44 protein-coding genes are annotated in these 57,671 nt (G+C 39.9%); 21 read left to right on the top strand and 23 right to left on the bottom strand.

From position 1 onward, the window contains the following. The first annotated feature begins 109 nt into the window (after positions 1 to 109). Positions 110 to 937, top strand: a complete 828-nt coding sequence (map, locus tag RMY32_RS23090) for a type I methionyl aminopeptidase (RefSeq protein WP_322710643.1) — start codon at positions 110 to 112, stop codon at positions 935 to 937. Positions 938 to 1,076: 139 nt separating this feature from the next. Here map and RMY32_RS23085 read toward each other — a convergent pair whose 3' ends face one another. Further along, positions 1,077 to 2,528, bottom strand: coding sequence for a hypothetical protein (locus RMY32_RS23085; protein ID WP_322710642.1), 1,452 nt, complete (start codon positions 2,526 to 2,528; stop codon positions 1,077 to 1,079). A gap of 209 nt (positions 2,529 to 2,737) precedes the next feature. Between RMY32_RS23085 and RMY32_RS23080 the strand changes: the two genes are divergently transcribed. Next, the gene (locus tag RMY32_RS23080; protein ID WP_322710641.1) at positions 2,738 to 4,141 is read left to right on the top strand and encodes an amidase; all 1,404 of its coding nucleotides are present in this window, start codon (positions 2,738 to 2,740) and stop codon (positions 4,139 to 4,141) included. 2 nt (positions 4,142 to 4,143) lie between these two features. After that, a complete protein-coding gene (locus RMY32_RS23075) occupies positions 4,144 to 4,842 on the top strand; it encodes a Crp/Fnr family transcriptional regulator (RefSeq protein WP_322710640.1) in 699 nt (232 codons plus the stop codon). Positions 4,843 to 4,886: 44 nt separating this feature from the next. Here the strand turns inward: RMY32_RS23075 and RMY32_RS23070 are convergent, their stop codons facing one another. The 4 genes from RMY32_RS23070 to RMY32_RS23055 form a co-directional block, all read right to left on the bottom strand. Next, positions 4,887 to 5,390, bottom strand: coding sequence for a hypothetical protein (locus RMY32_RS23070; RefSeq protein ID WP_322710639.1), 504 nt, complete (start codon positions 5,388 to 5,390; stop codon positions 4,887 to 4,889). Between the two features lie 393 nt (positions 5,391 to 5,783). Next, positions 5,784 to 6,323, bottom strand: coding sequence for a GNAT family protein (locus tag RMY32_RS23065; protein ID WP_322710638.1), 540 nt, complete (start codon positions 6,321 to 6,323; stop codon positions 5,784 to 5,786). Positions 6,324 to 6,494: 171 nt separating this feature from the next. Next, positions 6,495 to 7,361, bottom strand: coding sequence for an aldo/keto reductase (locus tag RMY32_RS23060; RefSeq protein ID WP_322710637.1), 867 nt, complete (start codon positions 7,359 to 7,361; stop codon positions 6,495 to 6,497). 584 nt (positions 7,362 to 7,945) lie between these two features. Further along, positions 7,946 to 8,146, bottom strand: a complete 201-nt coding sequence (locus tag RMY32_RS23055; protein WP_322710636.1) for a heavy-metal-associated domain-containing protein — start codon at positions 8,144 to 8,146, stop codon at positions 7,946 to 7,948. Positions 8,147 to 9,047: 901 nt separating this feature from the next. Here RMY32_RS23055 and RMY32_RS23050 point away from each other — a divergent pair. Then, complete coding sequence (locus tag RMY32_RS23050) at positions 9,048 to 9,311, top strand: DUF3146 family protein (RefSeq protein ID WP_069070640.1); 264 nt, start codon at positions 9,048 to 9,050, stop codon at positions 9,309 to 9,311. Between the two features lie 59 nt (positions 9,312 to 9,370). Here RMY32_RS23050 and RMY32_RS23045 read toward each other — a convergent pair whose 3' ends face one another. The 3 genes from RMY32_RS23045 to ntcA form a co-directional block, all read right to left on the bottom strand. Further along, a complete protein-coding gene (locus RMY32_RS23045) occupies positions 9,371 to 9,823 on the bottom strand; it encodes a resolvase (protein WP_322671733.1) in 453 nt (150 codons plus the stop codon). A gap of 123 nt (positions 9,824 to 9,946) precedes the next feature. Further along, positions 9,947 to 11,437 carry a DUF3084 domain-containing protein gene (locus tag RMY32_RS23040; RefSeq protein WP_322710635.1) on the bottom strand — a complete coding sequence of 497 codons (1,491 nt, stop codon included), beginning with the start codon at positions 11,435 to 11,437 and terminating at the stop codon, positions 9,947 to 9,949. Positions 11,438 to 11,605: 168 nt separating this feature from the next. Next, complete coding sequence (gene ntcA, locus RMY32_RS23035) at positions 11,606 to 12,277, bottom strand: global nitrogen regulator NtcA (protein ID WP_292854711.1); 672 nt, start codon at positions 12,275 to 12,277, stop codon at positions 11,606 to 11,608. Between the two features lie 378 nt (positions 12,278 to 12,655). Here ntcA and fabI point away from each other — a divergent pair, with 378 nt between their 5' ends. The 5 genes from fabI to RMY32_RS23010 all read left to right on the top strand — a co-directional run bounded on the left by fabI (position 12,656) and on the right by RMY32_RS23010 (position 19,715). Continuing rightward, positions 12,656 to 13,432, top strand: a complete 777-nt coding sequence (gene fabI, locus RMY32_RS23030) for an enoyl-ACP reductase FabI (RefSeq protein ID WP_322710634.1) — start codon at positions 12,656 to 12,658, stop codon at positions 13,430 to 13,432. 95 nt (positions 13,433 to 13,527) lie between these two features. Then, complete coding sequence (gene hisB, locus RMY32_RS23025) at positions 13,528 to 14,169, top strand: imidazoleglycerol-phosphate dehydratase HisB (RefSeq protein WP_322710633.1); 642 nt, start codon at positions 13,528 to 13,530, stop codon at positions 14,167 to 14,169. 276 nt (positions 14,170 to 14,445) lie between these two features. After that, positions 14,446 to 15,429 carry an ABC transporter ATP-binding protein gene (locus tag RMY32_RS23020; RefSeq protein WP_322710632.1) on the top strand — a complete coding sequence of 328 codons (984 nt, stop codon included), beginning with the start codon at positions 14,446 to 14,448 and terminating at the stop codon, positions 15,427 to 15,429. A gap of 498 nt (positions 15,430 to 15,927) precedes the next feature. Then, positions 15,928 to 17,397, top strand: coding sequence for an SLBB domain-containing protein (locus RMY32_RS23015; RefSeq protein WP_322710631.1), 1,470 nt, complete (start codon positions 15,928 to 15,930; stop codon positions 17,395 to 17,397). Between the two features lie 932 nt (positions 17,398 to 18,329). Then, entirely contained in the window at positions 18,330 to 19,715 is a 1,386-nt protein-coding gene (locus tag RMY32_RS23010) for a right-handed parallel beta-helix repeat-containing protein (protein WP_322710630.1), read from the top strand. A gap of 269 nt (positions 19,716 to 19,984) precedes the next feature. Here RMY32_RS23010 and RMY32_RS23005 read toward each other — a convergent pair whose 3' ends face one another. The 6 genes from RMY32_RS23005 to RMY32_RS22980 all read right to left on the bottom strand — a co-directional run bounded on the left by RMY32_RS23005 (position 19,985) and on the right by RMY32_RS22980 (position 29,846). Then, positions 19,985 to 22,213, bottom strand: a complete 2,229-nt coding sequence (locus RMY32_RS23005; RefSeq protein WP_322710629.1) for a polysaccharide biosynthesis tyrosine autokinase — start codon at positions 22,211 to 22,213, stop codon at positions 19,985 to 19,987. A gap of 650 nt (positions 22,214 to 22,863) precedes the next feature. Further along, entirely contained in the window at positions 22,864 to 24,060 is a 1,197-nt protein-coding gene (locus RMY32_RS23000; RefSeq protein ID WP_322710628.1) for a glycosyltransferase family 4 protein, read from the bottom strand. 285 nt (positions 24,061 to 24,345) lie between these two features. Further along, positions 24,346 to 25,560: an O-antigen ligase family protein gene (locus tag RMY32_RS22995; RefSeq protein ID WP_322710627.1), complete on the bottom strand. Its 1,215-nt coding sequence runs from the start codon at positions 25,558 to 25,560 to the stop codon at positions 24,346 to 24,348. 10 nt (positions 25,561 to 25,570) lie between these two features. Further along, positions 25,571 to 26,674, bottom strand: a complete 1,104-nt coding sequence (locus RMY32_RS22990; protein ID WP_322710626.1) for a glycosyltransferase family 4 protein — start codon at positions 26,672 to 26,674, stop codon at positions 25,571 to 25,573. A 67-nt stretch (positions 26,675 to 26,741) separates the two neighbouring features. Continuing rightward, positions 26,742 to 28,169, bottom strand: a complete 1,428-nt coding sequence (locus RMY32_RS22985; protein WP_322710625.1) for an oligosaccharide flippase family protein — start codon at positions 28,167 to 28,169, stop codon at positions 26,742 to 26,744. Positions 28,170 to 28,403: 234 nt separating this feature from the next. After that, positions 28,404 to 29,846, bottom strand: coding sequence for a sugar transferase (locus RMY32_RS22980; RefSeq protein ID WP_322693561.1), 1,443 nt, complete (start codon positions 29,844 to 29,846; stop codon positions 28,404 to 28,406). A 2,375-nt stretch (positions 29,847 to 32,221) separates the two neighbouring features. On the opposite strand from RMY32_RS22980, the gene RMY32_RS22975 reads away from it, so the two are divergent. Next, on the top strand, positions 32,222 to 38,164 hold the full coding sequence (locus RMY32_RS22975) for a non-ribosomal peptide synthetase (RefSeq protein WP_322710624.1): 5,943 nt from the start codon (positions 32,222 to 32,224) through the stop codon (positions 38,162 to 38,164). Between the two features lie 281 nt (positions 38,165 to 38,445). Further along, a complete protein-coding gene (locus RMY32_RS22970) occupies positions 38,446 to 39,627 on the top strand; it encodes an aldo/keto reductase (RefSeq protein WP_322710623.1) in 1,182 nt (393 codons plus the stop codon). Between the two features lie 97 nt (positions 39,628 to 39,724). Here the strand turns inward: RMY32_RS22970 and RMY32_RS22965 are convergent, their stop codons facing one another. Beyond that, positions 39,725 to 41,053 (bottom strand): hemolysin family protein, encoded by a 1,329-nt coding sequence (locus tag RMY32_RS22965; protein WP_322710622.1) that lies wholly within the window; start codon positions 41,051 to 41,053, stop codon positions 39,725 to 39,727. Positions 41,054 to 41,293: 240 nt separating this feature from the next. On the opposite strand from RMY32_RS22965, the gene mfd reads away from it, so the two are divergent. The 6 genes from mfd to RMY32_RS22935 all read left to right on the top strand — a co-directional run bounded on the left by mfd (position 41,294) and on the right by RMY32_RS22935 (position 47,453). Beyond that, a complete protein-coding gene (gene mfd / locus RMY32_RS22960; protein ID WP_322710621.1) occupies positions 41,294 to 44,875 on the top strand; it encodes a transcription-repair coupling factor in 3,582 nt (1,193 codons plus the stop codon). Between the two features lie 123 nt (positions 44,876 to 44,998). Then, positions 44,999 to 45,262, top strand: coding sequence for a hypothetical protein (locus tag RMY32_RS22955; protein ID WP_322710620.1), 264 nt, complete (start codon positions 44,999 to 45,001; stop codon positions 45,260 to 45,262). After that, positions 45,246 to 45,584, top strand: coding sequence for a type II toxin-antitoxin system RelE/ParE family toxin (locus tag RMY32_RS22950; protein WP_322710619.1), 339 nt, complete (start codon positions 45,246 to 45,248; stop codon positions 45,582 to 45,584). The genes RMY32_RS22955 and RMY32_RS22950 overlap by 17 nt, the downstream gene beginning before the upstream one ends. A gap of 270 nt (positions 45,585 to 45,854) precedes the next feature. After that, positions 45,855 to 46,316, top strand: a complete 462-nt coding sequence (locus RMY32_RS22945) for a hypothetical protein (protein ID WP_322710618.1) — start codon at positions 45,855 to 45,857, stop codon at positions 46,314 to 46,316. Positions 46,317 to 46,524: 208 nt separating this feature from the next. After that, entirely contained in the window at positions 46,525 to 46,743 is a 219-nt protein-coding gene (locus RMY32_RS22940; RefSeq protein WP_322710617.1) for a hypothetical protein, read from the top strand. Between the two features lie 326 nt (positions 46,744 to 47,069). Continuing rightward, positions 47,070 to 47,453 carry a type II toxin-antitoxin system HicB family antitoxin gene (locus RMY32_RS22935; protein ID WP_322710616.1) on the top strand — a complete coding sequence of 128 codons (384 nt, stop codon included), beginning with the start codon at positions 47,070 to 47,072 and terminating at the stop codon, positions 47,451 to 47,453. A gap of 1 nt (position 47,454) precedes the next feature. On the opposite strand, the gene RMY32_RS22930 is transcribed toward RMY32_RS22935, so the two are convergent. From RMY32_RS22930 to RMY32_RS22920, 3 genes are all read right to left on the bottom strand, one after another. Beyond that, entirely contained in the window at positions 47,455 to 47,910 is a 456-nt protein-coding gene (locus RMY32_RS22930) for an NUDIX hydrolase (protein WP_322710615.1), read from the bottom strand. Between the two features lie 8 nt (positions 47,911 to 47,918). Then, positions 47,919 to 48,371: a DUF3531 family protein gene (locus tag RMY32_RS22925; RefSeq protein WP_322710614.1), complete on the bottom strand. Its 453-nt coding sequence runs from the start codon at positions 48,369 to 48,371 to the stop codon at positions 47,919 to 47,921. 133 nt (positions 48,372 to 48,504) lie between these two features. Continuing rightward, on the bottom strand, positions 48,505 to 49,437 hold the full coding sequence (locus RMY32_RS22920; protein ID WP_322710613.1) for a Sll0314/Alr1548 family TPR repeat-containing protein: 933 nt from the start codon (positions 49,435 to 49,437) through the stop codon (positions 48,505 to 48,507). 308 nt (positions 49,438 to 49,745) lie between these two features. Here RMY32_RS22920 and RMY32_RS22915 point away from each other — a divergent pair, with 308 nt between their 5' ends. Both RMY32_RS22915 and rsmG read left to right on the top strand, forming a co-directional pair. Beyond that, on the top strand, positions 49,746 to 50,420 hold the full coding sequence (locus RMY32_RS22915) for an energy-coupling factor ABC transporter ATP-binding protein (RefSeq protein WP_322710612.1): 675 nt from the start codon (positions 49,746 to 49,748) through the stop codon (positions 50,418 to 50,420). A 96-nt stretch (positions 50,421 to 50,516) separates the two neighbouring features. Continuing rightward, the gene (rsmG, locus tag RMY32_RS22910) at positions 50,517 to 51,251 is read left to right on the top strand and encodes a 16S rRNA (guanine(527)-N(7))-methyltransferase RsmG (RefSeq protein WP_322710611.1); all 735 of its coding nucleotides are present in this window, start codon (positions 50,517 to 50,519) and stop codon (positions 51,249 to 51,251) included. A 111-nt stretch (positions 51,252 to 51,362) separates the two neighbouring features. On the opposite strand, the gene RMY32_RS22905 is transcribed toward rsmG, so the two are convergent. The 5 genes from RMY32_RS22905 to RMY32_RS22885 form a co-directional block, all read right to left on the bottom strand. After that, entirely contained in the window at positions 51,363 to 52,142 is a 780-nt protein-coding gene (locus RMY32_RS22905) for a superoxide dismutase (RefSeq protein WP_322710610.1), read from the bottom strand. A gap of 111 nt (positions 52,143 to 52,253) precedes the next feature. Then, a complete protein-coding gene (locus RMY32_RS22900; RefSeq protein WP_322710609.1) occupies positions 52,254 to 53,375 on the bottom strand; it encodes an ABC transporter ATP-binding protein in 1,122 nt (373 codons plus the stop codon). Between the two features lie 52 nt (positions 53,376 to 53,427). Then, the gene (locus tag RMY32_RS22895) at positions 53,428 to 53,655 is read right to left on the bottom strand and encodes a type II toxin-antitoxin system HicA family toxin (RefSeq protein ID WP_322710608.1); all 228 of its coding nucleotides are present in this window, start codon (positions 53,653 to 53,655) and stop codon (positions 53,428 to 53,430) included. Then, a complete protein-coding gene (locus RMY32_RS22890) occupies positions 53,655 to 53,873 on the bottom strand; it encodes a type II toxin-antitoxin system HicB family antitoxin (RefSeq protein WP_322676664.1) in 219 nt (72 codons plus the stop codon). Before RMY32_RS22890 ends, RMY32_RS22895 begins: the two co-directional genes overlap by 1 nt. A 25-nt stretch (positions 53,874 to 53,898) precedes the next feature. Further along, entirely contained in the window at positions 53,899 to 54,627 is a 729-nt protein-coding gene (locus tag RMY32_RS22885) for a GUN4 domain-containing protein (protein WP_322710607.1), read from the bottom strand. Between the two features lie 389 nt (positions 54,628 to 55,016). On the opposite strand from RMY32_RS22885, the gene RMY32_RS22880 reads away from it, so the two are divergent. Further along, complete coding sequence (locus RMY32_RS22880; protein WP_322710606.1) at positions 55,017 to 56,438, top strand: NADP-dependent isocitrate dehydrogenase; 1,422 nt, start codon at positions 55,017 to 55,019, stop codon at positions 56,436 to 56,438. Between the two features lie 176 nt (positions 56,439 to 56,614). After that, positions 56,615 to 57,544: a leucine-rich repeat domain-containing protein gene (locus RMY32_RS22875; RefSeq protein WP_322710605.1), complete on the top strand. Its 930-nt coding sequence runs from the start codon at positions 56,615 to 56,617 to the stop codon at positions 57,542 to 57,544. Positions 57,545 to 57,671 lie beyond the last annotated feature (127 nt).

Here is a 57,671-nt window from a genome sequence, read left to right as displayed (position 1 = left end):
CAAACTGTACTAACTCCCATAGTGTTAAATTATAGATATTATTTCTCAATTAATCTAGAGAAAGCATTCATACTTCAGCGTCAAAACCACCAGTAATTATTAATTTCCCATGAACATTTTCAGTAACTTACTTTCTCAAGCGACTCAGCCTGCACCAGCGAAAAAACAGCGCCGAGGAATTGAAATTAAATCGCCGCGTGAAATTGAAATCATGCGGCAATCATCGACAATTGTCGCAACTGTCCTAAAAGAAATTTCCGAGCTAGTAAAGCCAGGAATGACAACAGCTGATTTGGATGCTTATGCAGAAAAACGCATCCGCGAAATGGGTGCAACACCGAGTTTTAAAGGATATCACGGTTTTCCAGGTTCTATCTGTTCCAGTATTAATAATGAAGCAGTACATGGCATTCCTAGCCCCAAAAAAGTGATTCGCGTCGGGGATGTATTAAAAGTAGATACGGGTGCTTATTTCCAAGGCTTTCATGGTGATTCTTGCATTTCAATTGCTGTGGGTGAAGTGACGCAAGAAGCTGCTAAATTAATTCGCGTAGCAGAAGAAGCTTTATATAAAGGCATTGAACAAGTAAAGGCTGGTGTATACCTACTTGACTTAGCTGGAGCAATTGAAGATCATGTGAAATCTAACGGCTTTAGTATAGTTGAAGAATTTACTGGACACGGTGTCGGTCGTAACCTGCATGAAGAACCTTCAGTATTCAACTACCGTACTCGTGAGATGCCAAATGTTAAACTCCGGGCGGGGATGACGCTGGCAATTGAGCCAATTTTAAACGCGGGTTCCAGACACACACGAACATTATCTGACCGTTGGACAGCAGTCACTATGGATAATTCTTTGTCGGCTCAATTTGAGCATACAGTTTTGGTAACGGAGACTGGTTACGAGATTTTGACTGACCGTTCTAAGCTGTAATTGTTAGTTGTAATTATCTGTTTTTAAAGAGGTGAAGCGTCGAAATAGGGCAATTTACCTCTTTACTTTTTTTTAACACAATTTATAAAATATTCAATAACTGCTATATAGCAATCCGATCTAATTTTTCACAAATGATTTAGGACTGTTGATTAGTCCCTGCATAATTAGTTTTGTAAATAGAAAGCATCTCTTTAGCTTGCACAAAGACAGACGTACTCTCTGGAATAGCTTCTAACAAATTAATTGCTTGCCGCCATTTATTTTGTGCTTGCTGCCGACTTAGTTGTGAATGGGGTGAATTTTTAACAAATAAATTAGCTTCTGTTGCTAGCTTGTGGGCTAATTCTAAGTTTCCTACAGCTTTCTTTTCAATTAGCACTCTTTTACTGATAGATTCATAGTTAATTTGATAGTAAGCTAATTTATTCTTTGCCCGATCATAAATTGATGTTTTAGCAGGAATTCTATCTAATAAAATTATTGCCTGATACCATTTGTTTTGTGCTTGTTGCCAGACTTTTAGAGGATGCGGTGGCTTTTGAACCAGAGAAGCGGCCTCCATACCAAGTTTTTGAGCAGATTTAAAGTTGGTATAAGCACTTGTTTCTTGAGTTAAAATGAGATTTTGTTCTCTAATTTTCCAACCAGCAAAAGTTAAGATTAATAAACTTGAAGCGATAATCAAAGCTGATACTATCTTTGGTATTGAAAACTTTGGTACTATTCCTAATTTCTGGCTACTGATTGCTTCTTTACTACTTTCCTCTTCAATCTTTTTCAATGCTTGTTCTGCGTGTAGACTTAAAGTATCACCCTGAAGAATTAAAGCAGCAATTTGCTCTTGGAAATAATCACAATCATTGAGAATATCTGTCAACTCTTGAAACTTTCCCTCACTTGATATGATTAATTCGTGGTCATCATCTAACCACTCTAGAGCAAAACCAGATTTACCATAAAAAGCTGATACGCCTAATAAAATATTTAATAAGTTGCGACTATTTTTAATAGTATCAAAAATATAATTGAGCTTTTGTTGTAACTGTAATAGTTGTTTTTGAGAATCGCTAATTTTTTCAATTTGATATTTTAAAATATTAGATTTAGTCAAGGTTAAGTCAATTTTTAAGCTGTCATTCAAGGTTTGAAATTGATTAGATATACTTAAATTAATAATATCAAAATTTAGTTGATTTACTAATTGAATATCACTAAGAATATCAGCGGCTATCGCTTGCAAAAAATAACCCCATTCAAGCCAATCATCAATTTTTGATTGTAAATCAGTCAATGAAATTTTAGTTTCTGAATTTCCAAATTTCTCTGCGATCGCTGGATCTACTAATCCTACAGTAGGTATAAATAAAACACCTACAGTACTTATTCGAGGAAGTGTAGCGATCGCAGAATTTTTGACGTTCTCAAGTTTCAATTCTTGAACGATTAATTTTTTAATATTTCGTAGTTTTTCCTGAGCATTATTAATCGGGATAATTTGTTCCATGATTTGATTAGAATCGCCAATAGTAAGTTTTAGACTCTGAATCAATGTTGGCAATTCACTAACAAGTATTTCTAGGTTAGCCATAAATACCCTTTAGGGATTTGTCGAAAGTTTATGCAGAACAATTAAAATGGCTTGAGTAAGAACGTAACCACGCCTATTGCATCTGAGTATCCTAAATGAGTGGCAAATCTCAGGAGCTATAAAATGTATAGTTCCCGGAAATCCTGCTAAAGTAACAATTTCAGTTTAAAAATCCCAGAGTAAAGACAAAATTACCCATTCACTAACCTATGAATGAAGTTGATTTAGCATTTACCCCAGCACTAGAGTTGGCGCAATTAATTCGTCGCCGGGAAATATCACCCCTAGAGTTGGTAGAAATATATTTAGAACGGATTGGGCAATTAAATCCCCAATTAGGAAGTTATTTTACGGTGACGGCAGAATTAGCGATCGCAGATGCCAAAGCCAAAACAGAATTATTAACAACTACTTCAGAACTACCGCCATTTTTTGGCGTGCCGATTTCTATTAAAGACCTCAATGCTGTAGCAGGTGTTACCTGTACTTATGGAAATCCGGCATTACTGAACAATATCCCTAATTATGATGATGGGGTTGTAATGCGGATTAAACAAGCTGGATTTACTCTTCTTGGTAAAACAGCTACTTCCGAATTAGGTTCTTTTCCCTACAGCGAACCTATGGGTTTTCCCCCAGCCAGGAATCCGTGGAATTTAGAATACACTCCTGGCGGTTCCAGTGGTGGTGCGGCGGCGGCGGTAGCAGCGGGACTGTGTGCGATCGCTCAAGGTTCTGATGGCGGTGGTTCGATTCGGGGGCCTGCGGCTTGTTGTGGTTTGGTGGGACTTAAACCATCTAGAGGCAGAGTAAGTAAAGCACCCGTAGGCGAACGCCTCGCTGGAATTGCCGTCAACGGGCCGATCGCTCGGACTGTCGCTGATGCTGCTGCCCTTTTGGATGCCATATCTGGCTACATGACAGGCGATCCTTACTGGTTGCCAGATCCCGAACCATCATTTCTCGCCGCAACTGAGACAAAACTCGGTGCTTTGCGAATTGCCTTTGACACTAGTATTTCTCCTTTGGGAGAAGCTGACGCCAACTGTCAGCAAGGTGTCCGCCAAACAGTCCAGTTATTAGAACAACTCGGCCACCACGTTGAACAAAAATCCCCAGATTTTAGTGGTTTAGTTGAACCATTTCAAATCGTTTGGCAAGCTGGAGTAGCTGCATCGGGACTTCCTGTTGAAGCTTTGCAGCCGTTGAATCGCTGGCTATTTGCACGCACAGGTTCCGTTGGAGAATACCTGCAAGCGGTTTCCCAAATGCAAGTAGTGGCACGTCAGATTGTGGCGTTTTTCGATACCGTGGACGTGCTGGTATTGCCAGTTTATCTACATTCACCTATTCGCGTTGGGGAATGGGCTTCGCTCAGTCCAGAAGAGACATTCCAAAATATTATTAAGTGGGTTGCTCCTTGTCCGCCTGCGAATGCAACTGGACAACCTGCGATCGCCATTCCTGTTGGCTTTGATAGTAAGGGTTTACCCATGACTGTGCAGCTAATTGGTAAACCTGCCGCTGAAGCCACAATCATCAGCCTAGCAGCACAATTAGAAGCGGCTAATCCTTGGATTCATCATCGTCCAGCCTGGGCAATATCAGGCTAATCATGCAGGCATCCCTGGAACAACTTTCGCAAATTATCGTGTTTGCGGGTTTAAAAACAGCAGATAAGATCGGTTTGCAACCTTACACTCAGGTACAAGGCTATCGCAAAGGAGAAATTATTCTCCATGAAGGCGATCGCTTACCAGCAAAACTCTACGCTGTTGTCAGTGGATCGATTCAAGTTACCAAAACAGCAACAACGGGGAAAGAAACAATTCTCCGTGCCTTAGCTGTTGGGGAAATTTTTGCGGCTCCTGCTTTGTTGGGAAATGGAATTTCTCCGGCAACTGTCACTGCTGAATCTGATTGTGAAATCCTCACTGTAGAACGAGATGCTTTATTAAAAGCTATTGGCGAAAATCCGGAAATCGCCTTACGAATGCTGATGGTTTTTAACAGTCGGATTCAGCAATTACATGAAACAGTCCACGGGTTAGTTTCTGAAAGAGCGATTGTTCGCCTTGCGAGATTAATTCAATATTTTGCTGCTGAATCGGGAACTGAATCTACTTCACAAGGCGAGTGTTTAAAAGTTAAATTATCTTATTATCGGATGGCTCGAAGTAGCGGCATTACTTACGAAGAATGCGTGCGATTAATTAAAAGTCTCAAGTCAGTAATTGCTTATCGTCGAGGTGGGACGATTACGATCCTTGATGTTAAGAAATTGGATGCGATCGCATCTGGAGATATAGATTAGTAGTGGCGTACAGATGTGCGCCACTACACGCGGGAGACAGCAATTCAGACTGCTATAGCTGCTCTATCTTGTTCGCGTGCAGCCACAACTAAAACTAGACATAAAGCTGCGATCGCTTTTTGCCATTCCTGCCGAACTTGCGCATCTTCGACACCTTCAAACAACCCTACCAAGCGGGGAATAGAAGCTTCTAAAGCCAGACGAGGTACTGGACGGTGCAACTCAACTAAATGAGTTAAACTTTCTTGATTATGGACAAAACCAATTACCCATCCTGTAGTGTGATCGGGACTATCAGGAACCCGTTTGACTCCCAACTCATTTTTTAACCAGTTATAAAAAGGTGGTAATTCCTTAGCTAAAACTCCTCCGGCGGTGGGTAAAGTTTCCTTAAGCAAATTGGTATTTAAGCTGTTTAATTCTTGTTGCGATTCAAGTGAATTGAGAACTTCAGTTAAAGGCTGTGAGAGTATTTCCTCCAACTGAGTTTCAGAAAAATTTAGATTTTCAGCAAAAGTTAAAAGTAGCGATAAAAGTAGCGATCGCATTTTTTTAAACTCCAAAATTAACTAATTTTTATCTGTGACTTTCTCTGAGAGAGAAACCAAAAATGCCAGTTTTTCTTCAATTTTTAAAGCGTCAGGTGCATTATTAGATATCTAGACAAAAACACCAATTCATAGTATTTTAGGATTATGAACTGTAAAGAAAAACTGATAATCCTCCAAGCTAAAAGTTTGCCCGCTGAGATAATTTATCTGTAGCTATTCGTCTACCAGAACGCAGATACTTTTTACCCGCTGCTGCTAAAAGTTCGTGTTACGTAGCTATTTGGAAATTGAGGATAGGGTTGGTCATCTGTACGTCCCTCTGAACTTGTCTTATCCTCAATTTCTCAGTAATTTATGATATTGTCTCTGAGGTAGCTCATAGAAGCGATATTAGTTCGCTTGCCACTCATGCTCAAGGATCGCGTAAAGAAAGTTGTCGTACCATCTGCCTTTGATAAACTCTTTTTCTCGCAGATGACCTTCACGACGCATACCAGTTTTTTCTAATACCTTTACAGAAGCAATGTTCTCTGAAACACACCAAGACCAGATACGATGCATTCTCAATTCTTCAAAGCCAAACTTTAAAATTGCCTCTGCTGCTTCTGTTGCATAACCTTGTCCCCAATATTGAGTATTTAGTTCATAGCCGATATTTGCTTCCCGCATTTCTGGATCGTTTACACGGATACCACAATTGCCAATCAGCCGATTTTCTTCTTTGAGGACAACAGCTAACTGAAACTTAGTTCGGGGTTGCTCTTTTTGCTGATCGAGAAACATCTGGATAAACTCGCAAACATCGTTCTGTGTGCGTTGTGTCCAGTAGTTATAACGCAAATACAAAGGATTGGATTGATAGGCAAAAACCGCCTGCAAATCTGTCTCTACAAAATCACGCATTAGCAAGCGGTGTGTTTCTAATATCATGTCTTTTTTTATAGGCAATTTCTACCATATTTATATTAGCCAGTGGAATGATTGGCGTTACTGAATTCAGGTAGAAAAATGCTTTTGCATGATTTCAAAATCTTTGTAAAAACGTTACATAGCAACGTCTTTACACCCAGGTTCATTGATTGAATTAGTAACGCCGAATAATTAAGTTGCCCGATCGATTTTTTGCACTTCTTCGTCAGATAATTTCACGTTGATAGCACGTGTTGAGTCTTCAATGCTGGAAACCTTACTAGCACCAGGAATAGGCAAAATAATAGGCGACTTGGAACGCAACCACGCCAAAACGATATTATACACCGACACGCCTTTTTCTTTAGCTAATTTAGCGATCGCAGAAATATCTTGCAAGTCCTGATGGCGACGCCTACCACCAAAGGGACTCCAAGGTAAAAAGGTCAATCCCTGCTGTTCGCAATATTCTAATACGCCGTCATTTTCTGGCTGTCGTTGCCAAGGGCTGTATTGATTCTGCACCGAAACAATATCGATGATATCCTGCGCTCGTTTAATTTGTTCAACAGAAAAGTTAGAAACTCCTACAAACCGAATTAAACCAGCCTCCACTGCTTCTTTAACTGGCGCAAGAGATTCTTCAATGGTGTAATTAGAATCGGGAGAATGATATTGCCAAACATCGATGGGTTTAGCACCGCCCAAAGCCTCAAAACTGGCTCGAATTGTTTGGCGCAAATGTTCTGGGTTGCCGTTGCTTGTCCAGTTACCATTGGGACGCATCAACCCGCCCTTAGTTGCTACAATTACTTGGCTAACATCGCCTTTGTAACTACTAAGTGCCTTGTGAATTAACTGTTCATTGTGGTGCTTATCTGACTCATCTTTGCAGTAAGAATCGGCTGTGTCAATAAATGTAATACCCAAATCCAAAGCCCGATGAATAACTTGGATTGATTCCGATTCAGAAGGACGATTAGCAATTGACATGGGCATACCACCTAAACCAATCGCACTTACCAAGATACCAGTTTTTCCTAGCTGTTTAGTTTCCATGATTCTAGCTATAGCTTTCTCCCCCAATTATTTATCAGTTAGTTATTCATCATAAATCCTCCCTAGTACTTAGACTTGAGGGCGATAAATGAATATAATTCTTCTTTATATTAGGCGTGAAAATATCAGATTATTTGATGACAATCGTCGATTGCCTTAACTTCTACATAAGAATATACCTTCAAATTCAAAATTCACCCACCCTACGCAATCTTGCTATATCCCTCAATCCTTTTTCCCAAAATTAGGAAAAAGTGAGCCAATTTCAAAGTCTTTTTCCCAAGCATGGGAGAAGGATTTAGGGTGAAAAATTTTGACTACTACAAGAATTTTAATAGTTATTAAAATAAAGTTAAAAGTTAATTTTTTTAAAGTCGTCTTTGATTGCAGTCTGATTGAATTTCACTTTTATTCAAGCTTGTTAATATTTAACTCAGTTTGCCCTGCTATTAAAGAAACAATATCTGCGTTCGATTAGAGTAATTTGGTAATATTTACGCCCGTTTACACGGACGTAAATATCATTACACTATTGTGCTGGCTAATTACTTCATCTAAATTTATTAAGAAATTTAGAAATTTAATTAATAGCCTTCTATAGTAAAACCAGCAGCTTGAACCATCTGTTTAATTGACTCTTCAGAAGCCTCAGTATCTACAGTTACAGTTTTAGTGTCTACGTTCACGTCTACTTTGGCATCAGATTCCATAGTCAGAATAGATTTAGTTATTTTCTTGGCGCATTCTTCACCTTTAATATCCGGAACTTTCAATTGAATTGCCATTATGTACCTCATTACGCCAACTGAAATTTACATTTAATCAATATAATATCAATTTTAAGACTGAGCGGACATCTTACTAGAGTTAGGGAATTGGGCATGACAGAAATAGTAATAAATAATAGTTATACCTAAATCATTATTGACAAATTGCTTAAGCAGTAAAACAAAATAAAATGCCAAAGTCGATAAAGTAATTTATGAAAATACACTTAGTACTGCTAACTTATAAAAAGCCGCTTTTTTTATTTATTCTGAAGACTCCATAAGAAGTTCCTCCTGGTTTTCTAAAAGTTGGTGTTCGACATAGTTGCTTTTGCAGCGCTGCCCAATTGTACAAGTGTCTATGCGTAAATCACGAAAATTTTTTATCTGTAGTTTTTAATTGATTGTATACTTAAGATACTTTTGCCTCATTTTTAACGTACATATAAACCCAAAAAACAGCTATCTTGCGGCATAGATATACTGTGGATTTTGCAACAAAGACCTTCAGTAACGCAATTATGGTATGAGTATTGGACGCTGCTAATTTAGGTATTGACAGTAGAAACTGCTTCACATTGCAAATGGAAACGATTACTCAAATGTGCCAGTAGTTGAAATGCGATCGCTAGAAGCAACGAAAAAATTAGCATTTCTCGTTTGATTTATTTTCCAATATCTATGACGAACTATGACCCTCGAAGTAAAACTCGCTAACGCTTCTCTAGGAGAGGCTACGCCTAGTTTGCTTACGCTATCGGTAGCGCAACTCCAGGATGCTGAAGTCATCTTACTCATAAACACAACCTAGTTAACTACAAATACCCACTTTGTCAGTTTGTCTAATTGAGATATGTTTGGTAAATAAAATAAGTAGCCTACATCATCGGCTGCTATTCCACACTTGACATAAAGCATTGTGAGTGCAAAACGTCTGCCAGAAACCATTGCCCATGTCAGAATTACCCGCCAATCCTGGCAACACGGCTTCCTTGAGGGTGAAGTGAGTGCGGGTGAGTTTGAGTGGCATTTCCAGTGGCATTTTCGTCGGGGAGAACTTGCCGTCAAGCCTTCCCAAGGTCGCGCCTTAATCAAAGAACCTCTAGGTCGATTCTTAGAGCAACAAGATTACCAGCTAGAGCCTGGAGGAGACTATGCTTTTACGATTCGGGCGGAACTTTAAAACTTAGGAGTTATTCAATTTTGGATTTTGGATTTTAGATTTTGGATTGAAGAAAAAATCTAAAATTGGCTGGTTGCTGATTCAGTGAGGCGATTTAAGTATCTTTCGATTAAGAGGATGGCAACAATGTCATCTATGGGTCTTGGAGGCTGTCGTAGACCCTGTGGCAATAGCTTGATTAGCCCTTTGGGCGGGAACATTTGCCAATAGCGATCGCGTGCTTCTAAGGTTGTGTAGCGCTCATCCACTAAAATAATACTCAACGGTTCTGTCAATTCTTGATATAATCTCTGTCTCCACTGTTTGGCTGTAGTTTGGTCGCCCATGACCATCAAAGAGATCGGAAACCTTTGGCGCAGTGTCTCAATGCTAGCGATCGCCTCTTTTGCTAACACAACTTGATGATAATACAGTTGCCGATCCAGTCCCATCACCCCTAAACCACACTTATCTCGACCTGGATCGAACCCCAAGATGACTGGTTGCGTTGGTGAAAATTCACGGAAATTCATAATTAATTAAAAATTAAAAATGTTCGCATAGTATCTGCTAAATAAAAAATGCAGCTATAGCAATTATTTTGACTGCTGTTCAATATGTTTAAATCTTACTAATAACAGTGTGCAAATAATTTTTTAAGTACTAAAAATAATTTTTCCGTTAACTATTGCTACCAATTTTACTCTCAATGGCCCGGCTGTATAAGTATCCTCTGCTGCGATCGCTTTGATCTCCAAAAGTTGATTATACTGTCTTAATTGGCTGACAAAGCGCAGAAAAGTTCCCTCTACTTGCACATTTTCGACAATTCCGGCATTACGGGCACGAAATTGGGAAGCAGAAATCAGTATTTCTAGCCGCTGCTGTAACTGATAAGATGTCATGGTTTGGGAATCAGCAGTAGTCGTGGCTAGCACCGCACCTCCCGAAAAAACCAGTTGATTCTGGGCTGTATCCGCGAAAAATTCTATCTGCTTTTCTCCCCTGACGTAATTACCAGCAGAGAAAATTCGCACGACGTATTCTTTACCATCGGCAATCTGCTTGCTTAATTGATCGACCCGATCCTGGGTCACGCGCAACAGCTCTAAATTTGCCGAATTTGTACCAGGCTCGCTTAATTCGAGGTTGGCGTTGCGATTGGCTTCTTGTAAAAGTTGTACTACTGCCTGACGAGCAGCGGCAGGTTGAGTAACACGAATTACAGCAGCGGACAGAACTTGACCGCGAACTAAGGCCAGCTTACCCAAACGCAGGTCGCGGTAGGACTGATAATATTTTTCCAGTCTGGCAACTTCCTGTTCTAGTTCTTCCTGTTGTGTTTCCAATTCTTTGAGGCGCGATTCCCGTTTGGCAATCACTTGCTCTCGTGCTGCAACTTCTACGTTACGCTTTTGAATCAGTTGATCCAGTTGGCCAATTTTTTGATCGCGTGCTTCTATGGCTTCTTGACGGTTAGCAAGTTCGCGATCGCGTTTTTCGATTGCTGTTTTGGCTTCGTCAATGGCTTTTTTCGCTTCTGCATACAGTCTTTGACGTTCTGTCTTCAATAGTTCAACTGCCGCCTGTAGTTCCTTTCTCTGATTGGAAACGCTTTGCAACTCAGCTATAGCTTTTTGGTATTGAGTTACAACTTGTCCTAACTGACCTTGAGTGCGTTGGAGTTGAGTTTGGGTTTGGGCTTGTTGATTAATGGTGCGGTTCAGCTGGGCTTGCGTTTCCCTCTGTTTGGCGTTTGCCGCCTGCAAGGATTGATTAATTGCCTGCAAGTCTTGTTGTGCTTTTGCTTGGGCAATTCTTGCTTGGTTTAGCTCACCCTCTACCTGACTTTTCTGCGTTTCTGCGGTTTTTAGCTGTTCCCGCTTCTGTCTAAGGTCTGTTTGAATATCTTCTAACTCAAAGACTCCTTTTCGCAAACCTTCGTCAGCAGCGAATAAAATCCCTAGAGTTGATGCTGAAATCAGACCACCAGTAAAAATTGTTACTAGTACGGCGGTGTTTTTCGGACGAAGCTTAAAAAGTGAGAGGCGGGCTTTGCCAACTCGTGTGCCGATGCGATCGCCCACGGTGGCAATTACGCCTCCCAGAATCAAAATTGCTGCGATGAGGATGTATCCGGTGGTCATCTTTAGCTACCGAAATCCTTCCAGATACAGCCTACTACTTTTAAGCATTGTCTGGAAAGAAGTGGGAATTGGCAATAGCTGAAATTATTCAATTTTTGATTTACCTCTAGCTATTAGTGTCATTTTTCAAAATAGAACACGCACCGATTCCCCTTTCTCCAATTGTTTTTATGTGAACTGCCTACTTAAGGTAACAGGTTTATGCACAGTAATCTTCTTTTTGTGGATAGAAATCATTTTTTTCTCACGCAAATCTCCCAGGAGCCTAGTAACGGTAACACGAGTTGAACCAATTGCCTCTGCGATCGCTTGATGAGATAACTTCAGATCAATTGTGATCCCATCTGCACAAGGAACGCCAAAATCCCGACAAAGAATTAACAAAAAACTCACCAATCTAGAACCCATATCTCGGTGAGCAAGAGTTTCAATCATCATCTCTGTCTGTAAAATGCGCGAAGACAGACCTCGCAGCATTAACATTGATAATTCTGGATTTTCCTTGAGTGCTACCTCTACCTGTTCAATTGGTGCCGACAGTAATTCTACAGGAGTAAATGCAACCGCATGGTAAAACCGATCCGATTTATTTCCTGTCAGCAATGACAATACACCAAAAACACTATTTTCCCGCAGCAACGCTACCGTTATTTCCTCTCCTGCCTCGTACACCCTGGAAAGTTTAACAGCACCTTTCAAAAGAAAATAAACTCGTTCGGCAGGATCGCCAGGAAAAAAGATCGTTTTATTGCGTTCAAACGTTTCCACAACTGGCGGAAACGCCCCGGTCGCCATCTGACGAAAAACATTTGCTAGGGCTTTATCTTGTGTCACGATCATCTCCCTTCCCCTACCCAATGCCGGAAAAACAAAAACTGATTACCTAAGAATACACCCGAAAAATGAATAAAGCACCGTCAACCTTTCTGTACTTTCCTATACTCCAACTAATCTCTTCATAACTCTTTGTTTATAATGATACATAATTGTTGATCCTTTCAGCTACTAATTGTTGATAAGTAGTTCCAATAACTGTATTTAAAAGGTTTTTTGAAGAACAAATAAAGATATCTTGAGAATATCTTTATAAAAAATCAAGATTTTTATCACAGCAAACACTCTTACCAATATTCATTTTTGCAAATCCTGTATAAAACAAAGATAAATTAGCCTCAGATTCTAGTATGCTCCTAATGATCGATCGCATTAACAATTTCTATGCTAAATCTGACTGGAAAAAATGCCCTTGTTACAGGTATTGCCAATAACCGCTCGATCGCCTGGGGAATAGCCCAACAGCTGCACAAAGCCGGAGCAAACCTGGGTATTACCTACCTACCGGATGAACGCGGCAAGATGGAGAAAAAAGTCGCGGAATTGGTAGAGCCTCTTAACCCCAGCCTATTTCTTCCCTGTAATGTCCAAGATGAAGACCAAATTAAATCTACTTTTGAGACAATTGGCGAACAGTGGGGAAAGCTAGATATCCTCATCCATTGTCTGGCCTTTGCCAGCAAAGACGATTTAAGTGGAGATTTTAGCCAAACCTCTCGTTCTGGCTTCAACACCGCCTTAGAAATTAGTACCTACTCATTGGTGCAGTTAAGTGGTGCAGCCAAACCTTTGATGACAGAGGGAGGTAGCATCGTCACCCTGACATATTTAGGTGGTGTTAGGGCAATCCCCAACTACAACGTTATGGGAATTGCCAAGGCGGGTTTAGAAATGAGTGTGCGTTACCTAGCTGCTGAACTAGGGCCGCAAAATATTCGTGTGAATGCCATCTCCGCAGGCCCCATCCGTACTTTGGCATCTTCAGCAGTGGGTGGGATTTTGGATATGATTCATCATGTAGAAGAAGTAGCTCCCCTACGACGCACTGTAACTCAGCTAGAAGTGGGCAACGCTGCGGCTTTCTTGTGTAGTGATTTGTCCAGCGGCATTACCGGACAAATTCTCTATGTAGATGCAGGATATGAAATTATGGGAATGTGACACGATAAAGTTAGGAGTTAGGAGTGAGGAGTTAAGAGTTATAAATTTTTAACTCATAACTCATAACTCCTAACTTTTAACTCTTTTCACTCCCCATGCAAACAACCAATCGCCAAGTTAATTCAAACTACGATCGCTCAACCCAAACCCCTCGCATTGCCACTGTTCATCGCACCACTGGTGAAACTAATGTGCAAGTCACCATCAACCTGGATGGTAGAGGAACTTGTACAGCAGCAACAGGTATTCCGTTTTTGGATCACATGTTGCATCAAATTGCCTCCCATGGGCTGATTGATATAGATGTTCAAGCCAAGGGAGACTGGGAAATTGACGATCATCATACTAACGAAGATGTAGGCATTACTTTAGGGCAAGCTTTTAACCAAGCATTAGGCGACAGAAAGGGTATTGTCCGCTTTGGTAATTTTCTTGCACCGCTGGATGAAGCCTTAGTTCAGGTAGCGCTAGATTTTTCTGGACGGCCTCACCTCAGCTATGGCTTGCAAATTCCAACTCAACGGGTAGGAACCTATGACACCCAACTGGTGCGAGAATTTTTTGTGGCACTGGTGAACCATAGTCAAATGACACTGCACATTCGACAATTGGATGGCATTAATTCCCATCACATCATTGAAGCGACATTTAAAGCTTTTGCAAGAGCAACACGGCTGGCGGTAGAAATTGACCCGCGACGTGCTGGCTTAATTCCCAGTTCTAAGGGAGTTCTATGAAAAAAGTCAAATTGGGCATTGGGGATTGGGCATGGGGCATGGACAAGAGACAACTTAGATGAGGAAGAGGGGGGAGACAAGGGAGAGACTGGTTCAATAATTCCCCCTTGTCCCCCTTGTCTTCCTTGTCTCCCCTGCCTCCCCTGCTCACTGCTCCCTTACTTCTTCCCCAGTCCCCCATTTCGGATAATTGACACACGAGTTGTTCATGGTTATTATCAGCCTACCAGGTAATTTTTAATTGATGCCAAGCTGATAAATAGTGATTTAACCGAGATGAAGTCTGTTGCAGATGACTCTAATTCTCAACTTAATACGGCAGACATTCCACCAGTAGTCCTAACTTCTGAGTTGCGAAAAGTCTATCGCACTGGTTTTTGGCTAAATCAAAAAGTTGTATCTCTCAAAAACTGTTCTTTAACGGTTTACAAAGGCGAAACCTTTGGTTTGTTGGGGCCTAATGGTGCTGGGAAAACTACCCTTTTAAAATTGTTACTGGGAATTATTCATCCCACTTCTGGACGCGGATCGTTGTTAGGTAAGCCAATAGGCGATCGCAGTGTTAAGCAACATATTGGCTATCTGCCGGAAAATCCCTATTTGTACGACTATCTCACTGGTTGGGAATTTTTACAGCTTGCTGCTGGGTTATTCCAAATTCCCCAAAGTGTCCAACGCCAGCGCATTCCCCAACTACTGGAATTGGTCGGTTTATCCCAAGCTGATGCCCGTAAAAAACTGCTGCGGCGCTATTCCAAAGGAATGCTACAGCGTGTTGGTATGGCACAGGCATTAATTAATGAGCCAGATTTAGTTTTTCTGGATGAACCTATGTCTGGTCTCGATCCGGTGGGGCGCTATCAAATGCGAGAAATTATTCTGGCGCTCAAAGCTGCTGGTAAGACGATTTTTTTCAACAGTCACGTTCTTAGTGAAGTAGAACAGATTTGCGATCGCATTGCCATCCTCGCTCAAGGTGAACTAATTTGCTCTGGTTCCCTCAATGAACTCTTAGGCATAAATGACACATATCAAGTAAAAGGTCAAGGCGGTGACTGGGAAATTCTCAAAAAATGGATACCCACTCTCATATTTGAGCCTGATGGTTCCTGGCACGGTACACTACAAGATGGTTACTATGATTTTCTTGCCAGTCTTCGTCTTATGGAAGGTAAAATTATCACCATTAACTTATCACGTCAATCCCTAGAAGAATTTTTTATTCAACAGATCCAAAGAAAAAACAACCCCTTGAATTAGTCTTGTTGCCAAATAGTAAATTGTCGACTAGTTTGAAGAGCAAAACCCAAAACTCTGCCTTTTTGAGTTCTCTTTGCCAATGCAATCTACAAAAAATAAAATTCCGACATCTTTTCAAGGTTATTTGTATTTCTTTAATGAACTTGTTCCTAATTTTAGTAGTCCCTTACTACTCATCGCAGATTTTAAATGTCATCAAATTAACTTTGACAAGAAAAATTTATTCGGGACTATTTGATTGTTAGCTAACAGACAATTTTTTGTAGAAACTGGGTTTATTTGCGTAAATCCTATATTTTTTGATATTACTCTATTCAAGCAACATTAACTTTAAGCTAACTTCACTAAAAATTTAACTTCAATAAATAAATTTCCTCCGGAAAATCACACTTTTCTAGGAAAATAAGAGTGTCGGGGAACATGAATACTTAGGTCTAGTCAAAATAAAAATGTTTAGACAGTACTTTATTGATTGTAGTTTCAGAGTTTCAAGTAAATATGCTTAACAAAAGTTTGTCTAAATTACTAATTCAGCCAGCTGTAGGTATGGCTTTGTTAACTGCTGTCAATGCCGCTGTGTCATCTGCCAGTCTAGCTCAGGGACAACCATTACCACCAACAACACAACCACCAATTACACAAACACAATTAGATACTAATTATTCATTAGGAGGCGGCGATCTCATCCGTGTAAATGTATTTGAAGTACCTGAATATACAGGTGAATACCAAATTCCCCCCGGTGGAGCAATCAACCTACCTTTAATTGGCAGTGTATCGGTATTAGGGCTAACAACTGAACAAGCTTCTGACGAAATAGCTAGAAGATATGCTCGCTTCCTCAAACGCCCCTTGATCTCAGTCAATCTCTTGTCTCCTCGTCCTATAAATATTTTTGTTGCTGGAGAGGTGACACGTCCTGGAGCTTACACTCTAAACTTGAGCGGAGGCGCCGGGAACAATCCAGGCGTACAATACCCCACTGTATTAGCCGCATTAACAACAGCGCAGGGGGTGACTTTAGCTGCGGATGTGACTCAAGTTCAATTACGGCGTAGAATAGGACGTTCTTCAGAGCAATCTGTCACCCTCAATTTGAAAGAACTCATTCAAACAGGCAAGTTATCGCAGGATATTACCTTGCGGGATGGAGACACTATAGTTGTGCCAACAGCAACCAACTTCAACGTCGCAGAATCTCGCAATATATTTGCATCCAACTTTGCCGCCAGTCAAACCACACCCCGCACAGTAACAATTATTGGTGAAGTTAACCGTCCTGGTTCGTATCTTGTCACCCCAGGTAATACAGATAGTCAAGTGGGCGCAACCCCTAACAGTGGCACTGCCAGTCCCACTGGTTTACCAAATGTGACACGAGTAATTCAATTAGCTGGCGGGATTACAGCACAAGCTGATGTGCGTAATCTCAAGCTACGCCGACCTACAAGAACTGGCTCAGAACAATCTATAGACATTAATCTTTGGCAACTGTTACAGAGTGGTGATGCCAATCAAGACATCATTGTGCAAGACGGAGATACAATTGTTATTCCGACGGCAACTGAAATTAACCCCGCAGAAGCTACTCAATTAGCTACCACTACTTTGTCTCCTACACGAATTCAGGTTGGTGTGGTTGGCGAAGTTAAAAAACCAGGTCTAACAGACGTTCAACCAAATAGCTCTTTAAATCAAGCTATACTCGCTGCTGGCGGATTTAATGATGCCAGAGCTAGTAGTAGTGCTGTTGATTTGATTCGCCTCAACCCTAATGGTTCTGTCACTAAACGTATAGTAAAAGTGGATTTCTCTGCTGGGATTAATGAGCAAACTAATCCCATACTCCGCAATAATGACGTTGTAGTAGTCAACCGATCTGGTTCAGCTAAGACTGGCGATACCGTCAACACCATAACCGGACCTCTAGGTGTTATCTTTAATCTTTTGAACTTATTCGGACTTTAGTTTAAAAGATAGATGCAAATTGGGGACGTTAGCCAACCCTCTTCGTCCCTAGAATTGCACTATCCTTTATATCAAAGGCAAGTTACACATAACACAATACAGTTCAGATAAGCCCAAAATCCAGATGTAGAGACGCGATTTATCGCGTCTTAAAAGACCAATTATCTACATCAACAACCCTTAACCCAAGCGTATTGAGACATAACAAACGCTTTACAAGACATCGCTTCTTCCAAATAGCGTTTTCTAAATACTGTGATACTGTCTGTTATAAATACTCTGACAGCCGCTCTCTTCTGATTTGCCAATGTTCTAAGCTATCTGAGCACTTTTATATATCCGTCATTATAATAATTTTAAGTAATATTACTCATAGAAAAATACTGTAAACTTTAAAACTCTCATTGTAAATTCATAATGTGCATTGATATACTTTTGAAATCTTTATTGTAGGTACTCGGATTACTTATGATAATGAGAATATTTTAGAAAGCAGATTTCGTAAATACCAGTTCATCACTGATTTTTAGTCATTCAGTGATTCTTATTATCATAAGAATTATTTAAGTAAATCAACTAATTGATGACAGATATACTATTTTAACCACAGATACTGCGTATACACAGTAGAATGATGTCGAATTGGAAATGACGCCATTTGTACGGTTGCTTGGTGTTCATGAATAGGGTAACTCTGGATACTGATATTTTTATTCAGTGATTTTATCAGATGTTTGCAATTTTTTGGAACACAAGCTCAAAAGGTGGTTCAGCCATATTTACGCGAAAATGCGCAGGTTTAAACCTATAAAACCGTGTATAAACTTACAAGTGGCAGTGATACGACCGTATCTAATATTGGGTTATTAACTAAGGCTAGAGTTACTAACCGTTAACGATTGAGTTTTTGCAACATACCCTATTTTTTCCCTATGATGATTCATGGTTTCGGTTTTCTCAGTTTGAGCGCATCTCTTGTACTTCCCTGGGCATTAACAGGTCTGGTTCAAGGACAGAGAATAACAGAGTCTTTCTTTAAAGATGTTCCTCAGCCATCCACTATTCAGGAAACACCACTACCTAACCGCAAACTGATCAGTGGTATTTCAACTGGGACAACATACTATGTTAGTGGTAACGGAAACGACAGAAATAGCGGACTCTCTACCTCATCCGCTTTTAGGACACTTCAAAGGGCAGCAAACCTGACTAATCCTGGCGACACGGTACTTATTATGAACGGGCAATACAAGAATGGGCCTAAAAACGGTTCTGTACTAAGTATTAAACGTTCTGGAACTGCAAATGCATGGATTAAATATGAAGCATATCCTGGGCATTTTCCAAAAATTCAGCACAATACGTGGAATGGTATCTCGATTTCAAATGGAGCTTCATACATCGAGATTAACGGGCTGGAGGTTATAGGGAATAATGCTAATATCACCCGTGGTTATGCGTTAAGTCAGAAATATAACAGATCAAATCCGCTTACTAACGGAAGTTGCATAAGCATTGAGGGAGGAAACAAAGGCCGTTCTCATCACATAAATATTCTAAACAACAAAGTGCATGATTGTGGAGGAGCAGGTATCTCAGCAATCCAAGCTGATTATGTGAAAGTGGATAATAACACTGTTTTCAATAACGCTTGGTACACAGTTCATGGTTGCAGTGGCATTTCCATGCTTAATAATTGGAGTTCTGACAATAACAAGGGATACAAGATATTTGTGACCAATAATAGGAGCTACAACAACCGAATGTACGTTCCTTGGATTGATGCTGGAACGATCACAGACGGTAATGGCATTATTATTGATGTTTCAAAAGGATATAGAGGACGGGTTTTAATTGCAAACAATCTCACCTACAATAATGGCGGTTCAGGTATTCATGCCCATGATAGTCAGCATATCGATATTATCAACAACACGGCATATTTGAATCAGCAAAGTGCAGAAGTTAAAAAAAAGGCAAAGGGCGAAATTTATGCGGGTTATTCATCTGATGTCAAAATTTTCAATAACATTATGTATCCTTCCCCTGGTAATGCTGCGAATAGCAATATGAAAAATGTCAACGTCAATTATAACTACAATGTTTATCGCAATAATTCGACGATCAAGATTACAGGACCTAACGATATAATTGCAGATCCACAGTTTGTTAATCCCTCAGCTCGTGACTTTAGATTGAAATCAACAAGTCCGGCAATTAATAGTGGTTTAAAGTGGAGTAGTTTGAAAACCGATTTTCTAGGTAATCCTCGTGTGTCCGGTTATGCACCTGATAGAGGAGCATACGAAAATCAGTAGTAGTTAAAAGTATGGCATTGGGTTGTAGGATAAAGTTCTTATTGATATATAGCTTTTGTCTACAACCCAATTGGAGAAGGCCAGCAAGAGCCATGAAGAAAAACAGTGAAGATATATCTGCTCCGATCTAGGAGCGCTATATAAATAATTTTTAGTCCGGTTAATTAGTTATTATTTAAAACTTTGGCGTCTTTACGTCAGTCTTTAATTAATTAATTAATAATTTATCCGGACTTGATGTAACTCCTAAAATAGTGTTTTTAGAAGCTTTATTTCTTCGCCAGTCCCTTAAGCTCTTTTTTCAACTCTCTTGGGTTAAAGTATTCGTGAGAATGATATCGATAACTACTAGATTCATTTTTATCAATGACTCCATTGACTACTAAACCTAAAACGTTGTAATTGGATCTCTCTAATATCTCTTGAGCTGCATTAGCACTGTTGGAATCAATTACTCCGGGTCGAGCTACTAACAAAATACCATCAGTCATTTGGCTTAAAGTCAAAGCATCGGCTGCCAAAAGCAGTGGAGGAGCATCAATAATTACAAAGTCATACTTATACTGGGATGAGAAACTATCAATGAGTGATGCCATCCGTTTTGAGTCAAGCAAAGCAAGTGGGTTGGGAGGCCTAACTCCAGCAGTTAAAACATCAAGGTTGTCCATTACCTTAGATACGGCAATGTTAAATTCAGCCTGACCTACGAGAACCTCACTCAAACCAACTTCATTGGTTAATTGCCAGAGATGATGTTGAGAAGGAACTCGCATATCTGCATCTATTAATAAAACTTGACGTCCTAGTTGAGCGATCGCTGCTGCCAAATTAGCTGAAACTGTAGACTTGCCTTCTTTAGGAATTGCACTAGTTATCACAATGGTTTTAAGCAATTTATCTGAACTTAAGAATTTCAGATTTGCTTGAATCATCCGGTACATTTCACTTGTTAAAGAGTGGGGAGTATCTCTGACGGCAATTGTTTGAGGCGTTGATTCTGCATTTGAATCACGGGAACGAAGCTTTTTAACAGACAAAGGAACAATTCCTAGCAAAGTATATCCAAATACATCTCTAATTTCTTTAAGTGTTTTTAGAGATCTATCTCTCATCGCGAGAAAAAGTACAGTTGTAGTAGCAAAAAGCAAACCAAACATGACTCCTAGCACCAAAACAATTATTTTTTTGGTTAATGTAGGATCTTCAGGCACTAAAGCCTGAGCAATAATTCGGGAACTAGGGGTATTTGTATTTTCAACTAACTGTAATTCTTGAACCTTTTTCAATAGAGTTTGATAGGTCGATTCTGCAACTTCAACTTTCCGTTCTAACTCCCGCTGGTTTTGTGCCAACTGGGGTATGAGTTTCACCCGCTGTTCATAGCTGGCACGAGAATTATATAGGGACGAGAGTCTTTGAGTTAAGCCAAAACGTTGTATTTCTGATTGCAGAAAGTTTTGTATCAGGCTTTGTCTGAGTTCTCCAATCTGCAATAGGCTCTGGGGAACTTGTGTTTGATTGCCAATAGTCTGACCAACTTGCTGTTGTAGAAGAGATTTTAAATTCGCTTTTTTTGCTTCTAGGTTAATAATTATAGGGTTGTCATCTAGAAAACGGCTGCGCTCAACCGCTAACTGCCGATCGGTCTCTTGAAGTTGTGTAAGAATTCCCTGTACTGCTGGTGACTGACTAAGAGCACTCACAGCGATCGCTTCCTGAGAATTTAGCTCTACTTTCTGCCGTAGTTGATTGGTTTGGGCATTTACCTCATCCAATTGAGCCTTGACAGTATTCATCTCATTGTCTAGATTTCCAATAGTCGCAACAGCTGACCTTGTCTCCTCTGATAAATCTGCAATCTGATGCTTTTGTTTAAATATACGTAGCGCTACTTCTGCATTATTAACAGCAGCTTGAGTTGTAGGAAGTTGCTTGGCCATAAACTGACGAGTCGCTCCTGCCTCAGAGCGATTTGTGAGAATATCATTTTCTAAATAAAACCTCATAATTGTGTTGACTACTGCCGCTGCTTCTTCAGGATCGTGACTTTTATAAGTAATACGCAATACATCTGTCCCACCAACAATTTTTAGGTTCAGGGCTTTTAGTAGTTGTTTCACCTCCAAAGGTTCACTTTCGTTGTCTTTTAGTTGTAGTTTGTCTATTGTCCGTTGTAATAAAGCTGGAGAAGAAATAACTTCTATCTGACTGCTTATGGGATTTTGAGTTGCTACCAATGGTTTCAGATCTCCTGCTTCTCCTCCTTCAGAGGTATCAGGGTAAAGATTATTGCCTGCTACTTTAAAACTGGGAATCCTGAATAACAGTTTTCCTTCTGCTTCATAGTCTGGCTTCAGAAATTGTGTAGATATGGCACTCAGAATAACTGTCGCCACAAATATACTGAAAGCAGGCAACCACCAGCGTTTCAATATCAATAAGTAACGATTAAGGTCTAAATCAATAGATTCTCTAGATTCCATAGATTTTTCTGACATAAATCTTCCCAAGTACAGGTCTTAAGCAATAAACTCAAAATTGACTTATAACAGTCACAAACCAGTGCAATTGACAATACCGATTATGTATAATTTTACAATATAAAATATACTATAGACGAATACGGTTCACTTAAAGCTTAACTCTTTATCGAAATCCTTTTTTTTACGAACCGCCAAAGACGCAAAGAAAAGAAGCAAGAAGTGTTTAAATGAAATGTATTATAGTATATTTTTAAGTAAAAAAATCTAGTCCCCATTGAGTGCAAATGTCTAACGGTGGTGTGTGTACCTTTATTGAGTAAAACCTTTGTTAATTTCGGGATTCAGGCGAGTTAACTAGATCCTAAGTATAACTGCCTTCCCATCAATCAACCCTTTACTAACAGGAGCTTAAATTAAAATTTTTTGGATTAGCCATCAACGACTAATATTTATTTAAATTTATTTCTGCATTATCAAAGACTTAATTTTTTCTTGGATATTATATGGCTAGATTGCTTGTTAGAACAACTATCTTAGCCAAAGCAAAAATTTCAAAGTCAAATAAAAATTCGTTCTTTAGTCATTTTGTAATTTTTGATCATAAACATCTACTCATTACTCAACTCACTTACTACTTGATATAGGAATTCTGAAAGTTTAAGTAGCTACCTACTTTGCCATACTTTATCGTAAGCATCTAACAGTTTTGGAGCTTGATATTGCCATTCAAGAATTTCCTCCATTCTGCGTCGACCCTCGGCTCCGATCTTTTGTCTACGTTCAGGAGAATCTAAAAGTTCCAAAATTTTCTCGGCAAATTCTACTTCGTCATTAGGCTTGGCATAAAGAGATGCTTCTTGTGCAGAACGTCTTCCCTCTCGCAAATCAAACTGGACAATTGCTTTTCCCATTGCCATGTATTCAAGGATTTTATTCATAGTGCAGTTTTCGTTATAAGCAGATGTTGGAGAAGGTTCTACACACACGTCGCAGCTGGAAAGCCGTTCTAAAAGTTCTTCACCTTGCTTAAACCCTGTAAATTCTACAAACTCATTCACTTCTAACTCTTTGGATAAGACCTTGAGCTTTTCTGCCATAGGACCACTACCAATTAGCATAAAGTGAATATCAGAGCGATTTTTTTTGTGGACAATGTAATATACCATTCTTAAGAGATAATCGATACCCTCTGGTTCTCCCATGACACCCATGTAACCTATCAAGTAGTTTCTACCTCTACGGTAATTGGGGTTTGGAGGCATTCGGCGAAAGCGCGAAAGGTCCGGCGCACTACGAACAACAAATACTTTCTCTGGTTTCTTGTGCCCACGCTTAAGAGCTACCTCTCGGTGTGACTCGTTCGTTGAAATTACCATGTCTGCTGTGGCATAAGTTAAGCGTTCAGCCCAGAGTAATCCATAATAAAAAATATCGCGCCGACGATACTTAGCTTCATACATTTCTGGACTGAGGTCATGATGATCGAAGATAATAGATATACCATGAAATAATTTAAACCATGCTGCTACCAAGAAAAGCAAATCGGGCGGATTACAAATATGTATGACATCAAAACCACGCTCTCGCCATACCCTTTGAGCTAGACGGAATTGCCAGTTAATTGCCCAACTGTACTCTTGGAGATAGCCAATGACAGAACTTTCTTCTGGTGGTAGGGGATGACGGTAAATGTGAATCTGCTCAATAATTTCGTAATCTTTTTCAAAGCCATTACCCGTAGGTGAAATTACACTAACTTCATACCCAGCTTTTTGCAAAGTAGTTGCTTCCATCCATACCCGTCTATCAAAGGGAACTGGGAGATTTTCAACAATAATTAGTACTTTTTTCGGTGATGCCATAATAATTTCAATTTTTAATTAGTTTAGTAAGTAATTATTCACTTACTCGGAACAGTGGTCAAAACCCTGAATTTATGGGTGATAGGTAGGAAAATGTAAAACCTTATTTTAGTAAAACACTCAGTTGTCAAGTCTAAAATATACCTTATTTATGGAACCTATATTCATACATTTGGCGAAATTGAGTTAAATAAGTATGTATATCTAGATTATAATAGCCATCATTTTTGCTGTTACTAGCTGGTTAAAGCTATATTGATTAATCACCTAATTTTTACTTGATCTTTACATTCTGACAGAGAGAGATGCTGCCACATAGAGTATCCAAGTTAAACTATTTGATTCCAGTAAGTTGGACTCAGTGAGGCTAGATAAGAGTATAAATGTCATGTGTATAAGTGGCCAAATATCAAATGCTGTTTTACTATTACGCACGCAAGCAAATCCTTGCAGATAACTGCGCCAAAATCCAAAAAAGAAGACTGCTAATCCTAAAAGACCCAAATCAAGACAAAGAGCCAGATAACCATTGTGGGGATGGTTTGGCGTCCATGCCGCTGCAAGCCAAATATCGGCAGATTCGCCATTCCATCCTTGCCAGAATCCACCATAACCGTAACCAAGCCAAGGGTGTTTCCAAATTTTATCAATTACTAATGGCCACAATTGAGTTCGACCCGTCAGTGTCGCATCTTTACCAATTGCACCAAACAGGATATCAGGGTTACTAGAGAACCAAAAATATAAACTTTGGCCGATAGTAGCTATCATTATTAGGGTTGGTACCATTAATTGGTAAGACCAACGCCAAATTTGAAAAGCAAAAAATGTCAATATTATGATTAATAGGTTAACTAAAGATGAACCGGAAGCAGAAAGCCGTAAGAGTAGTATTGACAAGCCAAACCCTGCCCAGAAAAGCCAACTACGTCTTTTAGTTTGATAACCGAGTATAAAAAAAATCATACCACTTGTTACCATTTTTGCTCCCAGACCGTTTTTGTGCGTGAATACTCCACGCCACTTTGAACCATCCAAATCGCTCTGTATTCCGTATTTAGGCAAAGCTATGGCAAAAACAAAACTGAGTATTATAATAATTGCAAAGTTCCAAGCAAGTAAATGTAACTGCTGTTTTAAGCTATATCGCGAAGCAAAATATAGTCCAAATAAACTGGAATTAATCAGGGAAAAACTATTTTTTAATGTTGTTGATGGTTCAAAAGACCAAATAATAGAAACAGCTGACAATAAAATTAAAGAATAAAGCCAAAAGTCTTTCCTAAGGAAATAAAGAGTTTTCTTCCAACGCAAAACTAGTAGTACTAAGGTAACTAGGTAGATGAAAGAATAAATAATCCGAATCACAGAGCTATCATATTCTACTAAATCACTCTGTCCTGCTCCTCCTGACAGTACAACAACAAAAATTGCCCCTGAATACATCAGCAAGCTCATAATTGTGAATACCTGTTCAGCAAAAATTAGTATTTTTTTCATAATCAATTAACTAATATTTCTTTTGCATATTCAGTTCTTTATAATAAACTTGAGCTGTTTGAGCGGCAATATTTGACCAATTTAAATCTTCCTGACAGCGAGCTAATGCCGCAGTTTGCATACGTTGTTGCAAATCGCGATCGATTAACAAATAAATAATGGCATCAGCTAAAGATTGAACATCACAAGGTGGAACTAACAACCCATCTTTTTTATGCTGAATTATCTCACTTAATCCTCCTACTTCAGAGGCTACAACCAGTGTTCCCATCCCATAAGATAAAGCTGCTACACCACTTTGAGAAGCTTCTATGTATGGTAAAACTGTTACCGTACTGCGTTGAAATAGCTTACTTACTTCTTCAAGGGGGATAAAGTCATTGATAATTTCGTAGCGTTTCTGATCGTAACCATTAGGGAAATATTGTTTGATGTTTTCTCCCCGTCCAGCGATAATCAGTTTGACTTCGGGTATACGTTCAGCAATTAAAGGCATAGCCTGAAGTAAATATTTTAATCCTTTATAAGGCCAGATGCGTCCAAAAAATAGCAATGTATTTGGCTCGCGAGTCTGACTATTGTGATTACCCCGACGCTTATACAAACTACCAAGTTCCCCATGTGGTAAAACATTGACTCGCTCTTGAGGTATACGGAATTGTTCAATTAGAATCTTTTTTAGTTGATGAGTATGAACAATCAATTGTTGGGAACGGTAGAAAGCAATACGCCTGGTATACTCTGAACCGAATACAGACATCCTATCCCCTGGGTGACGAAATATATCATGGATAGTTGTCACCAATGGTGGCATTTTGTTGAGTAACAGTGTCCAATCATACCAAGGATCGTTAGTTTCTTGCACATGCAAAATATCTGGGTTTATGTCTTTGATAATACGCATCATCGCGTACATAGACAATAGGTTGCGCGGGTCGCGAATCCGTGGTTTTTTAAAGGTAATTACGCGTATACTGGAATCAAGAACATTGCTGCATGCATTTGAGAGTTTTTCCGGGTGAATAAGCGTTAAATCAACATATTTAACCAAACTGTTTGCTAATTCAATAGTGTAATCTTCAAAACTAAAATGTAATAAAGCAACTTTAATCATAATAAAAATTCTACTCTTGCTCAAGTTTGATGAGTTAATGGTAAAAATCTATTTTCAACAATTACTACTACTTTAAAAATTTTAGCCATAAAAAACGGAACCCACCAAACGCACGAATACCTAAATAAATCACAAATAAAGAATAGGTGCAAGTTGCAATGAGTAAAGTGAATATAAAGTCTAAGTTAAGTTTTTGTAATAAAATTAATATAAATAACATGAGGATGCTTATTATTAATGGACGGCGAAATATTCGCCATAAATTTAATGAAAATAAGCGAGTATAGGTAAAATAAATATACTGGATAGAACCAAAAATAGTCATCAATAATGCTATTAAAGCTGCACCTAGTAACTTATAGTGCGAAACTAATACCACACCTCCCAAGCTTCCTAATGTAGTAGTAATAACTACTTCACGTAGGTTCACTATCTCGAAACCATTGGCTACAAGTAAATAACTCAGTGAGCGTGCAAACGGCAAAAAAAGGAGTGATGCAGCGGCTAAACTAAGGGCTATATTTGCTTCAGCAAAGCTAGTATTATAGATAAAAACTAACAAATCTTTGCCAAACAATAAGATTCCAAGGTATAACGGCAATGCAATGATTAATAGAATTTCGATAATATTTTCAGCTATCTGCCTCTGCTTGTCCCGTCCTTGCTCTACTGCCTTGGAAAATCTTGGAAATATTGCTAAAGTTATACTATTAGCAATAATCAAAAAGGGTTGTAGTAATTGTGTTATTCCACCAAATAGACCTACTAAAAGTTCATTTCCTAATAATGAAAGAATCAATATTTGAATTCTGCCACTAACTACAGCCATTGCTTCAATAGCAAAAAATGTCCGCGCTTCTTTAATTGTATTAAAGACAAAACTTCTATCAATCTGCCATTGTATTTTTACTAAAGGGACAATAAAAATCCATTCAATTATCAGAATTAGTGTTTCTGAAAAAAATAGGATTCCCCCCAAATATTCAATTCCATATTTTAGTTGCATCGCCCAAATCATTATTATTAGGCGTAGTATATAGATCGGTACTGTAGCGATCGCTATCAGATGCATTTTTTCTTTAGCTTGAAAAATCGCCTCTGTGATATTAGAAAGCGCAAAAGGAACGATCGTTAAGCCCATTATGTAACAAACAGTTGAGGTCTTAGAACTATAAGGAAGAAAAAACACTACAATTACCAATGCCGCATAACTAAAGAAACTAAATATTAACTGTAACCACGTACCACTCATTAGATAGACTGGTGTTTTTTGTGGCTCACGAGCTAGTTCTCTAGTAAACAATGTCTTTAGTCCTTGTGAGGCAATGCCCACAAAGATAAAATAGTAGCTATATGCGAGTAGATACTGACCTAAAGCCTCAGCTCCTAAAGTACGAGCAATAGAAGCGGTTAAAACAAATGCTGTTATGCTTTGTGCTAACCGATTGAGTATCATTGAAAGGGAATTACTTATGAATTTGTACTTTTCTACCATTCTTGTAATTCTTAATTCAGTTTGATTCGTTCATTTTGAGTTACCATAATTGTTTTGGATATATTCTTATAAAGAAAATAAGTTTTTTATATCTCCCTCAAACAGGTAACTAATCGGCAAGGTAGAAAAATCTAAATTTAATCCGCTATTAACTAAACTGTAGACTGCAATACTTTTATCGATACATAACCTAAATTTTATAATCCTGAACCTCCACAGCTATTGTTTTATTCTTTAGTAAGCACCATCTTTTTTCAAAACTACCATAACTGTTTTAAGGAGAATTTCAAAGTCTAAAGCAAGTGACCAATTTTCGATGTAGCTCATATCCAGATGAATCACTTGTTCAAAATCTAAAATATCAGATCGACCTGATACTTGCCAAAGACCTGTAATACCAGGCAAAACCTCATGTCGAATAAAATGATGTTCAGAAAACTTATCAACATCTCTAGTAGGTAGAGGGCGAGGACCTACTATACTCATTTCTCCAAGGATAACATTAAAAAGTTGCGGCAATTCATCTAAGCTGTAACGACGGAGAAACTTCCCAATACGGGTAATACGAGGATCGTCTTTTATTTTAAAGATAATACCATCTTTTGTTTCATTTAAAGCTTCTAATTCCTTCTGTAGTGTTTCTGCATCAGACCTCATAGTTCTGAATTTCCATACTTTAAACTGTTGTCCATGTAAACCTATACGAGTTTGCTTATAAAATACTGTCCCAGAAGAGTCAAGTTTTATAGCTATAGCTATAGCTATATAAATCGGAAATATTAATATTACAAATAAAGTTGCCAGACAAAAATCACAAATACGCTTTATCCAAAAATCTTTACCTGTAATTATCGGGCAATCTAAACTCAGACAAGGCATTCCTCCTATCTTATTAAATTCTACATTTCTATAAATTGGTTTTAATTCCATTGGTAAGATATGTACTTGAATTCCAGATGCTTGAAATAACCAGCACAAAAACATTCTATTTTTTAGAGCATCCCAAGATATAAAAACTTCTGTTACACCTAATTCATTAAGTTGAGTCAATGTCTGTTGACGTTTATATCTGTCTAATGAGTTAGCATTTGCCGTTCCAGAGACAATATAATGCTTTTCTTTTTTTATAAAGCTAGCAATCTGCTCGCGATCTTGAGGATCGCAAATAATGAATACAGAAGAACGAACTATTTTTTTCTGCTTACGCAAATATTCTAAAATAACATTTACACCATATCTACCAGTACAAATAAATAATATACTCAGCAACCAAGATAATAATGTCAATCTTGGGTTATTGATGTCTACAACTGGCTTATACAAAGAACAAACAATGAGTATTAATCCATGAGCAAAAGTTAACGATTTGATAATATTCCAATAGTCATAACGTTTTTGACCTTCTCGATAAATACCTTGGATAGCTAGCGATCCAATTTGAATTCCAATAGTTATTAAAATGGGGAAATATTGACTTGGTACATACCAAGAAAGATGCTCAGAAGAAGATTGATATCCAGCAAAAATCCAAGCTAAGGACAACAAAGTACAATCTACTAAAAACAATGTTATTAATCTTAGCCACCACGAACCCTTGCGTATACTGACAAATGCAGATGCACGTAAATCTGAAGATACTTCACTCAATTTATTTGTTGCAATGCTTTGATTACTCATACTTTAGTAATGCCTAATTTTGTTAAAAAAGTTATGAAAAACCATCATATAATCGTGACATTTTAACTCGCGTTTTTTCAAATAAACTTATTCTGTATATTCTACTATTGAGCTTTTTTTCAGATTAACTTATAAGTTCTTTATTAAAAGCATATTCCAGGATTCTATTACTTAACTTTAGTTTACATATTAACATTCATCCTGTTTCGCCCGTAAATTTTTAGCTTTGATGCTAAAAAAAGGAGAAAAAGATTTATTGGCGAATTAACTTAGTATGTTTGAATAACATTCCTGACATTAACAATCACCTTGGTCAGGTAAACAATATTAGTATTAGTATTTTTAATGTACGTGTACAAAATAATTGGACTGTCTTAGCATAACTAACCCTTTTTTGGCAATTTTTACCAAAGAATTATCTTTAATTTTTAAAGACTTTAGTAACAAGGCTATTTAAATAAACAAATTATAGATAGCGATGGCTATCTATGATTTTGTTTAAGACTCAGGATAGACATAATTTACTTCTCTTCCCAGAGTGACAAAATAGGTATAACATCGCAGATGTATCCTTTCTAACAGAGATATAGTTACATATCTTTATATATTACTTTAGCATCTTTGCTTATACTATTTTAGTTTTAATTAAAAGCTTCTTTGTTTTTTTACGCAGAATTACTTATTAACAAAACTTACACAATTAACATATAACAAAATGCATCAAAAATTTGATTTTTGTTACAAAACTTTATATATACAAGTATTATGATTGAACACGGATCGCTTTTATGAGTATATTTTATTACTTAGTATTGGCAAATAAGCTAAAATACAGGTATAGTTTTCAAGGCTTATAACTAGATTTTTCAATGGAATTTTGGCGATCGCACCCAATCAATATTAATTGACAAAAGCGTGAAAAAACGTATTCACGTTATTTCACAAGATAGTTATTTTGTACAGTGCGTAAGTCCTATATTTAAAAAAATTAGTAGCAGATTAATGAAAATTATTCTTAATAAATTAACTTAAGCTCAATAATGTCTAATATTTGTAAGTCTTGCAATATATTCATTCTAAACATTTTTACCTTCCGATAAAGTCAATTCTTTTGATATACTTTTTGTGTCTTAGATTTGGATTTTAGATCGCTTGAAATTCTTGTCTATTAAAAATTGAGGACTTAGGCACGGTCATATCAGCGTCAAAAAATCAACATCGGACTTGCGAGTCATTATTTATAGCTAAAAAATTTAAATAAGTTTTTGCTTTCAGAAAAAGCAAGGCTTTTGATGTATTTAATATTACATTTATTTCAACATTAATTCTATGTGCAAGACTTTTACTTTATGTATACTTTATATAGTAAGATAAAATTATGCTGGTGATGGTTTCACTGAGTCAATATAACGCTCTTTCGTCAGTCTTGGTGAAAATTAATGATTTTTTGTCGTCTCGGTTAACGAAAAATCAACCCTTCAACCTAAACTTATGAAAAAATAATAAGTATAAAAGGATAAATAGGACTTACGTACTGTACAACAAAATCATCTTGTGTATAACGTAAATAAGTTGTTTCAGCTGTTTATAAAATATCCTTTGTTAACTGCGATAGCAAAAATTTGGTTAAAAGCCTTGAAAAGCATGCCTGCTATTTCAGCTTTTATGTATAAAAATGAATTAGGTTAAAACCTTCTTGTTTTCTACTTTTTGCCTTTCTGAACTTTTGAGACTTAGAGCAGAATGTCCCAACGCCGGAAGTCAACGATTAAACTTCTCCTTCCCCTTCTTGATTATAATGACAATTTTTACACCAAGTTGAGCTTATTTAAGTATTTTAGCAAATTTGATCGTAGCTTTACACTATTTTTACATATCAATAAACACAATGAAGATTCAGTAATAATGATTTTACCATTAAGCAAACTTTCGTTAAAAAGGATAGAGTATTTTTTGATATTGTAATATGTCAATTATACACGCTTATGCAATTTTTTTTTAAAAAAAGATTAAATCGGTAAATCATAATATGTTAATGTTTCTTATATTTAATTAATAGCTAAGGCAAGATTAGTAAAAATTGATAAATAAGCTAATACACAGATAATAAATCGGTTGGCTAGATATTTAAAAATATTTTTTATACATAAATATTATTATTTAATAATTAGCCAATATACTACAGTTGGAAGCTACAACCTATTATTATAGTAGCATTTCTCAACCTTACAGCTAAAAAGACTTTGTTTTTGTATTCCCATACTCTCAGCCTCAAGACATTAATTAGTAGCCTCATATAAGATTTATATAGACACATATTACAATAAAGAATAATTTAACAACTTGGACTTATTAATGGAGCTGATACATAAAAAATGCAGATAAATAGCCAAACTACAGAATATAAGAAAAATATTCCGTTAGATACCTTAACTTACATCATAGACGCTCAAGTTTTAGAAGAATCGAATGACACCCAAGTAGTCGATCGTCTGGATCTGTGCATTCATCAAATGTTTGAGATGCAAGTAGAGCGATCGCCCCAAGCCATTGCAGTAGTATGTGAAAATACACAACTTACTTATCAACAGTTAAACCAGCGGGCGAATCAACTAGCGCACTACCTACGTTCTTTAGGCGTTGGACCGGAAGTACTTGTGGGTATATATCTGGAGCGCTCCTTAGAGATGATTATAGGACTACTGGGCATTCTCAAAGCTGGAGGCGCTTATGTGCCTTTAGATCCAGCATATCCTTCAGAACGCTTAGCCTTTATTTTGGAAGACACCCAAACAGCAGTATTATTAACCCAAGAAAAATTGGTCAATAACTTACCACCGCATCAGGCGCAAGTGGTTTGTCTGGACTTAGAATGGCAAGAGAATATTCAAAATAGTCAAGAAAATCCTGTAAATGAGACTACGCCTGATAACCTTATCTACGTAATCTACACATCTGGCTCTACAGGACAGCCCAAGGGTGTAATGATCCCTCACCGTGGTATTTGCAATCAACTCCACTGGAAGCAAACAACTTTTGGATTAACTCACGCAGACAAAGTTTTACTGACTATTTCTTTTAGCTTCGATCCCTCAGTGTGGCAGATATTCTGGCCATTGTGCTTTGGGGGGCAATTATTTATGGCTCGCCCTGGTGGGCATCAAGATACAGCCTATCTTGTGAAGGTGATTACTGAGCAGCAAATCACAGTTCTGGCTTTAGTACCTTCCATCCTGCGTGTCTTATTAGAAGAGAAGGGAATTGAAAATTGCCAATTCATCAGACACATTACCTGCGGTGGTGAAGCTTTACCTGGCGAACTTATAGAACGCTTCTTTGCCCAACTGAATTTGGACAATGTTTTACATAATTGTTACGGCCCGACAGAAGCTTCTATTGATACCACTTTCTGGAGTTGCCAACGTGACACTAATTATGCTATTGCACCTATTGGTCGTCCGATTACCAATGCAGAGATTCACATCCTCGATGACAATTTGCAGCCAGTACCTATTGGTGAATCAGGTGAACTGCACATTGGCGGTATTGGTCTAGCGCGAGGTTATCTTAACCGTCCAGAATTGACCATAGAGAAGTTTATTTTTAACTCCTTTAGCTCTGAACCTGGGGCACGCCTTTACAAAACTGGGGACTTAGCACGTTATTTGAGCGATGGTAATATCGAATTCCTTGGTCGGATTGACCACCAAGTTAAAATACGTGGCTTCCGAATTGAATTAGGAGAAATTGAAGCCATACTAGCTCAACATCCAGCACTGACGCAGACTTTAGTCATAGCCAGAGAGGATGCGCCTGGAGACAAGCGACTCGTAGCATATATTGTTGCCAGTCCAGAGCAAATTCCTAGTCAAACTGAATTGCGTCGCTTTTTGGAAGCTCGGTTGCCAGAATACATGGTGCCTGCTTTCTTTGTCTTTTTGGACACCCTACCATTAAATCCCAACGGGAAAATAGACCGCCGCGCCTTGCCTGCACCGGATACATCTTATATTAGGCTATCAAATAACTTTGTTCCACCTCAGAATTCGACAGAAGAAGTCTTAGCTGGCATTTGGGCGAAAGTTTTGTGTTTAGAACAAGTAGGCATCCACGACAATTTTTTTGAATTGGGAGGGCATTCACTCCTGGCCACTCAAGTGATGTCTAGAGTTCGCCAAGCTTTTCAAATAGAAATAGCGTTGCAACTCTTATTTGAGAATCCCACGATCGCTACTTTAGCTCAAGCAATCGCCCAAAACCAAACTCCAAAAAACGACCCCCAAAATCAGACCATTCCTCAAATAGCCAATCGGCAATCAGCGCCTCTATCCTTTGCCCAGCAGCGAGTCTGGTTTTTGGAGCAGTTGGAACCCAACAGCCGAGCGTATATTGTCTCCAATGCACAACGCTTAACGGGCAAGTTAAACCTGGATATATTACAACAGTCACTAGATGCGATCGTTGTCCATCATCAGGCATTACGAACCAACTTTATGACATCACCTGATGGTAGCCCCATACAAGTAATTGGCACGCCTCGGCCAGTGGAACTTAAAATCATTCAGGTAACAAAGGAGCAAGTAGAATTGCTCCTAAATCAAGAGGTGCAACGCCCCTTCAACTTAGAATCTGACTTAATGCTGCGTGCTACTTTGCTCCAAATAGACGAGCAGGAGCATATACTTTTGTTAATGATGCACCACATCGCTTCAGATGGTTGGTCAATTGGTATTCTTTGGCAGCAGTTAATAGCGCTTTATGAAGCCTTTTTGAGTAGTAAGCCTTCCACATTAGCAAAATTGCCCATTCAGTATGCGGATTTTGCTGTGTGGCAGCACCAATGGCTATCAGGTGAGGTACTTTCTAAGCAAATTAACTATTGGAAAACCCAATTAGCAGGTGCTAATACTGTACTGGAATTACCCACCGACCGACCACGTCCACCAGTACAAACTTACCAAGGAGCAGCCCAATCTCTGATGCTACCGCCGACTTTGAGTGCATCACTCACAGAACTCTCGCATCAGGAGGGCGTCACTCTATTCATGACATTGCTGGCAGCTTTTGGGACAATACTGCACCGCTACACCGGGCAAGAAGACATTCTTATCGGTTCTCCCATTGCCGGACGTAACCGTTCTGAGATTGAAGAGTTAATTGGATTTTTTATTAACACCGTTGTTTTACGGACTGATTTTGCGGATAACCCCAGTTTTCGTTCAGTGCTAAATCGAGTTCGCCAGATGGCATTAGCTGCTTATGCCCATCAAGATATGCCCTTCGAGAAACTGGTAGAAGAACTGCAACCAGAGCGAGATACCAGTCGCAACCCACTGTTTCAAGTGTGGTTTAATATGCTCAACTTAAGGGACATCCAACTAAAACTACCTGGAGTGGCTATCGAACCAGTCTCGATCCTAGAAACAGCTTCTAAGTTCGACTTAACCCTTTACGTTACAGAACAAAATCAAGGAATCCAACTTGATTTAGTTTACAACACCGATCTGTTTACTCCAGAACGGATGATGGAAATGCTTCATCAATTCCATCACTTGCTGAATCAAATTGTTGCTGCTCCAGAGAGGAAAATTAGTTTATATTCTCTGGTGACACCAGAAGCGCAACTTTTGCTGCCAGAACCAAGGGCAGTTTTGCCAGAACCACAGTATCAGTTGACGACAACAATGTTTACCTCTTGGGTAAATCGTACCCCAGAACATTCATCACTTCGTCAAGGAATTCGCACTTGGAATTATGGGGAATTGGGCAAAATCGCTCAAACCTTAGCACAGGTTTTGTTATCTCACGGAGTAGAGCGGGGAGATGTCGTAGCTGTATATGGTACACGCAGCTTTGGGCTAATTGCCAGTATGCTCGGCGTACTCTTGAGTGGTGGTGTGCTACTCACCCTCGATCCGAAACTTCCTAGCCAACGCCAACGATTGATGTTACAGGAAGCTAAAGCTAAATACATATTATATATTGATGGTCAGCGTCCAAAAGACGAAAATATAGGGGAGTCTTTAACTAGCATCTGTGTTAACCGAGACACAGGAGAAGCGATAAATTCCCAAAAGAGTATTGAGGCGGTAAATTTACCTGAAATCGCAGCCGACGATGCAGCTTATATTTTCTTTACTTCCGGCACTACTGGTGTACCCAAAGGGGTGCTGGGGTGTCATAAAGGGTTGGCGCATTTTCTAAACTGGCAGCGACAGACCTTTGAAATTAATCAGCAAGACCGCGTTGCTCAATTAACTGGTCTTTCTTTTGATGTCGTTCTTAGAGATATCTTTTTACCTTTAACTAGTGGTGCAACCCTATGCTTGCCTGAAGAAGAGGATAACCTAGAACCAACGAGAATTCTGCGTTATTTGGAAAATGAGCAAATTTCTGTACTGCATACAGTTCCTTCGCTGGCGCAATTATGGTTAGCGAATGTGCCGTCAGCAGTCTCTTTACGTAACTTACGCTGGGTATTCTTGGCTGGAGAACCTCTGAAGGAAACCCTTGTGCTTCGGTGGCGGGATGCTTTTCCAGAATCTGGTGAAATAGTTAATCTCTACGGCCCGACAGAGACAACTTTGGCAAAGTGTTATTACCGAGTACCTGTTGAGTGTAGCCCTGGTGTACAGCCAGTAGGATTACCACTGCCGCAAACTCAAGCACTGGTTTTCACATCAAATAACCAATCATGCGGTATTGGTGAACCGGGTGAGATTGTAATCCGAACTCCATTCCGCAGTTTGGGTTACATCAATGCCCAAGAAGAAAACCGTTCTCGATTTGTCAAGAACCCTTTTCGGAACGATCGCCACGATTGGCTTTATTATACAGGCGATCGCGGATGCTATCGTCCAGATGGCTCTTTAGAAATTCTCGGACGCGTCGATCATCAAGTCAAGATCCGGGGGATACGCATTGAGCCAGGGGAAATTGAAACGGTGTTAGCCCAACACCCAGATGTACTCCAGACTGTAGTCATTGCTCGTGAAGATATTCGCGGCGAGAGATGTTTGGTGGCTTACATTATACCGAATCAAGACTCAGCAATTGCAATTACTGATATCCGTAGCTTCCTCTCAACAAAATTGCCACAGTACATGCTACCTTCGGCTTTTGTCGTGTTGGACGCCATGCCCTTAACTCCCAACGGCAAGATAGACCGTCGCGCTTTACCAGCACCAGACTTATCGAGGCAAGAGCCAGAAGCCAGCTTTGTTGCTCCCCGCAATCAAGTGGAACGCCAGTTAACACAAATTTGGGAACAAATTTTAGGCGTCCAGCCGATTGGTGTTAGGGATAACTTCTTCGAGCTAGGAGGACATTCTATCCTAGCAGTAAAACTGTTTTGGCAAATTGAAAAGACATTTAATAAAAACCTGCCTCTTGCTATTCTTTTCCAGTCAGGTACTATAGAAGCTCTAGCCAAAATAATTTGCCAAGAAGATTTAACAAAAAACTCGGCTTTAGTAAATACCTTAGACCAATCAAAATCTTGGTCATCGTTAGTAGAAATTCAACCCAACGGTTCTAAGCCACCTTTCTTCTGTATTCACGGGCTGGGTGGAGAAGTCTTATGTTTCCGGGAATTGGCATTGCATCTGGGGACAGAACAACCATTTTACGGATTACAACCACGAGGGCTAGACGAGAAATACCCTCTCCATACCCGCATTGAAGATATGGCAGCGCACTATATTCAAGAAATTCAGACCCTTCAACCTCATGGCCCTTATTTTCTCGGAGGTTATTCCTTTGGGGGTACAGTTGCCTTCGAGATGGCTCAACAACTCCATGAGCAAGGCGAACAAGTTGGCATTTTAGTTATGCTTGATAGTTGTCGTCCAGGTTATAGCTGGCAAGCGCCATTTCTCAAACGAGTTTTTTTGCATTTAAATAATATTGTTCAGCAAGGGCCTAACTACCTTTGGCAAAAGATTGTGAGATGGAGCTATTGGCGTAAGCAAGAACTGCAAAATACATATAACCGTTACTTGGAAGACGTACTTCATGTACCTGAAACTGACAAGCATTTAAAGATTATAGATACTAACACTCAAGCCCTTAGTGACTATATTTTTTCACCTTACCTTGGTCGAGCTATTCTTTTGCGGACAGAGGATAAAAATCGGGACGAAGCTATAGGTATAGAATACGATCCTCAATTTGGCTGGGACGAGGTAGTTGGAGAATTAGATATCCATTACATTCCCGGATCTCACCTTAACATACTTAAAGAACTTCATGTAAAAGTGTTAGCTGAAAAATTGAAAACTTGCTTAACTCAGGCGCAATCTCAGATTGCAAAAAATTAATTTGAACTTTCTTGTTAGTTCACTTTCGCACAACTCAGCACTGCTGGGTTGTTTTGCCATTTATTGGTCTAAACTTGAAAGAGTGGTAACTAGAGTGAGATAATTATTCTGTGGAACTGGAATATTGGTAAAAATCCAATAACCAAAAGACCTGACCGATTTAAGAATGCGATGAATATTGCTAGTGTCACAGATTGAACAGAGGAAATGATTGTGGCACTAGAAGCTGGAATGAGTATCGTTTTTAGATTTTAAGTTGGTAAGCAATCCACAATCCACTGATGCTATATAGAAGATTTGGACGCACAGAATTACAGATGCCAGTGTTTTCCTACGGTGGCATGAGATATCAGTTCAAATGGGAGGATGTTCCCAATCATGAAATTCCTGCTGATAACCAGGCAAACTTGGAAGCGACTATTAGAAGGGCAGTCGAGGTTGGGATTAATCATATTGAAACTGCCCGTGGTTATGGCACTTCTGAAATGCAATTGGGGAGAATATTGCCCAAGTTTCCCCGCGAAAAGTTGATTGTTCAGACAAAAATCAATCCAAAGGCAGATGCGAAAGAATTCCGAGAAACGTTTGAACAATCTTTGAAAAATCTCCAGCTAGATTATGTTGACCTTTTAGGGTTACACGGCATTAATCATCCTGAGTCATTAGATGACAGCATCCGTCCCGGCGGCTGTTTGGAAGTAGCACAGCAGTTGCGAGCAGAGGGAAAAGTTAGATTTATCGGCTTTTCCACACACGGCTCGACAGATATAATTGTGCAGACAATTAATACCAATCAATTTGATTACGTAAACCTGCATTGGTACTACATTAATCAATGGAATTGGGCGGCAATCGAAGCAGCTAAACGCCACGATGTGGGGGTGTTTATTATTAGCCCTTCTAATAAAGGAGGTTTGTTGTATGAGCCTCCCCAAAAATTAGTCAATCTTTGCGCTCCATTGAGTCCAATGGTGTTTAATGATTTGTTTTGTTTGAGTCATCAAGAGGTACATACCCTGAGTTTGGGAGCAGCAAAACCACAAGATTTTGATGAACATCTGAAGACTTTAGAACTATTAGATCGAGCATCAGAAATTTTGCCGCCAATTTTAGCAAGATTGGAACAAGAAGCGATCGCTACTTTGGGAGAAGATTGGGTAAAATCTTGGGAAACAAATCTCCCAACCTATGACGAAACCCCTGGTGAGGTAAATATTCGGGTGATTTTGTGGCTGCGTAATTTAGCGATCGCCTACGATTTAGTAGACTACGCTAAAATGCGCTATAACCTGCTTGGCAATGGCGGCCACTGGTTCCCCGGCAACAAAGCCGAGCAACTAGATGAATTAGATTTAGGGAAATCTCTTACCCGTAATCCCTACGCCGATAAAATCCCCCAACTCCTGAAACAAGCTCATCAGATGTTGGCGGGTGAAGAGGTCAAACGTTTATCTCGCACTTGATAAATTTCATAAATAGGGCATTAGCTATTATGGCGTATGGGAAATATTAAACAATAATTATTATCAATGCCCAATGCCCAATGCCCAATGCCCAATCCTAATTAGATTTTTTCGTATCTGCTGATTTAACTGCCTTCGGTACGACTAGCACCTTATCAACGCGATTACCATCCATATCCATCACTTCAATTCGCATACTTTGCCATTCAAAATGATCTGCTGCAGCAGGAATACGACCTAAATGGGTAATCACAAAACCGCCTAATGTTTGATAACTACCGCGTTCTTCAGATTCCCACTCTTCCATCCCAAAAAGTTCCAAAAACTCCTCTACAGGCAACATCCCATCCAAAAGCCAGGAACCATCTTCGCGTTGTACAGCTTGTGGTTGATCCTGTCCATCCGTTGAAGGAACATCACCCACGATTTCACTCATGATGTCGTTGAGAGTGACTAATCCTTGAATTACGCCGTATTCATCCACTACCAGCGCCATGTGAGTGATAGTTTGCTTGAACAATTCCAAAACTTTCAAGCCACGGGTGCTTTCTGGCACGAATACGGGCTGCCGCAATCCCACTGTTAAATCTAGCGGTTCTCCTCGGAAACTCCTGGCTAATAAGTCAGTAACAGGCATAACACCAAGCACATTGTCAAGTCCTCCCTGACAAACTGGATACCGAGAATAAGCACTATCAACCATTTTTTGGCGATTTTCTTCGGCAGAGTCGTCTAAGTCTAGCCAAACAATATCAGGACGAGGTGTCATTAAGTAACTAACAGGGCGATCGCCTAAACGAAAGACTCGCTCTACCATATCCTGTTCAGCTTCTTCAAAGGTTCCCGCCTCTGTGCCTTGCTCGATTAAGATTTTAATTTCTTCTTCGGTGACTTGCGGCTCAGTAGAAGCTGTAATTCCCAGCACTCGCAAGATCAAATCTGTAGAAGTGCTTAAAAGAAAGACTACAGGAGAAGCGATCGCAGCCAAGGCTTGCATCGGAATCGCTACAATCGAGGCAATCCTTTCTGGATTATTTAATGCCAAACGTTTTGGTACCAATTCGCCAACAATGAGTGACAAATAGGTAATGATCAAAACCACTATTCCAAAAGATATCGGTTCGCTATAAGGTGCTAACAAAGGTACAAGTCGCACATAGACTACCAGTCGGTTGGCAATTGTTGCTCCTCCAAAAGCACCAGTTAAGATACCGATTAAGGAAATACCCACTTGAACAGTTGACAGGAAATGATTTGGAGACTCTGCTAATTTCAATGCTGCCATTGCCTTGGCATCTCCTTGATTGGCAAGCTGTTGTAACCTTACTTTCCGTGCCGAGACAATCGCCATCTCAGACATAGAAAACACGCCGTTGGCAATAATTAGCACCAAAATGATTGAAATTTCAAAAGTGATGGGGGACATGTTTAAAATTGCCGCTTATCAGAGCGAATGTAGCTCAATACCTAGTATCTAGTATTAAAGGTGCTTCTATAAATGCTTTGATTGTACACAAAGTAGTAGTTATAGTTCTTAAGTTTATTAGTCACTGTGCATTATTCTTCTACCGCAAGAATAAGAAAGCTGTTAACACTTTTAAAATAGTTGACATAAACTGCCTCAAGATTTGCTGATCCACAAAGACTCCCATCGCTAGTAGTACTTATGTCATTTTCTTCTATTGTGCGTGCCTTAGGCCGATCGCCGCTCACCACTGAATTTATTTCTAAGCTGAATCGACAACAAGAATTGCGGTTAAATGGCATTCCCAGGCTGCCCAAGACTTTAGTGGCTTCAGCATTAGCGCAGTCTCAGGGCAAGGATTTGTTTGTGGTTTGCGCCACTCTGGAAGAAGCTGGACGCGTTTACGCACAACTGGAGGCAATGGGATGGCAAACAGTACATTTTTACCCCACCTCCGAGGCTTCTCCTTACGAACCTTTTGACCCGGAAACTGAAATGAGTTGGGGGCAAATGCAGGTTTTGGCAGATTTACTCAAGAGTCAAGAGTCATTAGTCATTAGTCAGTTGTCATTAGAAACAAACCAAGAACAAAGGACAAAGGACATAGACGCGCCAGCGGCTTCCCGCAGGGTAGGACAAAGGACAAATTTAGCGATTGTGGCTACTCAAGGGGCGTTGCAACCTCATTTACCACCACCAGAAGCTTTTGGGCAATTCTGTCTTACCCTAAAAAAAGGGATGGAATTAGACCTGAATAGCTTCAGTGAAAAAATAACTATTTTGGGGTATGAAAGAGTTCCTTTGGTGGAAATGGAAGGGCAATGGAGTCGGCGGGGCGATATTGTTGATGTGTTCCCGGTTTCTTCGGAATTTCCAGTCAGGTTGGAATGGTTTGGTGATGAAATCGAGCAAATGCGGGAATTTGACCCAGCAACCCAACGTTCCGCCCTCGACAAAGTTGACCAGTTAATTCTTACCCCCACTAGCTTTACTCCCATCGTGATGGCTGCACTGAAAAATAGTGCTGAGTTCGGAGTGCTGAGTGCTGAGTTAAATTCTGACTCAGAACTTAGCACTGCGAACTCATCAATGTTGGAGGGTAGCCGTCGCTTTTTGGGGTTAGCATTCGAGCAACCAGCATCTCTGCTAAACTACTTAGCAGAAAATACCTTGATTGCCATTGATGAGCCAGAACAGTGTCATGCTCATAGCGATCGCTGGGTAGAAAATGCCCAGGAACAATGGGGAATGGCGCATGGAGAAGAGTCTACTCCTCTAAGATTGCCGAAAATTCACCGTTCGTTTGATGAGTGTCTGGTTGATGTTGCCAAATTTAAAACATTATATTTATCGGAATTATCAGAGGAAAATGATGGGATCAATCTTGCCAGCCGTCCTGTTCCAGTCACGCCCCACCAGTTTGCTAAACTAGCTGAAACCATCCGCCAAGAACGCGATCGCAATTTCTCGATCTGGCTGCTTTCTGCTCAACCTTCGCGTTCTGTCTCGCTGTTACAAGAACATGATTGTCCGGCTCAGTTTATCCCCAATCCCCGCGACTACCAAGCGATTGATAAGCTGCAAATCAACCATACTCCCATAGCTCTAAAATATTCTGGTCTTGCGGAATTAGAAGGTTTTATCCTACCTACATACCGATTAGTAATCGTTACAGATCGGGAATTTTTTGGACAGCATTCTTTAGCGACTCCCGGCTATATCCGCAAGCGCCACAAGGCGACATCTAAACAAGTCGATCCCAATAAGCTGCGTCCGGGCGATTATGTGGTTCACAGAAATCATGGTGTTGGTAAATTTGTCAAGCTGGAAAGTTTGACAATTAATAACGAAACCCGTGATTATTTGGTAGTGCAGTATGCTGATGGGTTACTCAGAGTCGCAGCCGATCAAGTAGGTGCTTTATCGCGGTTCCGCGCTGGTGGTGAGAAAGCGCCAGAACTCAACAGGATGACTGGTAAAGCTTGGGAAAATACCAAGAATAAAGTCCGCAAAGCGATCAAAAAATTGGCGGTGGACTTGTTGAAACTGTATGCAGCGCGATCGCAACAACAAGGTTTTAGCTTTCCAGATGATATGCCTTGGCAGGAGGAATTAGAAGATTCTTTCCCCTACCAACCCACAACAGATCAGCTCAAAGCTGTGCAAGATGTAAAACGCGACATGGAAAGCGATCGCCCAATGGATCGCTTAGTTTGTGGCGATGTCGGTTTCGGGAAAACGGAAGTGGCGATTCGTGCTATTTTCAAAGCAGTCATCGCCGGTAAACAAGTGGCACTCCTTGCGCCAACGACTATTTTAACACAGCAGCATTACCATACACTCAAAGAACGTTTTGCTCCTTACCCCGTAAATGTCGGTTTACTCAATCGTTTTCGTTCGGCTGAAGAACGCCGCGATATTCAAAAGCGATTGGCAACGGGTGAATTAGATGTAGTGGTTGGTACACAGCAACTTTTGGGTAAAGGCGTGATGTTCCGGGATTTAGGACTGTTGGTGGTGGATGAAGAACAAAGGTTTGGAGTAAACCAGAAAGAAAAAATTAAAAGCCTGAAAACTCAAGTTGACGTGCTTACCCTCTCCGCCACTCCCATTCCCCGGACTTTGTATATGTCTTTGTCGGGAATTCGGGAAATGAGTTTGATTACCACACCACCGCCAACTAGACGAGCGATTAAAACCCATCTGTCACCAATTAATTCCGAAAGTATCCGCACGGCAATTCGTCAAGAATTAGACAGAGGTGGACAGGTATTTTATGTAGTTCCACGAGTAGATGGAATTGAAGAGACAACAGCCAATTTACGAGAAGTGATACCGGGAGCTAGGTTTGCGATCGCTCACGGTCAAATGGATGAAAGCGAGTTAGAATCAACCATGCTCACCTTCAGCAATGGCGATGCAGATATCCTGGTTTGTACGACAATTATTGAATCTGGCTTAGATATTCCACGAGTCAACACGATTTTGATTGAAGATGCTCACCGCTTTGGATTAGCACAACTGTATCAATTACGCGGTCGTGTGGGACGTGCAGGGATACAAGCTCATGCTTGGTTATTTTATCCAAAGCAACGGGCATTATCTGATGCAGCACGGCAACGATTACGAGCGATTCAGGAATTTACTCAGTTAGGTTCTGGATATCAGCTAGCGATGCGCGACATGGAAATCAGAGGCGTAGGCAACTTGCTAGGTGCAGAACAATCCGGTCAAATGGATGCTATAGGTTTTGATTTATACATGGAAATGCTTGAAGAAGCAATTCGGGAAATCCGCGGACAAGAAATTCCGAAAGTGGAGGATACCCAGATTGACCTCAACTTGACAGCATTTATTCCAGCGGATTATATCACCGATTTGGATCAAAAGATGAGTGCATATCGGGCGGTAGCGACAGCTAAATCTAAATCAGAATTAAAGCAGATTGCAGCTGAGTGGAGCGATCGCTATGGTAGTTTACCAGTGTCGGCAAATCAACTTTTGCGAGTCATGGAACTCAAACAACTAGCGAAAAAGCTCGGATTTAGCCGGATTAAACCAGAACAAAAGCAGCACGTTGTTTTAGAAACGCCAATGGAGGAACCCGCTTGGAATTTATTAGCGGCGAATTTACCAGACAATCTCAAGACGCGGTTTGTGTATTCTCCTGGAAAAGTGACGGTGCGCGGGTTAGGAGTTTTTAAGGCAGATCAACAATTGCAAAATTTGATTGATGCTTTCGGGAGAATGCAAGGTGCGATTCCAGAGGCAGCTGTTGTTTAATTGGGATAAAAAGATTAGTGATTAAATGAAAACCTATGTCATTTTGAGCAGGCTGGAATTCCAAACCCAGCCTTTTGAGCCTATTTAGTAGAATTAAAGGAAATACCAACCCGACTTCAACTCATGATCAAAACTATCGAAGGCATTTATCAGGATGGAGAAATTTACCTCACCCAGCTACCGCAAGATATTAGCGATCGCTCCCAAGTCCTCGTCACCTTTCTAGACACTGCCAAAATCGATCCCACGAAACTACGCCAACTGATTGATCGGTTGGAGACAATTGCTGGAATTGGACAAGGTTTCGAGGAACTCAACGCTGGTCAAACTCGCCCCATTGAAGATTTCGTCCAAGAAATGCAGCAAAAGTATGGCATTTCAGGTTGAGATTACTCCAATCGCGGAAGCTCAGATTGAGCAAGCTTATCGCTGGTATCGAGAGCGGAATCCTGAATTTGCCGATCGTTGGTTTCGAGGATTGATGAATGCTATTGCTACCCTACAAGAGAAGCCCCAACGTTGTGCTTTAGCAGTCGAACATGAAATTTTTCCAGAAGAAGTACGTCAACTCCTTTATGGGAAAGCCAAAAATGTATACCGAGTACTTTTTACGATTCGAGGTACTACAGTTAATGTATTGTATGTGCGCCACACTGGCCAAGCACCACTTACAGTTGATGACCTAGAGGTGTTACAAGGTGAAGTTTAGGATTTCAAGGCGATCGCTATGGTAGTTGACCAGTGTCGGCAAATCAACTGTTGCGAGTCATAGAACTCAAACAGCTAGTACAACAAACTCGGATTTAGCCGCAATCTGTCTTTTAAAGTGACACTTTATACTATGAACAATACAATGAACTTATACTAAATTAGCTTTATTTAAAGTCCTATGGGTTATTTGGCAACAAACTTGAGTACAATTCCCTCGAAAGGATATAGTTGGTACGTCTTCTTTTTACTCGATAAATGGAGTGATCCATTGAGAGAAGAAGTAAAGAATAATTTTGATCAATTTGCTGCTGAAGTTGGTTCTGACTGCTTGGCGGTGCGAGGGACAGATCGAGTTAGCTTCTATAATCAAATACTGGATAGCGAACTCATGAAGCTTACTCCAAAAGGAGAACATCCACCACTACCAGCACTTATAGTTTCTAACTACTCTCCTGGAAGTATGGATGACAGTAGCGGAATTAAAGATATGAGGAATGCTAAGTTGATGATTTTTCCACTTGCTGCAAAATATATTAGGCCAGGTTCCATTACTGAATTTCTTCAAGACCTTGCAATAACTCTTAAAGATGGTTCTCCAGAGGAACTTAAAACTAAAGAAGAAATGGAGAAAAAGTGGAGATGGTTAGTTAAGTACTTTGAACTGAAACCATCTTTTTTTGGCTTTTTTCAAGTGAATGTCAACCAGATACTTGAAGATTTATTCCATTAAGCTAGGAGAAAAAACTACACTCATCTTGGCCATAAATTGTTTTGGCACTAAGAAACTCAACACTTGCTTTTACTCAAACTTTACTACTTCTGCTATAAAGAACGATCGCGCTTTCCTCTGGCCCCAATCAATCGCACCCTACCTAACAACCCCAACAAAGTGCAAGCAGAGATAATTTATAGTATGAATTTCGTAACGATTAACAGCTATGACAGAGCTACTTGAACAAGCGATCGCTAAACTAAAAAATTTACCTGCCAATGAACAAGATGCGATCGCGGCGATGATTTTGGCAGAACTAGAAGATGAACGCTGTTGGGATCAAGCTTTTGCCCGTTCTCCAGATATGCTTGCCAAACTTGCAACCGAAGCAATGGCTGAATACCGTGCAGGAAAAACTCAAGAGTTAGATCCAGATACATTGTGAAGTCACGTATAACCGCTCAGTTTCGTCAAGGGTTTGCCGATCTACCTGAGCAAGTTCAAGAGTAAACGCGTGAGGCATACCGCCTCTTCAAACAAGATCCGAGCCATCCCAGCTTGCGCTTCAAAAAAGTACATCCAGAACTACCAATTTATTCAGCACGGATTAGCAAAAATTATCGAGCGGTTGGACAGTTAGATGGAGATACTGTTATTTGGTTTTGGCTTGGTTCACACGCAGAGTATAACAAGTTGCTTTCTCAGTTGTAGCGACACAGTGCGATCGTGTACAGCAAATAGTTGAACTATTAAATTTAGAAGAGTGGATTGATGAAGACACTGAACCAGAAGAACCAGCAGATTGAGAAGCCGTCCTTAGAATATTATTTAAATCTTCAGTACCCTGTAACACTTTACCCTGACCCAGAGGGTGGATATATAGCCCAAATTAAAGATTTACCTGGATGTCTTACCCAAGGCGAAACCCTTGAAGAGACAATGGCAAATCTCAATGAGTCGCGGGAACTGTGGATTGAGACAGCTTATGAAGCAGGCGATCGCATTCCCTTACCAAGTAATAATGATAGCTATAGCGGGAAACTACTGCTACGGATGCCGAAATCTTTACATCGGCGTTTAGCTGAGACTTCTGAACGGGAAGGTGTTAGTCTCAATCAGTATATTGTGTCTTTGTTGAGTGCAATTTCTAGATGATTTATAAATAGTCAAAAAATACTTCAGGTACTAATCTTAATTCCCCAGATTTGAAGCGAGAGATATCTATCCATAAGGCTCTATGTTTATGATGTGGTGATTCAGAAAAAACTAAACTTTCCAGTTGATAAAATTTGGAATCAGCAAAGTCACACTGATAAAGCTGAATAATTTCATGACCTTGCCTACCATTAAATGTAAATAGGTTCTCTATACAACCTAGATATTTAATATTCGTTAATTCTGCCTGAATTTCCTCTTGAAATTCCCGTTTTAAGGCGGCGTGGCTGGTTTCACCAAAATCAACACCACCGCCTAAAGCCCGATAAAATGTTTCTTGTTTTGCGGGATCGTAACCTTCAGAAAGAAATATGCGTTCGCCCTTGGCGTTGGCAGAGCCATCGCCATTCCGAATTAACCCCAAGGCTATTACCCGAATTTCACCTGCTTTATTCATTTTTGTAACTAATTATCATAAATAGACTGAGGACGACTTTCGCTATCCTCAATAGGCCAATCTGGATTTTCACCACCGATGTACAATTCTTCAATGGTCACATATTCCTGACTTAGCTGGGTAAGAGCATTGATTAAAATATCCAATGCGATCGCATCACTGGTTCCTAAGTCAAACCAACAACGCCCCCACTGACCCTCATATTCAAACTCACCCATGTTGTGCATCAGTGCTAATAGACTTTTGTCATAGCCTTGTGCATCATAATTCATGTAGCTGATATCGAGTCCAGTATCCTGCACTTGGAGGTTTTCTGCATTAAATGCACCCAATTTACCTAAATAAAACCAGGAATTGAAGACTTCTTCTACATACTGCTTTTCACGCGCAGAAGGATTTGTGCTGAATTTCAGCCAAATCCACATATCAAAAGGATTAATTTCGCGGAACTGAATCTTCATTTTGGTCTAATATCTCTATTACTCTTCTGCAAATAAGCATATCAAAGTAGGGAATGGGGAATGGGGCATGGGGCATAGGGAATAGAGAATAAAACTAATCGCCAATACCTAATGCCCAATGCCCAATGCCCAATTATCCAGGATTCTTCAAACTAACAGCACTTCTGCGTTCGCGCTCAATTTGTTTGACTAAATCGCCTGGGAGTTGAGATTTTTTAGTCAATGCTTTGTCAAAATTAGCGATCGCTTCCTGGATCATCTGCTGGCTTTTTTCTCTTTGCCCCAGTCGCTTCAGTATTTGGGCTTTAAGATAATAAATTTCTGGATTATCGGATGTCGTTTTGATCGCCCGGTTGACATACTCTAGCGCCTGTGGATACCGTTTTAAATCCCGGTAAGCAAGAGCAATACCCCGATCCACTAGATATTGAGGAGCAGCATTTTTTTCTAAGCGTCCAATTGCCTGATCTGGACTAGCAAAAGGCAAATTAACCGCTAACAATAAATCCATATAACCCTTGATTAAATTCAGTTCTGGATCGTTGGCAGAAATTGCTTCGGCTTTGTCTAAATATTCATAAACTTGCCGCAACCGACTAAAGGCTTGTGGCACACCATTGACAGTACCCTCACGGGTGATAACTACTGCACCTTCTAAAAAATGACCAACAGCAGTGTATAAATTACCACGCAATGGATCGCTAGAAATCAGTTTTTGTCCAGTTTCTAGAGTTTTTTGGCTGTAGGTATCTAGTTTAGCCCAATCCTTATTTCCGTATGCTAAAGATGCGCTCATGGCATAAGCTAGAGGTTCATTTGGCTCTTTGGATAGTGCTTGTTCTAGATAACGCTGTGCTGCTGGATAGTTGCCCTGTTGGAAAATTGCTTTAAAAGCTGCTTCTGTTTGGTCGCCAATTTGATGAGGTTCGCTATTGCGAAACGGATCGCCAGCCAACGAGGGATTTACCCACAGATTAAGTACGAAAGCAGCGGCAAAAGCAGTCTGAGCAAAGGTAATGAGTTGAGCAGACACTACTAATTGAGGCGAAAAAAACCTTTTAATCATTTTTACCCTCAGAATAATTGCGGTTGAAATAGTTGTATGTGTTACTTAGAATGCAAAAATGGTTAATTTCAACTTGCCTTTGCTTCAACCAAAATTTTCTTATATATTGGTAATCTTTCCATGTTTCCAGGCTTGCTCTAGCCATTATTTCAGGCTTAGTCTGCCACAATGGAGAAAAAGTGGATAATTCTTGCTGCTAAATTAAGGTGTTAATCCAGGTAATGCGCTGTAAATTTTTTTCTAGAATTTTCCAAACACTCTCAGTGTAGCTAATCAGTAATTTGCTGACTTTTTGGTAATCTTAACAAATGCTTTATCTCCGAAATGTAAATTATCATCCCACAGCGTGCCCAACAGCGATTCTCAAATCGATCAATTTAGAATTAGCACCCCAGCAGCTAGGTCTGATTATTGGCCCGAGTGGTTCCGGTAAAAGTACCTTACTAGAAATTTTGTCGGGACTAACTGAACCCACTACTGGCGCACTCTTCTGGCGGGAACAAGAACTTATAGCCGAACAGTTACAACAATTAGCCGGGTTAGTATTTCAGTTTCCAGAGCGGCACTTTTGCGGTGGTTCGATTTTAGAAGAATTGCGTTTAGGACATCCTGAGTTAGGGTCAGAAAGAGTCAGACAAGCGCTGAGTGAAGTGGGATTAGAGCATTTATCGCTTTCTGCTGCCCCTTATGCTTTGAGTGGTGGTCAGCAACGACGTTTAGCTTTGGCAGTCCAATTGATTCGCCAGCCAAATTTACTGTTATTGGATGAACCCACAGCTGGTTTAGATTGGTCAATGCGTCGGCAATTGATAAATTTATTAGCGAAACTGAAACAAGATTGGACATTGTTAATTGTGACACACGACGCTGGGGATCTGTTAGCGATCGCAGACCGTTGCTGGAGACTCAACCACGGCGAACTAGAATCAGTAGACCCAAAGACACTAGAATCCAAAGTTAAAGAACCTCTACCAACGGTGTGAGAAAAAAGCAGTGGGACAAGGGGACAAGGGGACAAGGGGACAAAGAGAAAAACTATGTCCCATGTCTCATACCAAATGACAAATGACAAATGACAAATGACAAACCTATTGCCTGAGATGGCAGCAATCTGGCAGAAAACTCTCAATTGGCAACCAACTCTTCAACAACAAGCGCAATTTCAAAAGCTTTATGAGTTAATCCTAGAAGGTAATCGCCAACAAAATTTAACTCGGATCGTTGAACCTCAAGAGTTTTGGGAAAAACATCTCTGGGATTCTCTGCGAGGAATTGCACCTCTGTTATCAGCAAATTTCTCCCCTGCTTCCCCTACTATCATCGATATTGGTACAGGTGCAGGTTTTCCAGGTATTCCAGTGACAATTACTGTACCTAATTGCACAATTACTCTTCTCGATTCCACTCGGAAAAAAATTACTTTTCTCGACAATATATTAACTGAACTTGCCCTTACCAATGCCAAAACTCTTGTTGGTAGGGCTGAAGAAATCGGTCAGCACCGCCAGCATCGACTAGCTTATGATATTGCATTGATCCGTGCTGTAGGGGCGGCCTCTGTCTGTGCAGAATATACCCTACCACTGCTCAAACAGGGAGGTTTAGCTATAATTTATCGCGGTAATTGGACAAAGGATGAAACAGCTGCTTTAAAGAATGCTGTGAACCAGTTGGGTGGAGTTATTGAATCAATCGAACAATTTACAACACCTCTGAGTCACAGCATCCGCCACTGTGTGTATTTGCGTAAGGTAGCTACCACTCCAGCTAATTTTCCTCGTGCCGTAGGTGTACCGACTCAAAAGCCTCTTTGACTAATTCGTAATTATAAAGGGAAGACAGCTAACACCAATTGTAATTACGAATTACTTTGACACGAGCGGAATATTAAGTTTTTATTTTTCTATCTCTTCTTGCCTTAATAGTTAAGCAAATTTACTTGCTGCTGCAAACCGCTTGTTAATCTCATCCCAATTAACCACGTTCCACCAAGCATCTAAATAATCAGCGCGGCGATTCTGGTAATTGAGATAATATGCATGTTCCCATACATCATTACCCAGGATCGGATATTTACCTGCACTTAAGGGAGTGTCTTGGTTAGCTGTAGTTGTCACTTCCAACTTGCCACCCTTGTTACGTACTAGCCAAACCCAACCACTACCAAAACGACCAGCGCCAGCTTCATTAAACTGTTTTTTGAAAGCTGCAAAAGAGCCAAAATTTTGATTAATTGCGGAGGCGATATTTCCTGTTGGTTCTCCCCCACCTTTTGGCTTCATAATTTGCCAGAACATTGAGTGGTTCACATGACCGCCGCCATTATTACGTACTGTTCTGCGAATATCTTGTGGTACACTGTCAAGTTTTTGCAACAGTTCTTCAACAGTTTTACCTTTGAGTTCTGGATGTTTTTCTAAGGCTGCATTCAGGTTTTTCACATAAGTTGCGTGATGTTTATCGTGGTGAAATTGCATCGTTTTGGTATCGATGTGTGGTTCCAGTGCTTCGTAGGCATAAGGTAAAGGCGGTAATTGGATAGCACCTGTTGTATTTGCTGTTATATTGGGTGTTGTATTTGCGGTTGTATTTGGTGTTGCAGCATTTCCATTAGGAGATTTCTCTGCCAATGCACAAGAGTCTAATGCAAAAGCACCTGTACTTGATGTCAGTAAAAACAAGAAATGGCGTCGATTAATAGTCATATAACTTTTTACAGCTAATCCATGAAGTCTCTATTGCAGTTTTTATTTTCTTAGATTTTGGCGACAAAAAATTAGAATTTAGCGATTATTTATAGCTGTTTAAGAAACTCTTTATAAGATTCTGTCCCCAGTTTCGGGATCGAATACAAACAAATGATTTAAATCGATCTCTAAAGAAAGGCGATCGCCTGAACGAAAACGCATATCAGAGCCTACTTGAATATTCAGCATCACCGCCGAACCGGGTAAACCAGCACGAATCAAAGTTTCTCTTCCCAAAGGTTCTACAACTTTAACTTCAACCGATAATAATCCTGAATTTTGAGTACTATTAGCGGTAGCTGGGCGTTCAGCCCGTTCTGAATCAGTGTTTATTTTTATATGCTCTGGACGAATCCCCAAATCATAACTATGTCCTTGACGCAACTGTAATTTTCCTTTCACAACTGCTGGGATTGCTAATAACTGTCCGCTCACATCGAAACCATTATTTTCATAGATTGCAGGCAAAATATTCATTGGCGGACTGCCTAAAAAAGTTGCCACCATCTGATTAGCAGGATTTGCATAAATAGTTTGAGGATCGCCAATTTGTTGAATCCGTCCGCGATTTAGCACGACAATTTGATCGGCCAAAGTCATCGCTTCAACTTGATCGTGGGTGACGTAAATAGTCGTAATCCCTAATTGTTGATGTAGTTGTTTCAATTCTGCCCTGGTATCATCGCGCAATTGGGCATCTAAATTAGATAAAGGTTCGTCAAGTAAAAAGACTTGGGGTTCGCGAGCGATCGCTCTCCCTAATGCTACCCTTTGTTGCTGTCCCCCAGAAAGTTGTTTGGGTTTGCGATCCAGCAGGCGATCGAGAGAAAGCGATCGCGCCACATTCATCACGCGTTCTTCAATGATTTTTCGGTCAACTTTCCGCATTTGCAAGCCAAAGGCGATGTTTTGGGCCACACTCATGTGAGGATAGAGAGCGTAGTTTTGGAACACCATCGCCACATCCCGTTGTCTGGCTGGAATATTATTTACCAAGCGATCGCCAATATAGAGTTTGCCAGATGTAGCGGTTTCTAAACCAGCGATCGTTCGTAAAATTGTAGACTTACCACAACCCGATGGTCCAACTAAAACCCAAAACTCGCCATCAGGAATTTCAAAGGTAATGTCCTCGATCGCGGTGACGTTATTGAATCTACGTTTAATATCTTCTAGACGAACGTTTGCCATTATCTAATTTAAGATTGTGGATTTGGAATTAGTGCAAAACTTCCCAACTCTATTATTCCAGCAATTCTATAAACTCTTCCCTTGTAAGTTCAATATCGCGTAGTATTTTGCGTAGTAATCCTTTACCTATTGTTTTACCAGCATGAACAGGAATAGTTACTAACCGTCCATCTTCATGTTGCATTTGTACATGAGAGCCTTTTTGACGTACCGCCTGAAAACCTATTTTTTCAAGAGTGTGAATAACTGTTTTACCTGTTAAAACTGGTAATTTTGGCATTAAATTACTACCTTTTGAATACCTATAAATTCTGGTATTTCTTCATCACTTTTTGTTTCTAAGCAAAGTTCAATTACTTCTCTCATATTAGCCATCAACTCATCAATTGTTTCTCCCTGACTGTAACAAGCTTTTAGCTGAGGAACTTCTCCAACATAGTAGCCATCTTCATCCCGTTCAATGATGACGTAGAATTCTCGGTTGGTGGAATCGATCATAATCTGTTTGTCCGTAGGCTCAAAATCATTTTTCTGGATTCTTCAACCAAGCTGGGTGAGAGAGTAAAGAAGCAAATACTCGTACTCCCCGAAGTTGATTAGAGAGGGGTAAGTGACCTTTAGGCGCACTCAAATCCCAGGTAAACTCGTTAGGGTATCGCGTCCAGTTATTACCTGCTTTCCAACCAATTTTTGGCCAGAAATTCTCCCAATTTTTACCCAAACTTAACCAAATTTCTCGCTGCACTGAAAAACCAAATTTACCTTCCGAGTGGACTAACCAGAGGTTGTTAATGGTTTGCAAGTCAACAGCCGAGATATTTTCTACCTCGGTAAAGTACAACCATTTTCGTTGTACAGCCGTTGGCCCTGACAGTTCACACATTTTTTCGATGGTGACGCGATCGGCTGCTTGGAAATCTTGAGCAGCTAGTAGCTGTTGCAAAGAATTGTAGTTAATCCCGCACTCTGATTTTAGAGGTACAATTCCTTCAGGAAAACAGGAGCGCAAAAATTCTTTGGCTTGAGGTGCATCAGAACTGTAAAAGACTTGGTAAGCTTTGCCATCAATCCAAGTCGCTGGGTTCTCACGTCGTTTCAGTAAAAATTCCATCAACACGTCTAATCCCTCATTACCCAACTCAGCTAATTGTGGGATTATCTGCTGTTGGACTTTTTCAGACCCAGCGATTAACGGTTGTCGGAGGGAGTCGATGTCATTTGCAGGGCCTGATAAAATCATTGGGTCTGTCATGCCATTCTTGTGTTAACGGTCAGTGAAAGAGCGGTAAGCTATCGGGCATTCTTTAAAGTGAAGTACTGATAGCGAAAAGTAGTTTACTATTTTTGATCGTACAAAATTGCGATCGCTTCACTGAATCCCACACTTAATCCCCAAATAATGTACAAGGAGAATAGGGGGAAAATCTGCGGATTGGGACTGGGGACTGGGGACTGGGGACTGGGGACTGAGGGAACATGGATGAAGAAGGGGAAATTATTAAAAAAATCACTTCGTTGTCTCTTTTCAATTCCCAATCCTCAATTCCCAATCCCCATTACCCAATCCCTAGTGCCCAATATACAAGCCTGCCACATAAGGTTTTTTTGAATAGCAGCGTATCGATTAGGAGTGTGTGAACGATGTACGAAAAGATTACCCCCCCCGCAGCCGGAGCAAAAATCACCTTCAAAAATGGTGAACCAATCGTACCGGACAATCCAATTATCCCCTTTATTCGTGGCGATGGTACAGGTATAGACATCTGGCCTGCTACCCAAAAAGTGTTAGATGCGGCGGTAGCCAAAGCATATAAGGCTCAGCGTCAAATTAGCTGGTTCAAGGTTTACGCTGGAGATGAAGCTTGTGATTTATACGGAACTTATCAGTATTTACCTCAAGACACTTTGACGGCAATTGAAGAGTATGGTGTAGCTATTAAAGGGCCTTTGACTACTCCTGTTGGGGGAGGAATTCGTTCTTTAAATGTAGCTTTGCGGCAAATTTTTGACTTGTATGCCTGCGTGCGTCCCTGTCGTTACTATGCGGGTACGCCTTCACCCCACAAAAACCCCGAAAAGTTGGATGTAATTGTTTATCGGGAGAATACGGAAGATATTTATTTAGGCATTGAGTGGCGACAAGGTAGCGAAATCGGCGATCGCTTAATTAAAATTCTCAATGAAGAACTAATCCCCGCTACCCCAGAACACGGAAAAAAACGCATTCCTCTTGATTCTGGGATTGGCATCAAACCGATCAGCAAAACTGGTTCTCAGCGTTTAGTCAGACGTGCCATTAAACACGCCTTGCTATTGCCCAAACACAAGCAACAAGTGACTTTGGTGCATAAAGGCAACATCATGAAGTACACCGAAGGCGCTTTCCGCGACTGGGGTTATGAACTAGCAACCAGCGAATTTCGCGCCTGTACTGTCACTGAACGAGAATCTTGGATTTTGAGTAATAAGGAAAAAAATCCGAATCTTTCCTTGGAAGAAAACGCCCGCGAGATCGATCCTGGGTTTGATAGTCTCACCGAGGAGAAGAAAGCGCAAATTGTCAAGGAAGTTGAAACTGTTCTTAACTCAATTTGGACAACCCACGGCGAGGGAAAATGGAAAGATAAAGTTTTGGTAAATGACCGAATTGCTGACAGTATTTTTCAACAAATCCAAACCAGACCGGATGAGTATTCGATTTTGGCGACGATGAACTTGAACGGCGATTATCTGTCTGATGCTGCTGCTGCCATTGTTGGGGGATTGGGAATGGGGCCAGGGGCAAATATTGGTGATGCTTGTGCCATATTTGAAGCTACCCACGGTACTGCACCAAAACACGCCGGCTTAGATCGAATTAATCCGGGTTCAGTGATTTTGTCTGGTGTGATGATGCTGGAATTTCTGGGTTGGCAAGAAGCCGCAGACCTAATTAAGAAAGGTTTAAGCAATGCGATCGCTAGTAGTCAAGTCACCTACGATTTAGCCCGGTTGTTAGAACCACCAGTTGAACCCTTAAAATGTTCTGAATTTGCCGAGGCAATTATTCAGCATTTTGGTTAAATATATTAATAGTCTGTCGAGTTTAAATTGATTGGTAAGTTTGTAGTAAGGACTTTAGCCTTTATCCTCTAAGCACTAAAGTGTTTACTACAAGCCTGCAAAACTAGCTTGACAAAGTACTAGGGCTAATTAGTCGAATGATCAATTCACATCTGGTTGACAGCTAAAATTGCCATATGAACCTTCAAGAAATTCTCAACTTTGCAGATGAAGTTCTATATGCTCATACAGGTACGCATCTAACCAATGTTCAACAATTGATCTTGCGTGAGTCTCTCGTTAATAAAAGATACGAGGAAATGCAAGGTTATGAAACTCAATATCTCAAAAACGAAGGTTTGAGATTGTGGATGTCATTGTCAGAGGCTCTAGATGAAAAAGTCAGTAAAACTACTTGCCGCAAAGTGTTAGAGAAAGAGGCATTTGAGAGAAAATTAAAATCTAGAGAAAATGAAAGCGTTCTACAGTTGATTGACCGGGCTGCCAAAGAAAAATGGACAGAACTAGACCTCTCAGGCATGGGATTAACAGAACTACCTCTAGAGATTGGAAGATTAACACACTTGACTACCCTTCTCTTAAATCACAATGCAACAAGCCAAAAAAGTTCAAAAACATCCTATACCAGCCTTCTCTTAAATTACAATGCAACAAGCCAAAAAAGTTCAAAAACATCCTATAAGCCCAATAATATTAAATACCTACCTTCAGAAATTGGGAATTTAACAAATCTCCAATTTATTTCTATCCGTAGTAATCAACTAACAACTTTGCCCAAAACCTTTGCAAAACTTATTAATTTAAAAGAACTCAACCTTTCGGACAATGGAATATTAACTTTGCCAGCAGAAATTGGGCAATTAATTAACTTAAGACGGCTTGATGTAAGTGCTAATAAATTAGCAGAAATACCAATTTTTCTTAATCAAATTATTATGCTAGAAGAGATTAACTTTAATGGTAATAATTTAACAAATTTACCTGATTCAATCTTTAAACTTAAAAATTTAAAATGTCTTTCTCTCAATAGTAATCAGTTAACAAGTTTGGCAGATTCATTTGAAAAAATTGATAAATTGGAGATTTTGAATTTTATACCAAATTAATATGAAGCTGCATAGAATAGAGCTTCCAAGATAAAGTTATAAGAAGAGACAGAAATTACCTGCTCAAATGTGAGTTGGTCGAAGATTTCTTGGATGCGCTCGCGTAAAGCTTGTAAAGAAGAGAAAA

Origin of the sequence: Nostoc sp. ChiSLP03a (assembly GCF_034531215.2) — a bacterium.
Lineage (GTDB): Bacteria > Cyanobacteriota > Cyanobacteriia > Cyanobacteriales > Nostocaceae > Nostoc.
The sequence above is the reverse complement of the archived record's forward strand: the minus strand, read 5'-3'. Positions and strand labels throughout refer to the sequence as shown.

What these genes read in the sequence shown, in the direction of transcription:
- map (WP_322710643.1), top strand. Translation starts at nt 110, where the DNA reads ATGAACATTTTCAGTAACTTACTTTCTCAAGCGACTCAGCCTGCACCA.
- RMY32_RS23085 (WP_322710642.1), bottom strand. Translation starts at nt 2,528, where the DNA reads ATGGCTAACCTAGAAATACTTGTTAGTGAATTGCCAACATTGATTCAG.
- RMY32_RS23080 (WP_322710641.1), top strand. Translation starts at nt 2,738, where the DNA reads ATGAATGAAGTTGATTTAGCATTTACCCCAGCACTAGAGTTGGCGCAA.
- RMY32_RS23075 (WP_322710640.1), top strand. Translation starts at nt 4,144, where the DNA reads ATGCAGGCATCCCTGGAACAACTTTCGCAAATTATCGTGTTTGCGGGT.
- RMY32_RS23070 (WP_322710639.1), bottom strand. Translation starts at nt 5,390, where the DNA reads ATGCGATCGCTACTTTTATCGCTACTTTTAACTTTTGCTGAAAATCTA.
- RMY32_RS23065 (WP_322710638.1), bottom strand. Translation starts at nt 6,323, where the DNA reads ATGATATTAGAAACACACCGCTTGCTAATGCGTGATTTTGTAGAGACA.
- RMY32_RS23060 (WP_322710637.1), bottom strand. Translation starts at nt 7,361, where the DNA reads ATGGAAACTAAACAGCTAGGAAAAACTGGTATCTTGGTAAGTGCGATT.
- RMY32_RS23055 (WP_322710636.1), bottom strand. Translation starts at nt 8,146, where the DNA reads ATGGCAATTCAATTGAAAGTTCCGGATATTAAAGGTGAAGAATGCGCC.
- RMY32_RS23045 (WP_322671733.1), bottom strand. Translation starts at nt 9,823, where the DNA reads ATGAATTTCCGTGAATTTTCACCAACGCAACCAGTCATCTTGGGGTTC.
- RMY32_RS23040 (WP_322710635.1), bottom strand. Translation starts at nt 11,437, where the DNA reads ATGACCACCGGATACATCCTCATCGCAGCAATTTTGATTCTGGGAGGC.
- ntcA (WP_292854711.1), bottom strand. Translation starts at nt 12,277, where the DNA reads ATGATCGTGACACAAGATAAAGCCCTAGCAAATGTTTTTCGTCAGATG.
- fabI (WP_322710634.1), top strand. Translation starts at nt 12,656, where the DNA reads ATGCTAAATCTGACTGGAAAAAATGCCCTTGTTACAGGTATTGCCAAT.
- hisB (WP_322710633.1), top strand. Translation starts at nt 13,528, where the DNA reads ATGCAAACAACCAATCGCCAAGTTAATTCAAACTACGATCGCTCAACC.
- RMY32_RS23020 (WP_322710632.1), top strand. Translation starts at nt 14,446, where the DNA reads ATGAAGTCTGTTGCAGATGACTCTAATTCTCAACTTAATACGGCAGAC.
- RMY32_RS23015 (WP_322710631.1), top strand. Translation starts at nt 15,928, where the DNA reads ATGCTTAACAAAAGTTTGTCTAAATTACTAATTCAGCCAGCTGTAGGT.
- RMY32_RS23010 (WP_322710630.1), top strand. Translation starts at nt 18,330, where the DNA reads ATGATGATTCATGGTTTCGGTTTTCTCAGTTTGAGCGCATCTCTTGTA.
- RMY32_RS23005 (WP_322710629.1), bottom strand. Translation starts at nt 22,213, where the DNA reads ATGTCAGAAAAATCTATGGAATCTAGAGAATCTATTGATTTAGACCTT.
- RMY32_RS23000 (WP_322710628.1), bottom strand. Translation starts at nt 24,060, where the DNA reads ATGGCATCACCGAAAAAAGTACTAATTATTGTTGAAAATCTCCCAGTT.
- RMY32_RS22995 (WP_322710627.1), bottom strand. Translation starts at nt 25,560, where the DNA reads ATGAAAAAAATACTAATTTTTGCTGAACAGGTATTCACAATTATGAGC.
- RMY32_RS22990 (WP_322710626.1), bottom strand. Translation starts at nt 26,674, where the DNA reads ATGATTAAAGTTGCTTTATTACATTTTAGTTTTGAAGATTACACTATT.
- RMY32_RS22985 (WP_322710625.1), bottom strand. Translation starts at nt 28,169, where the DNA reads ATGGTAGAAAAGTACAAATTCATAAGTAATTCCCTTTCAATGATACTC.
- RMY32_RS22980 (WP_322693561.1), bottom strand. Translation starts at nt 29,846, where the DNA reads ATGAGTAATCAAAGCATTGCAACAAATAAATTGAGTGAAGTATCTTCA.
- RMY32_RS22975 (WP_322710624.1), top strand. Translation starts at nt 32,222, where the DNA reads ATGCAGATAAATAGCCAAACTACAGAATATAAGAAAAATATTCCGTTA.
- RMY32_RS22970 (WP_322710623.1), top strand. Translation starts at nt 38,446, where the DNA reads ATGCTATATAGAAGATTTGGACGCACAGAATTACAGATGCCAGTGTTT.
- RMY32_RS22965 (WP_322710622.1), bottom strand. Translation starts at nt 41,053, where the DNA reads ATGTCCCCCATCACTTTTGAAATTTCAATCATTTTGGTGCTAATTATT.
- mfd (WP_322710621.1), top strand. Translation starts at nt 41,294, where the DNA reads ATGTCATTTTCTTCTATTGTGCGTGCCTTAGGCCGATCGCCGCTCACC.
- RMY32_RS22955 (WP_322710620.1), top strand. Translation starts at nt 44,999, where the DNA reads ATGATCAAAACTATCGAAGGCATTTATCAGGATGGAGAAATTTACCTC.
- RMY32_RS22950 (WP_322710619.1), top strand. Translation starts at nt 45,246, where the DNA reads ATGGCATTTCAGGTTGAGATTACTCCAATCGCGGAAGCTCAGATTGAG.
- RMY32_RS22940 (WP_322710617.1), top strand. Translation starts at nt 46,525, where the DNA reads ATGACAGAGCTACTTGAACAAGCGATCGCTAAACTAAAAAATTTACCT.
- RMY32_RS22935 (WP_322710616.1), top strand. Translation starts at nt 47,070, where the DNA reads ATGAAGACACTGAACCAGAAGAACCAGCAGATTGAGAAGCCGTCCTTA.
- RMY32_RS22930 (WP_322710615.1), bottom strand. Translation starts at nt 47,910, where the DNA reads ATGAATAAAGCAGGTGAAATTCGGGTAATAGCCTTGGGGTTAATTCGG.
- RMY32_RS22925 (WP_322710614.1), bottom strand. Translation starts at nt 48,371, where the DNA reads ATGAAGATTCAGTTCCGCGAAATTAATCCTTTTGATATGTGGATTTGG.
- RMY32_RS22920 (WP_322710613.1), bottom strand. Translation starts at nt 49,437, where the DNA reads ATGATTAAAAGGTTTTTTTCGCCTCAATTAGTAGTGTCTGCTCAACTC.
- RMY32_RS22915 (WP_322710612.1), top strand. Translation starts at nt 49,746, where the DNA reads ATGCTTTATCTCCGAAATGTAAATTATCATCCCACAGCGTGCCCAACA.
- rsmG (WP_322710611.1), top strand. Translation starts at nt 50,517, where the DNA reads ATGACAAACCTATTGCCTGAGATGGCAGCAATCTGGCAGAAAACTCTC.
- RMY32_RS22905 (WP_322710610.1), bottom strand. Translation starts at nt 52,142, where the DNA reads ATGACTATTAATCGACGCCATTTCTTGTTTTTACTGACATCAAGTACA.
- RMY32_RS22900 (WP_322710609.1), bottom strand. Translation starts at nt 53,375, where the DNA reads ATGGCAAACGTTCGTCTAGAAGATATTAAACGTAGATTCAATAACGTC.
- RMY32_RS22895 (WP_322710608.1), bottom strand. Translation starts at nt 53,655, where the DNA reads ATGCCAAAATTACCAGTTTTAACAGGTAAAACAGTTATTCACACTCTT.
- RMY32_RS22890 (WP_322676664.1), bottom strand. Translation starts at nt 53,873, where the DNA reads ATGATCGATTCCACCAACCGAGAATTCTACGTCATCATTGAACGGGAT.
- RMY32_RS22885 (WP_322710607.1), bottom strand. Translation starts at nt 54,627, where the DNA reads ATGACAGACCCAATGATTTTATCAGGCCCTGCAAATGACATCGACTCC.
- RMY32_RS22880 (WP_322710606.1), top strand. Translation starts at nt 55,017, where the DNA reads ATGTACGAAAAGATTACCCCCCCCGCAGCCGGAGCAAAAATCACCTTC.
- RMY32_RS22875 (WP_322710605.1), top strand. Translation starts at nt 56,615, where the DNA reads ATGAACCTTCAAGAAATTCTCAACTTTGCAGATGAAGTTCTATATGCT.